Source organism: Vibrio sp. 1CM23M, from assembly GCF_023161755.1.
In the GTDB taxonomy this organism is placed as follows: Bacteria; Pseudomonadota; Gammaproteobacteria; order Enterobacterales; family Vibrionaceae; genus Vibrio; species Vibrio coralliirubri.
In genome coordinates this window covers 496537-554207 of sequence record NZ_JALNTR010000003.1, presented here as the reverse complement: position 1 = coordinate 554207, position 57671 = coordinate 496537, and the positions used below count along the sequence as shown (strand labels likewise).

Below are 57671 nucleotides of genomic sequence, written 5' to 3'. Positions count from 1 at the left end.
GTTACAGCAAGTATAAGTGTGCTTTCTTAAACGATGATTCACTCCGTGATCAAGATTTCAATGATACGATGCAGGAGTATTTTCAGAGTAAGTATCATGAAGATTTGATGAATAAGAACGGTTGGGAAATCAAATACAATGAAGATAACAACGCTTTTTGGTTAACCGACAAGTACACAGGTCAAGGTTTGGTTTGTTTCATCAAAGACGCAGGAGAAGAAAACAGCTATTCGATTATAACTAACGAACTGAATCCAATTGACGCAGCAAAAGCAATTGTTTTGATGGAGACTGATGAGGTTAAAAAGTTAGCTGATAATGAATTTTTCACTTACAGCTCGATGAAACATGGTAAGACATCTCTATCATCAAGCCCTACTTTCGAACAGCTTTATCTAAACGTCATGTTCAGTAAAGATAAGATACTGCGTGACAAACTTAGTGTTTTTGTAAAAACGGCTGGTTTAGAGCAAAAAGCAATGTCAAAGCTTTCATATAGCCTTGAAAATTCCAATAAGAAATTTGATAAAGTTAAAGCAACAGCAATAAAAAAAGATAAGTTCGATTTTACTGATGCTTATTGTGTTCACCTACTCAGTATAGAAAAAACACGAGGAAGCCTTGAAAGCAGTGTTGAAATGAAAAGTTTCGAAGAAATGGAAAACAACATCATTACTGACATAAATGATCGAGTTAAAGATAATATTTCAGAACAGATTGCATACTTGATTGATAATAACGTAACAAAAATCACTATCAAGAGTAAAAAGATAGACAAATTTATAATTGAAAATCGAGAAACAATTTCAAATCATATTAAAGATGAGTCAAAGATTGATAAATTCTTACATGAACAGAAAGTGGAAATATCAACGAAAAAGAAAAAATCAAACAAGGTTCATTCAACAAGCAAATAAAATTTAATGGCACGCTAATATGTGCCATTTTGTTTTTTCATTAACAGCACTTGAGTTTTAAAATAATTATTATATCCTGTAATTAAATAAACATTTAATTAAAAGAGGATATACAAATGAAACTACCATCTGGCGAAATTGGCAAATTTCTATATAGACTAAAAGCAGAACATATTGCTTTACGAAAATTCAAACCATTGGAAATTGGAATACATAAACAAGTCATTGAATTGTATTCAGATGAATACAGTTCAACATTTATCAGAAAAGCCATTGCACGACATACAGCAGATCCACGTTATAGCGAAAACTTTTCTAAATACACTCACAGATACAACATTCACGATGAACCAGCAGTGAAACTTAAAGCGAATGAAGCTATTGAGCAAATGGACATTTACGAAATGAAAAAGAAAAAAATCAAAGCGAGCATTAAGAGGAAAGCTGAGAACATTGCGAATCAAGAACGATTGAATGCAGAAGCAGCGGAAAGACGTAAGAGTCGTGAAAAAGCAGAAAAACGAAAAGCTACAAAGACATCAAACAAAGGTGACAAGAACGTGGCTGTAACTAAAAAAAGAAAGACCCTGTCGTTAAAAAGATAAAGAGAGCATACGCTCTCTTTAATCATCTTTGACCAATAAATCATACTTCAATGATTTGTCGTAATAATTATTTACAACCTGAGTTAATTTAATCATCAATTCCTTTTTAAAGTCGAGTTGATCTTTTGGACTAACACCTTCCGACCTGAGATCTATATTGTGTCCCAAAATTGCATTTGCATAGATTTGACTTAACTTAGTGTAGTTAGGATTATACAGAATATTTTCAGCCTTCAATAACGACCTACCCATGAATCCACAATGTGTTTCAAAATTCATAAAGATTTCTCTTGAAAGAAGTGGCAGGAATGGAACTCCTGAAACGTTCACAAGTCCATATTTTACGAATATATTATTTATACCTGTATCAGCTTCAATGTTAGGAAAGTCTTGTTTAAGGTTTATATTCGTTGCTCCAGAGAACATTGCACGAGCAAAATTCTTGCTTACTTGTAGATTATCAATGTAGATGCCTTTGTCCTCAGTTTCATTAAAATATTTGATAATTGGTTCTAGCACTTCATCACGAATTGGAACGTTAACTGTCTTATGCTTGTCATTCAATACAGATAGCTTTGTGATGCAACCATCACTTATATTGAGTTTAATCGTATTGTTATTTCTAATCAACGGCAACAGCGTTTTCTTCACTTGTTGATTTTTTGCATCAGGTAAACGAGTTTCTAACTCATCTAAAAGCTTTTCTTGTGGGTTTATATACACTTCGACTGGAAAAAAATCAGTTTTGACCTTTCTTTTTTTGTAATGGAACAACCAATCTTTTTTTAGTAAGAAAAATCTGCCTTGGATGTCTTCAACCAAACTTGCTACATTGCATTCATTGTCTAATTCTTTTGCTTTCAAATTTTTCTTTACTATTGACTCGGATTTTTTTTTCTTATCCAGTATGTCTTCAATATCCGTTTGTTCTTCTAAATCAGAGTCATCAAAATCTATATCATAATTCTCTGAACTATTAATGTTAGCGTTATGATCTAGTTGTACAACCAAATTCTTGCTTATCGATATGCCGTCAATAAGTTTTAAATCTTTTAAACATCCAATTTTATCGATTACTTTTTTGTAATTTTCAATTTTCGCACATTTGAATACGTGTTGTTTTTGTTTGTCATTTTTTAATTTCAGTATTTTCAAATTATCAACATGTGAGTAATTCAAGACGACCAATAAATTCTCAACAGTCAAACCGATTTTAACGCCTAAGTGATCATCGCTTACTGAAAAAAAGTCATTCACATCTCTAATTGATTGCTTAACTTCGCCCAGCTCAAATTCTTTCTTTATCATAATAAATTCCTTATTTATATGTACTATCAAAATATCATTAATATTTTATATTGCAATATTTAAATTTGATAGTATATATATATTAAGAGAAATATAAACTACAAGGTATAGCATGAATAAAACAATAAAAGAAAAGATATTAGCACTACACTATTTGAATGTTTACAATAATAAGTTTAAATTACAAGATATTTGCCACACAGCAGATTGTGATTATAAAATATTCAATCAATTAGAACAGAATTATTTGGAAGCATACAGTAATTATTTAGATGCGCAAAAATCAAAGAGTTACACTTTGATTATAAGTTCGAAAAATAAACTGTTAGAAGTTTCAAACAACTTAAAAAAGGAATCAATGAGATTGCTCGGCATTAATCTGTTAAATAATCACAAACAAGATGTTATTTATCAGATATTATCGATAAAATTTGGTGAAATGAAAATAGTGAAATCACTGTATTACAAGGAAGTGCTTCAACTGACAAAAACAGTGGAAAGGAATTCTTCGCTCAATAAAAACTTCGTTCAATGCTTGAAAGAAAAAGGGATTGACGTCTCTTTATATACAAAATGGCTAGAAGCATTAGAGATAAACGATGCACACGCTTACAAATCAGCTCAGGAAGACATCTCTGAGGCGTTTGTGACTCACTTTAATGAATTGACCCAGTCCACACATAACAACCTGTTAGAAGCGGTTCAGAGTGCAATCCCAATGGATTATTTGTTCGGGAACTGCCACAGTTCTTTTGATACTGACAAGATTTTTATTTTACCCGACCTTTACATTATCAAAGTATGTTTCAGTCAAGCATTAGTGAGAGCGTATGGCACAGTTTAAGCTGGACGAATGCAAGCCGAGACAAGCCTTTAGATATGGTTTGTATCTCATATTAATAAGTCTTGTACTTTTTAGTAACTACTTAATGATTATCGACATAGCAAAAGAAACCGATTCATTTATATTAGAAAAACAAAAAGAGCTGTCATAAGCTCTTTTTTGTTTTGATGCAAAGGGTTTATTCATCATCTTCACCGCTTTGTTCTTGTTCTGACAGATTCTGTAAATCTTGGATTGATAAGATTTTCGTCGTCTCAACAAGCGGAGTTTCATCATCTTCTTCACTAACCTCATAACACTCAGCAGGGACAAAATTTCTCATTCCTTCAAAAAGAAAATCATCATCTGTCAAGTTTGCGATTCCATCTTCTTTATCATGTTTAACAACTGTTAAGTTAGCGTGTGTGATTTCACTGGCAGGCTTAACTTTTAGTGCTTCACTCTTAAAAAAGTCAATTTGATCATGCAGATCTTCCCACATTTTTTTATAGTCAGGAAAATCTCTTATGCAGTTCTGCGTATTGACATTATCTTGATAGACAGAAGGATTGATAAATGGAAGAACGACACAAATTTCATCAGTGATTGATTCTATGAAGGTTAACTTCTCTATCAAGCTCATATAGTTCTCTGTGATTCTGCAAGCCTTATCGAATGCATCAGCTTTGTTCTCGCTACGTGGTTCTTCACCTATATTGATTAAATCTCTATAAGGATATATAAGCTGTGAAATGATTGTTTTAAAATCATAATCAAGTTCATACCAACGCTCAACAGTTTGGAAGAACTCTTTGTCCTTCATAAACAAGCGAAGTAAAGATTCGAACCTTGTGCTGAATATTGATAATTCACCTCTCAGTGATTTAATAAACACATCTCCCATGGTTAAGGAATCATCGTTGCTTTCAGCTAAAATCTGACGTATTTCAGCTAAACTCTTATGTATTTCATTGATATCGCCTATGTTTTTCATACTTTATACCAACTAACTTCTTCAAAACACAGCTCGAACAACGAACCAGAAGCTTTAAAAACAATATCGCCAGCTTCATCAATCACGAAATACTGATCTTCATGACCGAATCGGATTGCAAAATAGCGTGAATTAAAATCTAAACTGATGGTATCAATCTCCTTTTCTTTAAACTCAACATCGATATACTCAGATGTAGAATCGTCGTCTGGTAACAATTCAAAATCACTTAAATCTATACCGTTATTAGCTTCAAAAGACATCATGCTTGGATCAACCTGAACCACTGTATCTTGCTTCGTACCGTATTTCTCACAATCATAAGCTCGTTGGATGGCTTGCAATGCAGTCGTGTAATACCCATCGACATCAGCCAAGAAACTTAATGCCATAAACAATCCAGTATCTTCAAATGAAGATATTGAAACTGGGCTATACGTAATACATTGAACGTCATCCAATAAAAACGGTGATTTTATTACGCTACAACCTTTTGCTGTGTCAAAAACAAGACCTTCAACATTCAGGTAAGGAGTAACAAATTCTAATCCCTCAATTGAATAATATTTTCCTAATATAGATTTCATATTCCAAACATAGTGCAAATTCATTTCATATTTTTCACCAATCATAATTTATCTCCAATTACCTTCTGGATTTCTATACCCTCTTCATAGCTAAAAAAGAATTGTTGTTTTCTGAAAATCACTTTTGAATATCTAAGTGTAAGTGACTCATACATCAAAACCTCTGTATTATCTTTTGATGCAATATTTAGTAAATCATTTATTGTCATATAATGCTCCTTAATTTTTATACCTTCTCTTATATTAAATCACATAAATAGATTGGATCAATTAAGGATAAAAAAAACCATCCTCTCGGATGGCTCGTAAACATTTAATTAATATTGAAGATAAGCAATTTAAACTTGAATACCTCAACAATTTAATTAGACCATTTAAAAATTATAAATCAAGTTATTATTTCAATTTATTTTTATTTGTGTGATTCTTCGGCTTAGAATTATTCTCATTTGCTTTATTATTGACGCCTTGGTTTAATTCACTTGCCAAATCATTCTCTTGGTTTTCGATATTATTAGCCGTCGAATTATTTTTAGCTTCCGCTTCTGCTTTCGCCTTTGCTTCCGCTTTTGCCTTAGCCTCTGCTTCAACCTTTGCTTCCGCTTTTGCCTTAGCTTCCTCTTCCGCCTTTGCTTCCACTTTTTGATCGGCTTTTGAATCTTCACCAATTTTCAATCGACCGCCCTTTATCTCATCGAGCATTTCTTTCACCTGCGGATTAACATTTCCACCTAACTTGATTTCGTCTAAATCAAACAGACCTTCATCTTGTATTTTTTCAAAGGCTAATTTTAACGCTGGCAAATCTCGTTCAGCTACGTTGCGAATTTTTTTCACGCTTACTTCTGTTAATATTCCTACCATTTCTTCTGGAGAAGAACCAGGGGGCGCAACTGCACGCTTCACTTCTTTACTGATAAAACTACGTTCAAACTTAAATTTGAGCATACCATCTTCATTATAATACATCTGCTGCTTTTTGTCTGTTGTATAGCCCTTGTATAACTCTTCTAAATAGTCCTTTTGTTTCTGTTCATTCAGCGTCAATAGCTTATCGGTTTTTTGTTCTTCTTTTTGAATCAACTGAGCTTCTTCTTCTGTGAGTTTTTGACCTTGCTTGATTTTTTGATCGATCTGGTCTTGTTCAGCGTTTTGTTTTGGTAAATCCATCAACGGTTCTTCTTCACCAACAACAAAAGCGTCTGAATGAATGTTGTTGTTTTCTTGTCTTCTCAACTTGTTTTCTTCGTTGATTTCATTCAATGCTTGAATTTTCTTCTGTTCATCATAGTCATTCAATGTGATTGCACTTAACGCAAACTCAGAGACAAAACTTTCAGGCTGTTCGGTTTCAAGGTCAATATAACACTTGCCGCTATACAGTCTCATGTTTCTGAAACTTGGATCTAATGCCATCCCCCAACGGTTCAGGTTAACCCCTTCCATATTATCCCTGTTCACATCCAAACAAGCTTTAATGCACACTTGTTCTTGTCTTTGATAATCACTAACAACATCACAAAAAGATTTATGTTGTTCTGGTGAATTAAACACTTTGTTTGCTAATTCCCCATCAGGGTTAAGTAAAACTTCTGGACGTATCTTATTTTGTTTGTAAATAAGATTAAGCAGTTTGTCAGCAAATTCTGATGACCCACCTGTTTTTATTTTCTTTACCGCTTTCACCAGTTTCTGTTCAATCTTTGGATCTTGGCTTAATATGTATTGTGATTTCGTTTCCGCATCACGATTAAAATCTTTATTCATTTTTGCATTCTCCTTTGCATAATTAATTTCCAATTACTTATATCTTATCATAAATTATTATATTTCAAAAAATGCATTCAATGTTTGTAATAAAAATAAAGCCATCGCTTTAAAACAATGGCTTTTAATTTCCTTAATATTCTGCTTAAACTTAATTTAAATCATGATTTACTCAACTTAATTTTTAATTGGCGCTTCGATATTTTTACCTGCATCTTTAATTGAATTATTAATGGCTTTAAACACAATAACAGCAAATACAATAATGGTGTAAACGATTATATCGATATTCGCCAACAAATTCGTCCAACCTGAATCTGTGATAATGTTGTTAATATTGTCTAACATATGACGAACCTGCACTTTCAAAATCACATCTCTGTAATGCATTGCGACAAACAGAATAAACGAATAAAACGTCAGTATTAAGGTGTCAAAGTAAAACTCTCTCACTCTGTTCCACAATTCGTTAAAACCACCGTTTAAGATTGAGACAAAACAGATTAAAACTAATGCAACTAACTCAACCAGCAATTCTGTATATTTATTGAAAAAAGCCACAATAAATATGAAAAGCAATCCGTAAACCATTACAAAAATACTCACTCCACCAAGCATTAACCACTTCGCTGCTTTGTTCAGTGGATTTACTTCACGCTGTCCAAACATATTAAAGAAAGTGTTGGATGCTGCCAAGCCCATCACCGTTTCAGTGGAATAATAAGGGACTTCCTTAAACGTATTTTCACTGGCTGAAAGACCTGCTAACGCTGCGCCTGCGACTGCAATGTCTCCAAAGTTATCCTTGATGAAAGAACCCTTACCAACGGTTAGGTTTTTGTTGTTTTTGCCCGTCATTTGCTTTTTACCCATTTTAATCGGAACATCAGCAACTTTTGTCATCAAATACAGATCTATTCCCATTTTATTCATACTTAACGCCAAGTCTCGAAGTTCTTTTGTTATAGTATTACAACGATAGCCATCTCTAACCATTCCTGCGTAAGCAAAACAGGTTTTCATTCTCAAAATCGGTTCTTGCCACTTTTTACCGACAAATAAACTTGTTAATTCATCAGGGTTTGGAAATTTTAAATCGGTCGGATCTAATAACAAAGAATAATCGTGATGGATGTTTTTGTCATAATTTCCCATCAACGCTTTTCCGTTGATATAAGCATACGGGTCGCCTTCAGAAAATTTATCTGTAAAACCTGTTGACATTGACAATGATTTTTTAAAAGATAAACTCTGCATAAAGTCATCAGAATTATCTTCAAAAGATTGTGTAAACTCATCCACTTCTCTTAAGAGAGGCGTCATCATTCCTACATCTTTTTGGTTTAAAACATAACGCTTGGTTGCAAACTGTAAAGCTTCTGTACAAGCGAAATAGCCACCTGCACACATCGTTTTCGTGGCGGTTATAATCTCTTCAAGTGTCATTTCTTCATCTAATACAGAATCACCAAGAAGAATTCGATAATTATCACGCAATCGGCTTTCTGAATCTAATGTATAAAGAGCGTTATTATAATGCTTCTTCATAAATTCAGCGGAAGCACACATATTTGCAACACCCAAATACTTGTTGAAAGTTTTCATATCAATGTTAATTGGAGTGGCATCGTAAATGGTATCACAATATTCAGTATAATCGGCTTCAAAACTTGGTGTGTCATCAAATGATGAATACGAACCTTCACCATTCGTAAAATGAAATGCTGCTGTTCTTTCTTTTACTTTTACAGCGTGATCAGCCAAACTTTGAAAGAAGTCCAACACCAATTCATCTTCTTTTTTCTCTAAATCGATGTCAAACAAATCATCTGCATAGTTAACCAATTTCTGTTTTGACTGAAAAGACATATTTAAATGATCCGAACCCAATTCAATATCCACCATGTATTTTTTATCAGAACCGCTTTCTGGTTCTATTTTTGCAATGGCAAACTCAAAAAAATCATCTTCTTTAAAATTATTCGACAAATAAGCATTCGTAAAATCAGAAAATGAGGATTGTTGAGAAACGACATTGCCAATTTGGATTTCAGGTATAAGGTATTTTTGATCGTAATCTTTATTTCCATTCTCTTCTAAACTTTCAAGCACACTTCCAAGATAAGTTAACGCTACATGTTGCACGACTGTGGTATCAAATTTTATTCCACTTTTTGTTTCGTGTTCTACTGAATAAACCGCCATTGATCCTGACAAAAGCAAGAATAATAGAAGCTTGCTGGATTCTGCACTATCAAATTCTTTATCCGCTTTAAAAATTAAAATCACTTTTAATGTTAAAAAAGGAACAACTATGGTTAATAAAGTGGCTGTAATTTGAGCAATACATCTTGTTATTACGCCAATGGTATCACTCGCCAAATCATTTACGGCTGATCGGGTTTCTATATAATGAGGCTTAATGCTTGGAAATAAGTCGTAAAACGCACTCATTACGATGTAATTATCTGCATTGATAAAGCCCTGTCCCACGAAAGAATGAGCCGTGCTGAAAGACAACAATGTGATTGTGAAAATGATAAACATTGCCGATTGCGTTTTCGTTTTTGTGAAACGATTTCGCTTCGATCTCTTTTTCATTTCTTGACGATTTTGGGGAACGCTAAATTCCTCCTTGAATATCATTTTGGAAAAAATAAAAGCAAAGATGATGTTTAACCACATCGATCTTATTATTTTATTCTTATCTAAAACTGACCCCTTCATAAATGCTCCAAAAATTATAAATATATAATTAAATAGATACCATTTTTTTATGAAAAAAAAAGCCCAACAAAGGACTTTTCTATTTTAAGGCTTATTTATACAGAATATCAGTGTTAAATATTTTATTTACTCACTTTTATTATTAGCCATTTCTCGTATACGTTTGGCTTCAGCTTGGTTTCTTCTCATTTCCGAGCGTTTTCCGATACCCATAACTCCTTTAGCCATCGCCCCTTTCACAACCAATTCGATACTTTGGATTGCGCCACCCGCAATAACCGTAACATCCAGTTTCTGTGCCAGTCTATCGAATAGATGATTAACCTTTTTCACGGCTTCATACGTTGCATAGAACACGATTGGAACGGTAATAGTCAAACCGATTAACTTAATCAAATACTTCAACGAATCAGGCAACCAAGCCGCTAATGAGTAAGTTACTGTTGCATTAATGTAAGGCACAGACCATAGCAACGCTGAAACAAACGACCAAATAGCGAAAATTTTTGTAATAGAAAAAACCACAGAAACAATAGGGTCAGTCATTATCTTCACTGCTTTAAGGGTTGCCGATTGATAATGTCTACCGCTTATTGATACAAGCAAACTCAGTATTGACCCAGCAATCAAAACAAATGGTAACAACGACGTTCTCATTGTTATCGAAATGATAACGTATTGATTGATCAGTTCTACCAGCGTCAACAACATCTGCATCAAACTACCTAAAAGCATTGCCATACCGCCAATCCATTGTGCCGATTGACCGACAAACGAGACCGATTTGCCTCCCCAACTTGCTAAAAGTTTACCAACGTCAGACGTACCAACATCAAACTTTTTCCCTTTTTTACCTTTCGAAGCCGCTACTTTTCTTGCACCGAGAACGTAATCAGCAAATGCGGTCATCGTAATGCCACTGATATCGACTTTTAATCCCCATAAATACGTTTCGCTACCTGAAGCCAACAAATCACGACTTACAGCATCCCATGTTTCAACACCGTCATAACCCTTCATTGAGCGTAAACAATCGTCGATTGAAACTGAATTTGCACACGATATTTTTTCAGCCGATTTTCCTATGCCGATGATCATTTCTTTAAATGACCTTTCAATCTCAACATCATCTTGACTTTCAACCGATAAATCTTTGTTATATCTATTTTTCATTTTCGTCGTAGCAACATTATTTGCTAACAAATTATTGGTTTTTAGATTAGATTTAGGGAAAAACTGTTCAACAAAATCGTAAGTATATAAATCCTTTGATTTCACTCTTATCTTATCTCTATGCGTGTAATACGGATAGATATTTGAATAATCAAAATCAGCTATGTATTGCAATTCTTTAAACAATTCTTTGTAGTGAGCATTATCTGTAGCCGCTATTCTTTGCAACTTACCAGCACTCGACCAGCCTTCATTAAGCAATTCAATGATTTTATCATCAACATCATAAAGTTCTTTTATTTTTGAAGCGTAAAAATCACCAATTCTGTCATATTGCATCGCCAATTTCTCATAATCAGCTTTTACCAGTTCGTGCGAAGCATTGATCAGTAAATTCTCTTGAGATTGAATTAAGTCTTTCTCATTAATCTCATGGAGAGGCGTTTCCTGCGCTTTTGTTATACTTGAATCCCCAAACAACAAACATTCATTTCTGTTTAAATAAGGGCTTTCTCCTGCAATGAATGAGTCTAACATTCCATTACTTTCTAATGCCAAAGCGTTGTTTTTTCCACAAGCCGCCTTCGTGATGTTTTTGTAAAACGTATCTGCATTTGCATAATCAGTTGTGATCTTATTTAACAGCAATTGTTTTTTGTATTCGTGCAAGTAAGCAATTAATAATGTCGTTAATACGTTTCTCGATTCATCATTTTTCATCGTGTATTTTTCATCAAACGCCCCTTGTAGTGAATTCCAACCAGATTCAAAATTATCACTTTTTACAGCCGCAATTACAGCCTCATTGAATTTCATTTGAGCCAGTAAATCGGAAAAGCCGTTGTTATAATGTTTCACATCAAAACTCAATGTTCCACAATTTTTAAATCGAACATAACCAACCGTCTCATAGTTCCCGACTTTGTTCATCATGATTTTTATTGCACCACGACCAGTCTCTTTCTGAGGATAAACCACTTTGTTTTTATCGCTGTAAGCCAATGCATATTCTTCGACGCCACCCCAAGCATTTCCTCCTTGTTCATAAGCATACATTTCAGAATTACGATTGTTCGATAAACAAATGTTTAAATTATACAATGCCATAATGTCAGACAATGCTTCATCTTTTGCCGAAACCTGTAAATCTAACTCATTCGTTTTATGTTCTTCGAGCGTTGCTGTGGAATACAACCTAAACATGAAGTTGCCACCCTTCATCACTGCAGCATTCACGTTTCTTTCGATTTCATTGCTGTTTAACAGCACATTCCCAATAGCACAGACCAACAAAAGATTAATTCCAACAATTGACGCTGAAGAAAATTTGGTTTGACGATTTTTTAAGCCGAAAAAGATAAAACCAAAAGCGATTGAAAGAATTAGAAAGTTAATTTCAAAAGACATTTCATAATAATCATTTTTCATTTTTAGCAATTGTTTATCATACTGAAAATGACCAACTTGGGTTGCATTCAAAGCAATAGCTTGATCTTCTGTAATGTATCGATTGGCTTCGAATAATGGTTCTTCTACCATTTCGTGTTCGGTTCTGTATTGATAAACATTGTTCATTTCTGCATAAATGTCTTTTGACTTACAAGCATTAAACAACATACTCGTGTCATAAGTCAGATCTTGAAAATCATCATAACAACCTTTATCTGTTGGTTCGTTTATGCCAGATTCATCATCACATCCTTGCAATAACAAAAGTGGTACAACTAATAATATTTTTTTCCACATAATTAAACTCCGTCTATATACTATAATTTATATCACGTATATTGACTCATTCAATTATTGCGAGGATTATAATTACAATCACATACATATTGGTTTATTTTAAAGCAAAAATAATTATAAATTCACGCACAAAACAAAAAATATTATTCATATATAATTTGATATAATTACCAAACAAAAAAAACAGCACAAGGCTGTTTTAATAAATGGTTGTGTCGTTTACAGAATCAAGCATAAGTTTTAAATTTAAAAGCTCGACTTGTTTTATGAAATTCTCATGATCATCAAAAAATTTATCAAACCGCTCGTGCTCATTGCTTTCAATCAGGACAAACTTGTTTGAAAGTCCTGACGAACTCTTTACCAGCAGTTCGTGAGCTGTCTTTTTGTATTTGAAGTAGTATAAGTTGATTTTCCCATGTACTGCATCCGTTGCTGAGTCAATGTAAGTGATGTCACTAATAAATTTTGTGTCTATGTTTCTGATATCCATATTATTCTCTCCTTATTTTATAGCATCAACTTGTTCAGAACTTAGTTTAATGAGCGGAAGATCAATACTCACTTCTTTGTTCATATACAAGCTTTCTTCTGTCTTGTACTTCGAAACGAACATCGATATTGCTAACCAGCAAATTCCAGTTACGTAAAGTGGTTGATACAGACTGATGCTCACTGAATCGTTCGCATGCAGGTTTAAACAGAAACCCATAAGTATGAATGCTGATGTCAGGAAAAAGCTTTTATTGAGCCTTACAGAGTTCTCAGCGTAGCTCTTCACGTTTACAGGTGATGCTATCGTGATTTGCGTGATGACCAGTGCAAGACAAACGATTGTCGGCAGAATCATAGGAATGATTGGTGTGTTAACACCTGCAGACCAAAACTGATAAAAGACATGCGAAAGAAGAACCAGATTAACCGCTGTTAACATCGATAATGGCAATTTACACACTACTTCCAAGAAGTTGATTTTTTTGTTTTTCATATATGCTCCTTTAATATATAAGTAATTATATTTAATCATCACTTATATATTTTTCAAGAACACAAATATTGAAGGTCAAAATATCCCGCATTTAAAAACGAAAATATTTTTGTGCTGTTAGATTTATTATGAACACATTTCGTTATTTCAAAGATTATGATTAACTGATTAAAAGAGTTAACAATAAGGAATCAAATGTGAATGACGTTAAGGAACAGATAAAGCAAGTAGAAGAGAATATAATCTCTCTTGAAGCATCAAGGCGAAGGTTATTACAACCAGAAAGTTTTGTTAGGATAAGAAAAGAATTAGGCAATAGAAGTTTAAAAATGGTTGAAGAAAGGTTAGAACAGTATTATGAAAAACTTGAATTTCTAAATAACAAAATAGAATGACAAAAAAACCGCCATATGGCGGTTTTCTTTTCTCTGCTTCACAATTAAGAATCCATTCAACCTTTAAGGTTTGTGTGCCAAGCATCCTGCAGCAGTTGGCATTTTTAATACTTATAATCAATTAATATTTATTATTACATTTAAATAACTTAAGTCAAGCCAATTTAGCAATAAAAATTAAATAAATATTATTATATTCGCATAAGTAATAGTTTAACATTCAGATTCAGTAGATTTAATTAAACCAACTGAGTTAATAGTGTAAGTTCTTTTAGTTGAAACTCTTAAATTGCAAACTTCTATCCCCTCTTCTATCGCCTGAAATGTACTGTCCGTCAAACCATCGGATTTAAATGTTAGCTTTTGATCGCCCGATTTAGATTTAATCTTATAGTCAGCTTTGCTTAAAGTTATCTTGTCAAACATTTGGTCGGATTGACTAAACTCAATCAAATACCTTTCTGAGCTTTCCGACATTTCTACTTTTGTATCCAAACCTTTTGTTATAGCGAAAGTTCTTGAGTTTTGAAGACTCATAGATATCTCTGAAAATTTCTCGCCTGCTTTTATATGATTATAAAAATTATTCAAATTTGGTATTGCAGCATTCAGCAACACCATGATAATCGTGAGAGCAATCAATAATTCAATAATTGTAAATCCTTCTTGTTTCTTCATTATAATTCCTTGTTGTTATATTAATACATATATATATTAAATTTAAATAAAATCAAGGCTTTGTATCATGGTGATAAAAAAAACACCCATTAATGAGTGTTTTAAAAATTTTGCCACATTAATATTGTGTGTTTTCGTGATTCCATATAGATAATATAACATCGGCTTACCTCTGTTACAGGCACTGCCAAATAGAAGAGTTAGTTGATTTATCTGTCTTGCTGATTACTTCATTTGATGTTGAATCAAAATTATTGAAAATATCACCATCCCAGCAATCACCATTGTTAAAGATTTCAGCATTTCCTGACAAGTATTTAAAACCCGTTTCTTCTTTTATAGTTGATGACTGTGTTTTATCCTTGATTTTCAACAGTGATGTATCATTGATATTTAATTCACCACCATAACCAATTATCAAATTCTCTATTTTTGAGTTCGAAACCTCAATCGAAGAATTATTAGAACTATTCCATGTACCATACAACTCAAAGCCCATCCCAGTAGAGTTCTGTATCGTAAGGTTTGAATTGTTAATATTTACTACGCTACTTGAATCAATATAACCAATGGTCGTGTCTGCACTTTGATTAAAAGTAATTTCACTATTTGAAATAGATAGATCACTTTTATTTAGTGAAATAAACGAATTTGACAAATTAGTTCTACCATGTATTTGAAAATCATCTGTTGCTGAAATTTGGCTATTGTACAAATTCAAAATGCTTTCACTTTGCAATGCATTCCTTCCATTAAAAATAGTATTACCATTAATATTAAATTCGGAATTTGTAAGTTCGAGCTTGCCTATTTGTACCGTGTCCGTATTAATTTCACTATTAATAAAACTAAATGCTGCCACATTATTTGCGATCCTAGTTCCCCCATTATACAGATACACCTCAAAGTTTTCGAATAACAATGTATAGCCGCCATTCAACACATTTCCGTTCATGTCCATTTTAATCTTTGATTTCATAAAAGGATTACGTAAAAATGTAAAACTAGAAGCTAAAGTTATATCCTCTTCAAGAATTAAATTATATGATTTATTACTCATATCATGTTCAACTATCTCAAACATTTCTTTGTAATTTGTTTGATTAATGGTTAAAGTCAATATTTTGTTAGTAAGGTCATAGTCTTCATTAAAGTCAGATATTTCTGTTTTCAATATAGTTTCAACTTTCCCATCAAGTATGTAATAAACATTTTCATTTGAATCATATTTGACATCTGTACATTTTGACAATACGTTTTTATTGTCTGGGGATATAATAAACGCCGATACTTCAGGGTATGAAGAAACCGTAGATTCAACTACATACTCCACATTGTTAACCGATATTAAATTTACCCTATATCGATCATTCAAGTTTTCACTAACAAAGTTTTCATTTGCTGTAGCATTGTGCAATACAAACGGACAGTATTGATAGTATTGTGAATTTCTGTTTTTTAAATTAACTTTAAGGTTTGAAGGTAGAAGATGTTGTCCAGAAGCAACACCTTCTTGACCATAAGGCATTGCATATGCATGTACGCCCTGTATTGGTATAGCAGAAGCGATTAAGGCTTTTTTAAGTATTTGAAGTTCTTTATTTTCAATTGAAACTTCACTCGTAATAATTAAATTTTGATTCATTGTCATTACTGAGTAAGAAACATAGGAAGCGAAACTTAAAAAAACTATTACCATTATAATTATTGATATCATGTAATTCTCTCTTATTTGAATATTAATACTAATATTATCAACTATAATGTTGATAAATATAAAGAAGGGTTGCCCCTTCTTTGAAATTAATATCTTTTCACTACCCCAGTTGGTAAATCTGTTAAGTCCATTAATGTTCCGTCAGCAAAACCTGTAACACTCTTCCCTGACACATCCCAACCTGATAAATCTTGTTTAAATACACCTGCATCTGCAACAAAGTTTGTCAAATTCGTTACATTTGTAATATCCCAGCCACTTATATCCTGGTCAAATGAAGTAGCAAACATAAACATTTCTCTTAAATTTGTAGCAGACGATATATTCCAACTACTTATATTCTGATTAAATTTACTATTTGCATTGAACATATTGTCAAAAGTCTTAACATTGCTCACGTTCCAATTCAAAGGTTGATTGTTGTTATTGAAATTTGAACCGTAGAACATTCCTGTAAGGTCTTCGGCAGATGACATGTCCCAATTTGATATATCTTGATCAAAGCCTGTTACATAAGAGAAAGTGTGGTAGAAAGTTGTCACATTAGATACATCCCAATTGGAAATATCTTGATTAAAGCTTGGGTTGCTCAGGAATAAGTAGGTAAAATCCGTTATTGTGCCAACACAAGCATTAGTCACATCTTCATCTGCATTTATTTTGTTTATTAATTCATCTCTACTTAGTTCAGAACCTATACATGTTGGTGTAGGTGGTGTGCTACCGCTCACTTCATAATCTACATATTCACCACCTCCTATGATTAATCCAGATTCACCCTCTGGATCGGCTGATTTAACATTGTAACGTATTGAATTATCGCCAACTAACGCTACGAAATCAGCCATTGCTGACATACTTACTAACATTGATAATGCTATAATTGTTTTTTTCATTTAAAGCTCCTTTTTTAATGAAATAATTTATTAATCTTATAAATATATATATAACATTATAAATAATTAATTCAAACAATTGATAATAGAACTAAAACAAATTTATAAGTAGAGTTTTAAATATCAGCTTTATTAAAACAATTCTAAGCAGATTTAATGTATTATTTTATTTGTATTTCTTGAAATATTTTCAGCAAAAATCAAAATCCAGTAACATCAACATACATACAATGAGATTTAATTTTGAATTTTCCGTAAAAATGATAAATTGTATTTATACATAACAATCAAACAAGGAATCAATATGAAATTATTACAAACACTGTCATTACTATCTTCAATTTTGATATCAATTCAAATTCATGCTTCTGACATAAAGTTGAAAGATGGTATCTACTACCAGACATTCACAGACAACAACGGCAATGTCTATTACCAATGTTTTACGGGCGGCCCTATTTCAAACCCATATATTAATAAAACACAAAATTGGCTTAACACAGACAAACAACTAACAGGGTGTGCAAAAGCAATTCAAGCAAACAAGTAAAAAACCGCTTATAGCGGTTTTATCTATTTATGTTTTTAGTCTCTTTGACCTCCACCAACATGATAACAACTACGAGTATCAACATCAGTTTCGATTAAGTTATACGAGCAGCTATTGCTACCTGAATGCCAATAATAGTCCTTAGTTCTTAATACAATTTTTAAACCGCTTTGTCGATATCCAGTGCAACCAACAGTAAAAGTGCCTATTGTACCATTCAATTTATTATTACATTCAGACTTCAAAGCTTCATAATCAGGTCCTGTTGGAATCGCAGCAACACGAGCTTCCAATGCAACAATTCTTCTCGTATTACTGACAACTCTTGAGCTTAAACCCGTATGTGCGCTTTTAATGGTGGATATTTCACGATTAATGTTTCCAAAATTACCATTGCTTGCAGTAACAGAGCCATTAACGTTAATGTTGTTGTTTACTTGAAGACTATCGATTTCAGCGGATGCAAGCTTTGTGTTTCCATAAACGGTTAACGATTGTGCTTCAACTTCATTCAATATTGCTTTTTGCAGCGCTTTAAATTCACCATTAACAGATACAGTGTTAAACGTAGCATTGTCTTTAACGTTCAAGCTTTGAATTCTTGCGTTATTGGCATTCAGAGCAAGGATGTTCGACTGTGCTGCCATTGTGTTATCTAACACTTGTATAGTCGTACCGCTTTCATTGTGCATACCACAAGGAACTGCATTTGTAGTATTAGCAATGACCATTTGTGTCGTAGAATCCCATTCCATGCGATCACATTCTTTGTCCAGCATAACGCTTTCAAATGTTCCATTTTCAGCCAATACTTCAACCATAAGTGGTTCACCCGTCTTTTTGTATATCCCTATGCCACATTCTTCATCTGTCGCTGATCCGTTTACTTCTACCAGTCCCCAACCTGATGTACTTTCCTTCCATCTTGCACATTTCATCGGTGCAGATCCTTTACCTTCGATAAAAGAAAGGTTCTTGCCAATTATCGAGTTACCACCATCCGCACGTAAGTATTCAGCACCGCCAGCCCTGTTAAAGCTTGCCAGTAGTCCACAATTGAAACTTTCCATGATACAAGCCGTAGATCCAATCTCTTGCTTAGTATCAAGCTTCACGAAAGAAAAGTTGTGATCCCCTGCAAACCCTTCTGTTGAATTGTTTCTTGCAGCGTTAAGCATCAATTTCATGTTTCTAAAATTCTCTTCAAACCCTGTCTGATCTGGGAAAGAAAGAAGTAAATCAAAATTGTCGATGTTAATCGCACTACTGTCGGACTTAATGCTTGCCTCCACATTCATCCCATAGGGAATTTTCCCCCAAAGTCCTTTACACGGCATAGTTTTAAAAGAACTCTCAACAGCGTTAACGGGAGACCAATCTGTCACACCACAACCACCAGTCGCACTACTGGCATTTAATTGTTTCATCATTAAGTTGCTATTGATTTCAGCATCTTTCCATTTAGTCTTAGTCCAACGGCTAATTTCATAACCGTCAGTCGCTAATCTGCTATCAACAGCACTTAAAATTTTTGCGATTTCCATTCCAGTAGCTCGTGCTTCTTCATCGTTCGCTTGTTTTACTTTATTACTAAAATATCCAACAGATGCAGCACTCGCAATGCTCAAACTGATCATCGTTTCGATTAACGTTAATCCTTTAATCGATTTTGATTTATAATTCATATTTCATCTCCTTTAAAATATATTGTTTATTATATTTAATCATGAATTAAATATAATGCAATTAGTTAGACAAACAATTCACACGGAATGTATAAATTACAAAATATAAACATAATCAAACTACTTTAAAAGTTTGTTTGAAAAGTGATTTATCACAAAAATCAAAAATAAAAAAGCCACTAAATAGTGACTTTATAATTTAAAGCATCAAACAATTATGTATTATTTATGTTCTCTTTTGCAGTATGAGGCTGTTATTTTCTCATACGATTTAATACCGCAAAAATTAGAACCAGATACCCAATAATAATCTAACATATTGTCAAAATAAACATCACCTTCTCTCTTATGTCCAGTACAATCCCTCTTGTCTGAACTTAACCTAATGTCTGGACGTCTATTACACTGAGCCTTTAGTGTTGAGTAATCTGGTGTACTTGCCGTTGATATTTTCGCTTCTAAAGTTTTAATTTTATTTTGCAACGATGATATTTTACTGTTGTAATTATTAAAACTTCCTGAAGTTGCTACAACTTTTCGAGCGCTTATAACATCAGCTTTCATAAAACCTTTTACTTCCATGTTTTTAAACTTAGCATCTCCTTTGAAATTGCTTGTTGTAAGGACGTTTAGATCATTTACAGTTGTTGTCCCAAGCGTAGTCGTTCCAAAAACTTTTAGTGTGCCATTTACATTTGCGTTCTGAACATCAATGTCTTTCATGATTGCATCGACTAAGACTTCAAAAGAACCATCAACCTTCAAATTTTCTATAGCTGCGCTTGATGAAACGTTAAGAGTTGAAATTTGTGTGTTATTCGAATAAAGGTTCTTAATCAACGCTCTGTTTGACATAGTGTTGTCTATTACTTGAATAGCTTCGACAACACCAGATTGACTTTCTGTTCTCAAACCACAAGGTGTTCTTGTCGCTGTTGTAGTAACTAATTTAGTCGCTGAATCAAAACCCAGCATGTCGCATTCTTTGTCCAACATTATGTTTTCGAATGTTCCATTTTCAGCCAATACTTCCGCAATTAATGGTTGGTTAGCTTTTTTGTAAATACCAATTCCGCAATTTTCGTCTGTTGAAGATCCATTAGGAGTAATCATGCCCCAAACACCACTTTCTTTTCTCCACCTAACACACTTAAGTGGTGAGTTACCTTTTGCGTCAACAAACGACAAGTGGCTATCAACCATAGATCTAGAACCATCAGCACGAACATATTCGCTACCACCTGCCCTGTTTGCATTTGCTAACACAGAACAATTTTCAGCAAGTGATATACATTCTGTTCTTGTAAGTGGCATTTTAGTAGCACTATTAACAAAGCCGATATTATGTTCGAAAGCTGAACCTGTTAAGTTTGTAGATCTTGCGCTCCTAACCATTTTGGCTACGTTTTTGAATTCGTTTTTAAAATGCTCTGCATCCTTAAATGACATTAATAAATCGAAATTATCTATATTTATGTTTGATGAATCAGCACTGATTCTTGCGCTCAGATTCATGTCGAATGGAGTTTTAGTCCACATACTCTTACAATCAAGTGATTGAAGATTTGCATCAGTAGCGTTTGTCGGAGACCAATCTGTCACACCACAACGTTTGTCTGTTGCGTTTAGTTGTTTTTCCAAAAGGTTATTAAACGTGGCTTTATTCCAGGTCTTTTTATTCCATAAGCTTATTTCATAACCGTCTGTTGCTATACGGTTATCAATCGCACTTAATACTTTTGCTAACTCAATTCCCTTTGTTTTTGCAAATTCATCTTTATCACTTTCAATCTTAGATTGAATTCCCGCAGCAGCCAAACTTCCTCCAACAGCAACGGCAGCCAACGTTTCGATTAACGTAAAACCAATTTTTCTTTGAACTTTCAAATTCATAAATATATCTCCAATAATTTATACACTCAGTTATATTTAACCATTCAGTAAAATATTTACAAATTGCATAAACAAATTTAAAAAAATTTCCATATGAAAATTTCCATAAATAAAGAGGATTTTGGCAATTAAAAACTTTATAAATTAATATATAAGAGAAAATTATTATGTCGCAAATTTGAATTATAAAAACTTATGATAAAATATATTTATAACAACATAAAAAAGGAGATTGTTATGAGCTGTATAGAAACAGAGTTTTTTAAAGAAATGAGAAAAGTGGATAAAGCAGTTAAAGGCTTTGATGGATATGAACGTGCTATTAAGATATGTGAATATTTTGAAGACCAAGGAGAACATCCTCATCCTAAATATACATTTAGACAAATGGCTATGAACAGAACATCTGATTATTCATTCCCATCAGAGTTGAAAAAAGAAATGTCATATCTTGTTGCATCAAATCGAATATTAGAACTGGATAGTAAGGTTGAGCCAGAACAAACAAACAAGAAGCGAAGACGCAAAAACAAAATGTAAACTACATAAACACACTATCATCAGTGTGTTTTTTAATGCGCAAAAGACCAAAACGTAGTATTAAATAAAATCGAAGGATTACTTGTGTTTACTCACCAACATTCATTTTCACGTTCTGTGTGCATCATGCATAATTTAAGCAAAAATTAAGACTGACTCCTAGTACCACAAAAACACGATTATTCAATAGTTAGTGGATAGTCGAAGAGAAGAATTATACTGTGCGGGGTTTTCAAAAGCGTCATTTTGATAGGTTTACTGGTTAAAATGTTGATATATAGGGAATAAACGGATGAAGAACCATAATATTAATATTATTCTACTCCTAAAAATATAACCCCTATAGATACACGATATTTAACGGTGAATAAAACCCTTGCGTGAGTGTTGCGGAACGCCTGTACCAAAACGAAAACGGAGGAAAAATAATTTTATTTGAAATATTTTTTAAAAACAAAAAAAATGAACCCTTTCGAGTTCTTCATAGTTTGTTTTTGAGATTTGAATTTTCAAGAAGGCTTTTCGTGAATTCTTTTGGTCGAACAGATAAACGATATCGATGTTCTCCATAACGAACTTCCGCTATTTCAGTAAACGAATATACACCAACAAACTTTGGTTCTTGCCAATATTCGAAAACCTCATAGCATTCAGGTGAGACGTTCTTCGCTTGGTCGAGTATTTCATTAATCGCTATTTCAAAAGCTGGCAATGACGCTTCATGTGCGTTAAATCGTTCTCTTACTTCTTTGTTCGCTTGATGAATCGAACTTGCAAAATCTTCGTCGTAATCGATGAAGTCAAGAATACAATAAACCCTTTCTGGTGCTTCATCACATTCTTCTCTATTGACCTCAAACACAAGGTAAGCCGTGTTTTCATCAATCACTTTCTCTTGATATATCTCAGAGATAATTCCAAGCCTTTCGTCTATCGACTTTTCTATGTAAACCATAATCTAAACCTCTTTATTCTCCTAATGATAATGTAATTTATATATTATCGTTATACCATTAACCAAACAACTGGCAAGAAACAATAAAAGCAAATTCCCAATAGACAAAACAAACCAATAAAACTTTTCCCTTAAAATAAGGGTTTTTTATAGTTATAAGCAAGAAAAATAATTTATTAAATTAGTTAAATAACTTGTAAAAAAAATCAAGTTATTTTAGTTTTTAAATTATTTAGAGATGTAAAAAAGAACCCTTTCGAGTTCTTCATTTCTGTTTTGCGATTTGGTTCTTCAAGCCAATTTTAATGAGGTCGAATTAGTGAAAAGAACGAAGAGTTGATGATTTGTAGACATAAAGTCGAAAACATTATCGAACATATAAATGAGAAACAAAATACAAATAAAAACTTTTTGATTTTATGTTTTGTTTCAACTACATCACTACTTTCAATCATTGAGAGCAATGATGCACCCAAAAGAGATCCGAATAATGTAGCTATAACTTGTGATTCTTCCATTTTATTTTCCCTAATAATTGTTAATTTAAGCTGTTTCCATAACAGCAATTTTTTCTGATTGATGGTTGTTGTTTGCTGCCTCATACAATGCCATTTCTGCAAGCTTTTCTGTGTCTTCGAACATTTCTGAGTCTTCGAATGCTTCTATGCACTCATTTAGAAACTGAGCTTTCTGTGCAGATATCTCTAATTTTTCACTTGCCGATAAATCGTTTGAATTCAGATCTGTATCAAACTCATCGAGTGATGATTTAAAAAGTAAAAAGTTATGTTCTAAATCACACAAATTATCCCAAAATCGAGCTTTGATGCAGACTTTATCAATGGCGTGTTTCGCCTCTAATACCCCCTCATTGTATTGTTCCTCAACCTCCTTCACTTTTAAACAAGATAGTCTGTAAAACTCTTTGACAACCAAACTGGTTGACTTTGGATCTCCATTCCCTAAAACACCTGTTATTTTATCCCTATTTTTTGATTCAAAATGTTTAAGTCCGTGTTTTCTGTATTTGGCAATAAGTTCCTTGGCTTCATCCACTATTTCTCCCATTTCATCTGTGTCAACCGAATCGAGATTCTTTATTTTTCCTTTGTAATAATCTAAAACACTTTCTTCAATTTCATCTTTTGCATCCGAAAAAAGCGCACTTTCCTTTGTATAATGACAAAAAAAGGCTTTTTCGATCGTGAGTTGAAATAAATGAAACATTAAACAAAAAGCATTAAAAGCAAGATTAAGAACCTCAATAAAAACATACGCACCAAGAGTCAAGAAAATAAGCATAAAGGCGATATCGAAGAGTACTATACCTGGCGTATCGAGAGGCAGTGTTTTCGAAAACTCAATAAAGTAATGAAGAAACAAAATTCCAGTTGTAATTTTAATTGCACTTTTAATTAATTCCATTTTAATCTCCAAATAATAATATAATTTATATATTATCGTTATACCATTTAAAAAATATGAGACAAGTAAGATATTTTCAGCATTACCACAAGCAAACAGATATTTCCTTTAAAATAGGATTTATTGGGGAATATTTAAAATGATTTTTCATTAAATTAATTAAATAACTTGTAAAAAATCTCAAGTTATTTTAATTGTTTTATCTTTTTGATAATTTATTTTCTCTCAATTTTCCATTATTTAATGGAATTTTCGTTTTAGTCTATTTTCAGGATGGAATTTGCGGATTGACATTCGTATATAAATGGTAAAATGTTTACATACAACAAAGGAGATGCACAATGAAACTACAATCTGAAACTACAAGAACACTTAAACTTGCAAACGTACTAACTTTAACAATTCCGTTATTTGTTTTCAGTTTAATCAATATGTCAAACCGATTAACTGAAGAACCATCACCAATTGACATTAGCGCAGTTAAACTAGAGTTTGTTCAAAGCATGGTTGAAACACAGGAGATGACGACCAGTGATGCACAGAAGTTAGCAAATCAGATGTTTACAAAAGAAGCATTTAATCAGTAATTAAAAAAGAAGACAAATGTCTTCTTTTTTCTTTAGCAAAACTTAGGTTTGTGCAGAATTAACTCTTCGCCTGTAAGATAAAAACTCATAAATATTTCATTTAATGTATATGGTTTTTCAACTTGCTCATAGTAAATATCACCATTTTCAATTGAATTACATAAACCCGCAGGAGCGTTTACAAAATTAATATCCCCCAAAACTGTCATGCTTCCACTTTGAAAACTTGGCATATTCACAATTGTCATTGATGAAAAGTTTTCTGGAGTATTATAAGGTTCACCACTAATTTGATTTAGTTCTCCGACTGTCAATGTAAACTCTTTGTCAGGAAAATCTCCACCACCCAAAATCAACGTGTTTCCTGTATTCCCATATCCACTTATATGAAAATCCGTGTGGTGTATAGCACTATGAGATTCCAAATTTACGGTCGAACCACCGTTCATCGTAACTCCTTCAAGTGATTTTAAGTTTTTCGCATCTAAAGAAAACCCATTAAACATACGTATTGAGCGTAAATTCACCATTGAGTTCCCATCAATTGTTCCACCCGAAAAACTTTCGGGAGTGTCCTTAATAAATAAACTTAAAACTCTACTGTCGATTGGAGGTAATGCTTCGATACTCCCACTTTCATTAAATGGGTTATAATCCAATTCATTTGAATAAAGAAATGGTTCTCTTTCATCGTATTCATATCCATCTCTCGCCCAATTTTGACCATTCAAATAAAACTCTCTGACCAGTGGATTATACCATTTGCTATTTTCCCAAGCTGCTCTATCACTGTCAGGAAGTTCACCTGAACCACCACCGTCAGGTAATCCACCGCTATCACCACCGTCAGGTAATCCACCGCTGTCACCACCGTCAGGTAGTCCACCGCTGTCACCAGCATCACCACTATCGCCACTTCCGTCAGGCTCTGTTACTTCTTCAATTATGTTGTATTTTGTATTTTCGTCGTATTGAATTACTGCAATAAAACTTGCTGCACTTGCACTTACTGAACTGATTACAGCCAATGCTAACATTGATTTTTTCATTTTAACTCCTTTTAATTAATGAAATCTATATAATAATATGTATATCATTTTTACTTTTTAAATCAACGCTGTGTATTATTTAATTACAATCCATGTAATTTTATGTTGATTTATTAATAATTATTATGTCTACATTTTTTAAATTGTAAATTCATTTAACTCATTTATTTTTCATTGAAGAGCCATTTAAATACAGTCTTGTATCCATTACACTTTCAATATTCCAGTGATCGATATTTTGATTAAATGAAGCCGCACCACTGAACATAAAACTCATATCAGCCGCTTGTTTCACTTCAAAGCCACTAACGTCGCCATTAAACTTTTGACTTCCAAAAAACATATTTGCAAAAGAAAAAACGGATGAGGTATCCCAATTTAGATCTTGATTGAAGGAATGAGTAAAACTAAACATTGAACTCATGTCTCTAACTTGGCTTGTGTCCCAATTGCCAATTGGCTGATTGAAAACGATTGTCTTTGAAAACATCCAAGAAGCATCAACCAGTGATTTCGTGTTCCAAGGGCTGATTTCACCATCAAAAAGAGACGCATTAGTAAACATCGAATAAGCATTTTCGACATTCGACACATTCCAATGTTCCAAACCTTTGCCTTCGAATTTCTGAGCGTTCTTAAACATCTTACTGAGGTTTTTTGCATTGCTTAAATCCCATTCTTTGAGATTCCCGTTGAACGAACTGTTTTCAAATGCACTGCTGAAATTCTCTATCCTTCCAACACAAGCTTTCTCTACTGCTCGTATCGTTATTGGAGAGGGAGAATCGTTATAGTTATTAACCAGTTTTAAAAGTTGATTACGTGTAATTGGATTACTCTCACACGAGTCATTTAGATCTACTTTGATTGATTGTTCTTCGCCACAACCAGCCAGTGAAATGATCAAAATTGTTTTTAGAGCTTTCATCTTCATTCTAACCCGCTCCAAATCCAAGCAACGTTATCGTTTCACTCAGCATTTCAAGCGTATGCGGTAAGTCAATCACTAATGCTGCAGCAATCATTGTCAGTATTGGTTTTCCGTACCCTTCTCGACTTTGCCCCTCTGAAACCAGTTTAAGTCCGTATATCCCTTTTATTAGATATACAAGCCCCACTAATTGAAATAAGCCAACAATGATTTCTACATTCCGTTTTAATCTTGCGCCATTCCCATCACTCATTTCATCGACTTTTTTTGCTATGTCATCCACCATTTGTGAATTTGAGCTGTCCCAGCAATTTTCTTGATGCAAATCCCCCATCTGGATCGTGCCTTGTTCTTGCTCCATTAGTTGTTCTTGAAGGACAAAACAGTGTCCTCCTTCTCCACCCAACAATGTCGCAATAAGTGTTGAAGATGTTCCTGAAAAATTTAAAATCAATGCACCAGAAAGCATCGTTATCAAAATTGCACTTGGAAACGATTTTGGATCATTTGGATTTTCTGCACGCTTTTTTAATTTTATAATGCTGATTACGATTAAACCAAGCCCAAGTAAAACAGCAAAAATACCGACAATACTGTACAGCGAGCCGATCAAATTGGCTCTTGCGTCGATGTGCTGTTGGTCTGCTGCAAAAGAAAAAGCACTTCCAATCAAAATAAATAACGTTATGTAAATTTTGTAGACACTATCTATTGATACTACTTGTTTGCTCCTTGTCATAATTAAATTCCTTAATGATTAAATATATACATATGTATATTATTCAATCATTAAAACACTTATAATCAATAGCATTTATAAACAGCCAACTATAATTGCTTATATTCTGCTACTTCTTTAAATTATTATTTTTAGTTCCCTTGTTTTAAATTGTTTATTTTCCCATTTGTAAAAGACGAAAAATAGCGCATTTAGTTGCGCCTAGTTAGAAGATAAAAGTATAAATACAATTAAAACGAAAAATTAATTTCGTTTTGCATCAATGATTATAAATTATCTTGAATTTTAAATAGTTGAAATAGCTGAAATAGCACAATGCTTTTTTTCAATAACGATTGAAAAAGATCTGTATAAGAAATAAATCACTACACTCATGAAAATCAAGCAAAGGCTGGTTAGGATTGAGGATGACGTAAACAATAACAACATAATGTATACCAAGCATAACAGTGCAATAACAGCCAATGTTCGTTGAAGAATGAGAGTATTTTTGTATGTGAAAAAATTTATAGATTTAATTGACACATTACGCTCCTTTTATTTCGTTTAACAATGTAATTGATTGTTTTTTCAAATCAGAGAAAATTTTACTGATTTTTGAAACATTAAGAGCTGTGTCGATTGGCTTATCCTTTATGTTGTCAATTTCGCCTCTCAACGACTCTTTCAGCGTTTTAGATACCATTTGCTTATCAAGTTTGATTCCTTGGTTAAGTTCCATTACGTCAGCCAGCTCTATCAGTCCTTTACGTTGAATTTCGTAAGCCGTTTCAAGTGTCTTGTCGATGGTGAATGTGTCGTTTGAGTTGTCGTAACTTACCAAGCACGATTTATCCTCTTCGCAGTCCGTAGCGATAAGAATATCTTTGATCTGGGTAAATGATTCTGAATGTGTGAGTTGTTCCCCGATAACGAGAAATGATGATGTTGAAGTGATTGAAATTACTGATAGCTTAATCAGCATTGTTGAGAATGACATAAATGTTCCTTCGTATTAATTAAATGTTACTATAATTAATATCACTTCTAATCATTACTGCAAACGCTATTGACATCGATTATTTATCTTCGACTATGTTTTTATTTATACTAAAGCAAATATTATTTTTTCAAATTTTAAATTTGTACTATAATGCTATAATTATTAGCATTTTTATTTAACTTTTTTTGTGACCACTGATTTTTTTTAATTTATTTTTAACCTATGCTTACAACACAATCTATATTTTGATATATAAGCATTTCTATCTATACTTGCAAAATCCTAAGACAGTGCTATTAATTTAGTATCGACCGACATGTCGATGCTCCTTATAATATTGATTTTGATAATCTAAGAAAACTTGTAAAAATAGCCACTCATTGAGTGGCTTTCTTTTTATTGTTTTTATCCATTTAGTTTTTATTCGCTTTTTAACCAAACACATATTTCTGTATTTTTGCAAATCATCGACTTTGTTTCGGTTGTGGTTTACGTTTCGAATTCTTCTTTGGATTGTTCATTTTATAGACCTCTGCTTTCTTTAATCTTAAACTCTCTCGACCAATAAAAAAATGTTATTATAAACATAATCAATGTTGAGACTGGAAGAAACTGAGGTACGCCAGCAGGTGTCCAGTTATAAGCAATGGCTGATGATAAGCCAAATGTTGTATATATTAAGCTTATAAACATAACAACAGTGATCATACACATGATACTTAAATTTCTGATAAATCTGGTGTTGAATGTTTCTCTACCATTAGCATTATTTAAATCAACTACACCGAAAAGTTTACCAAACACTTTCTCCCTCACACCAATATAACCAACCCTTAATTTCTCAATTCTCGTTTCAATATATTTTTCCATTTCATTTAATATCTGTCTCATGATGTTCTCCTTATTTCATAATATAAATTATATTATATATAGACTTTTTGTAAATACTTATAAGAAAAACACTTTTTTCAAAGTGCTTTTTTTCTTTTAAATATTAGAGTTTTATAATTAAATTTTTATATCATATTTAAAATATAATCTTCTTCCATGTTAGCATCAGACTGCTTTCCTTCTCCTACACCAAAGATGGTGTCTTGAATCGTATTCGATGTTGCACCAAGTCCAAACAACATTGATCCTGCAGCCAAGAAAATTAAAGATCTGTTTAATGGCACTTGTTGAGGATTTTCACCGTGTTTTTTAAGCTGTATACCGCCTGAAACCATCATCCCAAGTCCGATGATGGTAGATAGGATAACAATAATTTCACCGAAATTAAAAATGCTCATCCACCAAGCACTTGTCAATGATGCAACGTCTTTAGCCATTGATACGCTAACGAACATCGTTGTTACCAATAAGAGATTAGATTTAATTATTGTTTTATTCATATGTACCTCCTTCATATTGTTCAAGTGTGAATTCTTCAATTACATCTGCGTCTCTTGAACCAAAACCGATTTCAAACAACTCATTTCCTTGGAAATAGTATGAGACACAACCAACTGACATCATGCACAGACCAATAATGAAATTGATCCTCCCCTTTTTCTTTTCCTCTGATTCAGATTTCTTCATTGACAATACAGACATAAATAACCCAATCAATGTAATGATTATTATTGAAATATTTTTAAATGAAAGAAGAATCGGTATAGCATCAGATGTCATTTCTCCTACGCTCAACCCAAAACAGTATGTAGTTGACATTATTAATGATATTAATGATGTAATTTTATTAGACATGCCCTTTCCTTAATTTGATAACTATATTTATATATAACATCTTTTATAAGGCATTCAATATCAATAGAATTTACTATAACTATCAGATACAAAAAAAGCGCCAATATTAGCGCTATTTTTCTTTTCAATTAATTTTATGTGATCGAATTAATTATTGATTTTTCTTCTTAACGAGAACAAAGCCAAGCCGAAAAGTGTTAGAAGACCAGTTGATCCACCAGAACCGCCAGAACCAGTGCTTGGCTGTTCAGGGTTTGTTGGTTGATTCGCTACATACTCACCGTAATCAAAGCCATTATCTCCAAAACTGTGATAGTCGTTATTATCCGCTTCTGAATCGAATGTCAGCTCGCTTCCATAATTAGCAACAGACTCTATCCATGCTGTGTAGTAAGCCACTTCTGCGAACACTCCATACATGTCAGCTTCGCACGAGAAATATCCGTATGACGTAACCCCTATCTGTTGAAAGTCTCCATTTGCTTTTGTGTATCCCATGATTCCACCTGAGTCACCCTGACAAATTTGACCTTTGTTGTCAGCACCTTTTTCGTTCGACTGGATACAAATAACTTCGTCGTGTTCGTTATAAGTTAGATCTTCACAAGCTTCTTGACTCAATATTTCTACATTGTTTTCTTGTAAGAAATCAGGTGTGTTTCTGTTGTCATTGATGTAACCCAGTCCAACGATTTTACCTTCTGTCACTAAGTCATATTCGGCTTTATCAGCCATTGTTGCCAGTGGCATTGAGCTAACGTTGTCTACTATTGGAGAAGCTAATTCTAACACTGCAATATCATCAACAAAGATTCCGTCACGACCATAACTTGGATGGATATGGATAGCCTTAACCGCTTTAACTTCTTCGCTGTAAACATCGCTATATGAAAAGTTTTTAACAATGATTCCTAAGTCTTCTGCTGTTGCCTTATATTCCATAGTGTCAGTGTCAAATACACAGTGAGCCGCTGTCAGAACAAACGAATCATTTATGATTGAAGAACCGCAGGTATCAGATACGTAACCGCCTGTTGTTATAACCAAACGAGCGTGGAAGTTATATGTGTCGGGATTTGCGTCCCAGCCGCCAATAACCATAGGCTTGATAGTTGCCAAGTTTTTTTCTTTGTGAAAATTTACTTGTGCGTCCATTAATGGATTAATCTCAGTGGAATCTACAAATTTATTTACATCGTGATTGAATACTAACGTTTCTTGATTTGCCATTGCATTCAATGAAAAAAATAAACTCGCTGCTAAAATACTTTTACTATACATAATTATCTCCAATATTTTTTGATTTATATAATTATGTTATCGTACTCACTCATTAGTACAAGCGATTTATAAATATTTTTTCATTTGTAGGCAAATAACCCCTTCACAAAGGCAAAACTATTTTGATAAAATTAAAAATATTGCGTATTTTTTTATGCAGTTTTTAGTTTTATGTTAAAATTTATTCCATTTTTTAATTGTGAATGTTTTACTGCCCTTCTATTTTTATGTGTAATCCCTGCATTCATTGAACACTGAATAAAACCTGGCATTTGGCATACCAATAATTGATAATAATTTTTCTTTCAACTACAAATTTTCAGGTGATTTATGGAAAACATTTATGGATATGAGATTCAGCAGATTCTTTTAAACTTTAAGTCAGAATTTGAATCTTTTGAAAAACCGATGATTGCACACAACACTTCTGATTTAATGACCTATGAAGAATTTGTATCGAACATGCAGACAACACTAAGAACTAATTTACTTATGTTTGCTGTATACAGTCCTGCGGCAATGATGCATGAATTTGTTTACATTGAGAGAAAGAACGATCAATGGTTTGTGTGTGTAGAACCCAACACTGACCTTTGTGATATTGCTTGCGATAGCATGGAATCCATTACTAAAACAGCAGCAGAAGCTATCAGAGCTTATATGAATACTTATAGCGATATCTACCAACGATTACAAAAAAGCCACTATACAAGTGGCAATATTGAATCGCAATTTTGTTCAAGTCGAACAACTTCCTGAACCAATTCAGGACTATCTTCATAGAATTTTTCACCATAAAAATACATGTTTCGAAGCGAAGCAGTTATGTTGCCAGCATCAACACTGTTTAAAATCAGACTGGTGTTGCGCTCTCTTTTTCTTATCAGAGATTTGGAAAAACAATCCAACCGTTCCAAAACTTCTTTTTTAAACAATCCTTCCCTCTCCAAATGCACTTCCAGCACGAACATAATTATGTGATCTTCATGGCAGATCAGTTCTTTCAAATCTCTTGTTCTGATCTCAGCAACATCTATATCATTCAGCAAGATACAACCCTTTGAATACATCGAATTTGGTTACGAGATGTAACAGATTGTTGCTAATGATAAGTAATGTGATTCACTATTGACAGTTGTAATAATGGAGAAATATTGAAATGCTATATGAATCATAAAGCCACACAAACCGCATGGCTTACTGGTTGGATTTATGAGATTATTAAAGGTTTATAAACGTCCTGATATCATCAATCACGGCAGTGTTTTTTCGGTAAAATTCGTCAGAGTTTGATTCAATTTCAGTCATTGCATTTCTTAACGCTTCTGAATCAACATCAGGTAACAAGTATCCTTTTCGCTCATTCCTTACTTGTTCTAACAACGTCCTAAATTCATTCGTTTTCAGAGATGCGTTCGCTTTGTTTTTCTCTGCATAGAATTGATTCACAAAGAACATGATTAACTTATCTTCACAAGCCAGATCTTTTTCAGTTGCCACTGATTCAACATATGTATTGATCTCAGATTCATCAAAAAAACCAAGGTTTTCAGCGTCTTCTCTAAGCTGCTTTTTTTCTGCCATTGTCAAAGGTTCTGGTTTACCAAATAGAGCCTCGTTCTCGGCTCTTCTTTTGCGCTGTGAAGCCTTATATTTCGCTTCAAGGCTTTCAAAGTCTGCATTACTCATAGAATTTCCTTTGCTAATTTGCTTTTTGATTCTTGGATGTAGTTCTGTAAAAGCTCAATTCCATTACTTACATCTAAGTGCTTGTAAGTGAAAATATACGCAACAGTTGGATAACTGCACAAATATTCTAAAAGTGATTCTGTATCTTCGAAAGATTCAAATCGTGATGGATATAGGTTAGCAATAAAATCTATATTCAGTTCAAATAGGTGCTCGAAGTCTCTGATATGCATCCCTTCAAGTATGTCTTGATCAGCTTGAAGTGCCGCATTTAATTTCGATTTAACAGGGTTATATACTTCAATAATTTCTGTTCGATAAAAAAGATTAAATCCAAATGACTTAATCAGTTCAGACAATAGATAATCAGCAAATGTCTTTTCTTCACTTTTCTCTATATTATCTGAATAATATCGTTTGGAAACGTTTATTGAGTTTAATTCTGACGCATTATCAATTGCTTCTTTCACAATTTTATAGTGATTTGATCTGTAAGTGCTGTAATGTGTAACCGCCATAATCATCTCTCAAACGCTATGAATTTATTGGTTAATTTTAACACATCTATGGTTACAAATACAAAAAAAGGTCAACAAAAATGCTGACCTTTTCAATTAGATTTCAACGATCTCGTTCGAGAAAGCATAATCAATTTTTCCTTTTCGTTTAAACTTATGTATTTCGACAACCTCAATTGATTTGATTATCATTTCTTGAAAGCTTAAATCATTCTCCTTCCAGTTTCTTGCGTGATCCTCACGGATTTCTTTTAATGTCATTTATCACCTTTTTATCAGGTGCTCTTTTATTTACATATATTAGTTTCCTTTGTTTATTGATAGATAGAAGAGCGGGTTAACGCAAACAACTATAATGATTTAATTCCAAAAAGTCAATATATTTCCGTTATTTCACTTGACTTTTGCTTCATTTTCGTTTCTTTTAAAAACGTGTAAATTAATACACTGTGTTTTTAACTAAGAGAGTTAAAAATATATTCCTGTTTTACTTCTGCGATATTTTTTATTAAATCTGAATTCGAAATGACTTCTGTTTTTCCTTGCAACGACATTCTTACAACTCTAATCAGCTCTATCATCAGCCCATCAGCAACTTCTTTTGATAGTCCTGCTGTATTTATTTTGATTGAATTAAACATCAAATCACATGCAAATTCGTCTTGAAATGCGTATGTTCTGATCTTGTTATCCACAAAACACACAAGAACAAACTTGGTATGTTTAGTTGAACAAACTTCTACCCATCGTATTTTTTCTTTCAGATACTTGTTGATGCGTTTACGAGCATCCAGAACATTTTGAAAGTTGGTTGATTTAAGTTGTTTGTCCAGAGCCAGAATTTCGACTTTTGCTTCTGTTGGAGGTACGTTTCTTAACTCCCTTTCCAGATCTGCAATTTCAACAGTTAGTTTTGCTAATAGCTTGTCATTGATTCCTATTTGCTCTATCACAAACGAACCGTCTAAGCCTTGGCTTATAGCTGAGTTAAACGTTTTGGACAACCCGTCAGCCTTTAACATGGCTTTTTCTTGTTCTTCTACTGCATGGCTTAACTTATCAGACAACAACGAATATTCGTCATTCAATGCTTCGCTCAAATCACTCTCAATTGAATCTATGTCTATGTGTCGAGCATACTTAACAAATTGCTGCTCAAACGTCTTGTAGTTGATATTCTCTGCGTCACAACCATCATTTAAGATTGACCGTTCGCAACGCATATACTCAAAATAATCGTCAACCTTTTTGACATTCTTCTTTTTCGTTGATTTAAAGACCATTCGACTACCACAACTACATTTTATCAGTTGCGAAAAGAAATGTGTCTTATCCTTGCTTTCAGATCTTGTATCACTGCTTTTGTTGTCTTCAAGCGTTTTCATAGCCAAGCGAAACTTTTCTTCACTCACAATAGATGGATAATAGTTGTGAAGCTTCTCAGTGGCTATCTGCTTAACCTGTTCTGTTTTAAACTGGTTTTGCCCTTCATCAAAAGAATCAACGCTTCTACGCTGATTTAAGAATGTGTGACCTATAACATGTTCATTTTTAAAAAGGTTATGGATTGAGAAAATATGCCATTTTTTAGCTTTTCGATAGTTGCCTTTTTGAAACGTATCAACACCAGTATCATTTAGCTGCTTACAGATCTTGGTATGACCTAAGCCAGCTATCTTCATATCGAAAATCTGGTTGATAATCTTCGCTTTCGTTTCATCAACCGAGAATTGATACAAAGCTTCAAGCTTCTCGCTACCGTCAGCAGCAACATATTTATAGATAACCTCTTCACTTTTAATCCATGTCGGACAGTAAGCTTTTATCCCAATGTGCTTGTGTTTGCCCTTTTGACTTGGTGAGTTGTAAAGATACTCGATAACATCTCTTTTACGCTGGTAAGCGTCTAAAACATACTTACTTTTAACTTCACTTTCGTAATAAGCTGAACACATATGGATGATTGACAGAATCATCTTATCCATATCAGTGTCTTTTCTTGTGTAAACACAGTCATCAATCGTAGTTACGATATTGAAGCCCTGATTCAAGATCTCTTTAAAATGCTTCTGTGCTTCGTCGGGCGACATACGACTGAATCGGTCGAAGTTGTGGAAAGTGATATAGACATTTTGACGCTCTTCCGCAGGAATTTTTTGAAGCAGCGAAAGCATTGTAAACATCTGACCTTTCTTAAATGTTTTAGCGACACCACCTTGCAGTGCATAACCAGAAACACCTTTATCAGCGAAGATTAGATCATCATTAAGAAACAAATCGTTTTGAATTGCATATCGCTTTGCTTCACCAATCTGACGTTCTAAGGATTTACGACCAATTTCAGCTTGTTGCTCAGACGAAAAACGAGCGTAAGGAATACAGATCCCTTTGTATAAATTTTTGTCGAAGCTCATATCGATCATAGTTTTATCCCCAACTGATTATAGTAATTCTCTTTTGTTTCTTTTAAATCGTTCAACAGATCCAATCGAGAAACAGAACCACGTTCACCTTTCAATGATTCTCTTATCACTTTGACGTAGTTTACAAACAGGAATTTTGATTGGGATGCATTTAACCCTTCAAAGTTAACTTTGATTGAATTAAACATTAGATCTGATGCAAAATTGTCGGAGTATGCGTAAGTTCTGATTATGTTATCTCCAAAACAAACAATCACGAATCTTTGGTAGTTGTTTGAGCAAACTTCCATATGTTCGATATGAGAAGAAAGAAAATCGTTTATCTTCTTTCTCATTTTAATTTTTGTGTCCATATCAGCCTTTTTCAAATCTTTCGAATAGGCTTGCATATCGATTATTTCATCTGTTGTATTTTGTTTGGACAGTTCTAATTTTTTAATCTCTAATTCAAAATTCTCAATTTTTGATTCAACGTCTTTTTGTTGTTCATCATTTTGAGAGATTGAGTTCAAAACGAATGTTGCATCCATACCTTGTTCGATTGCTGAATTAAAGGTCTTTTTTAAACCTTCTTTTGCCAACAACAATTTATCAAGCAATTCCTTGTTTTCAGTAATCTGCATTTCAATTGATTGAATTTTGTTGTCAACCGAACCAGCACCAATCGCACAGATCGAACGAAAATCTAAATGATTAACAAACCTGAAAAACGACTCTTCAATCTCCGTATAATTGATACCAGAACAATGACATTTGTTTTTATACTGTGCATTCAAACAACGTAAATACTCTTTGATACGTTCGTGATTTTTGAATTTCTTAACTGTTCTGTGATACTGCAACGAACCACCACAAGAACAAACCATAATTCGAGCAAAAATATTGGTTCGCTCTCCGATTCTGCCTATCGGCTTTGGTTTAGATTTTTTGTTCAACTGGACGTTATTTGCCCTGATAAAAACATCTTCTGTAACAGCAGCAGGATAGTAGTTGTGAAGCTTTCCAGTTGAATCAACAGGGACTTTTCGTTTTTTAAAAGTCTTAGAATCTTCACAAAGAAACTCTTCTTCTTTGTAAGATTTAAGAACGATATGACCTAACACTTTCTCGTTCACAAGAATGTTTTGTATGGCATATCCATGCCAACGTTTAGCTTCTTTGAATTTACCCTGATCGAATACAGGTATCCCTTCTTCGTTTAACCTTTGACTGATTCGTGTATGACCCAAACCGCTTAATCTCAGTTCGAAGATATACTGGACTACCTTTGCTTTCTGTTCATGAAGAGTGAAACGCTTGAAGGTATCAACCTTTTTCAATCCATTCTGATCAACATATTCGTAAGTAATGTTCTCTTGCTTAATCCAACGTGGAATTGACGGTTGAACCACACCAATGTGTTTGTGCTTACCTTTTTGACTTGCGTGATTGTAGAGATAATCAACAATCTCTTTTTTACGTGCTAACGCATCTTTGACATAGATACTTTTTACTTCGCTTTCTTGCCAAGCAGTAGTCATTTTAATGATACTGATAATCATACTGCTTAGGCTTTTGTTATTGCGAGTGTAGAGCTGATTGTCAATGGTGGTTATGATGTTAAAGCCCTTCTGTAAAATCAGATTGAAATAGGCTTGAGCATCGTCAGGAGACATACGACTGAATCTGTCGAAGTTGTGAAAAGTGATAAAGACAAACTGCCTTTCTTCGGCTGGAACATCATCGAGCATAGCAAGCATAACTTGCATCTGACCTTTCTTAAAAGCCTTTGCCAAATTGCCACTGAGAGATCGACCAGATACACCTTTGTCAGCGAAAATCAGATCTTCATTGATAAAGAGATTATTCTGATCTGCGTATCTTCTTGCTTCGCCTAACTGACGTTCAAGGGATTTTTTGCCGACCTTTGATTGGCTCTTTGTCGAGAATCGAGCATAAGGGATACAGATCCCTTTGTATAAACTCTTGTCGAATGAAAACATCAATAATCCCTTGTTCTGCCTTGCTTTAATGACGATAAATACAGCATAACACAACCATTTTCATCTATCAGAGAAATGGTTTCGTAATATGTTATATATCTAAGGATATCAAGATGTCTTCATTAGATGACGATAAGATCGCAGGTGTTACCTGTCATATCGCATCAATCGAAGCAAACCTTAGCCTTTCTGATCCAAGTGATAGCTCTATCTCTTGTCGTCAAACAGGTGAAATTACACCAGAAATGATTGCTAAAATAGACAAGAGTAAGTCTGGCGAAGTGGTATTCAAGCAATCGAAAAGTATCTTCTTTAAAACAATGAAGGTTCGTCGTATCTACGATGCAGAGAATCAGTCGCTGCTTTACTTGTCTTACACCACCAAAGAAACGGAAGGCAGTTTCAAGCATAGCCTTTCAACCGTTCCGCTTTGGGGTACAGAGGCTTACGTAGACCCAGCAACACTTGTTCCAGCTGAATAGCCTTAAGCACAAGTAAGCCGAATCATCTGTACAGACATTGTGCAGGTGATTCAAAATGTAATAAAAATGAAAGAAACAGAAACAAAATGTGATATCATGCGGCAAAATTTTTTCACTGTATTTTTCATATGAAGTTTCCTGGACAGCGTAAATCTAAGCACTACTTTCCAACTCACGCACGTGATCCGTTGGTCAACCAAATTCAACAAACACCTAAGCTACACCGCGCAACAGTGGTCGGTATAGGTCAAACGATTGTTGACATCGAAGCCCGTGTTGACAACGCGTTCCTAGAAAAATACGAGCTGAGTAAAGGTCACTCACTGGTATTGGAAGAAAGTAAAGCAGATGCGCTGTATGAAGAGTTAGTTGAGCGCGGTTTGATCACGCATCAATACCCTGGCGATACTATCGGCAACACACTGCACAATTATTCCGTACTTGCAGACAGCAAATCTGTTCTGCTTGGCGTAATGTCTAAGAAGATCGAAGTTGGCTCATTTGGTTATCGTTACCTTTGCCGCACTTCTTCTCGTATGAATCTAAACCACCTTCAAACTGTTGATGGTCCAATCGGTCGTTGCTACACGCTTATTTCTGAAGATGGCGAACGTACGTTTGCAATCAATGAAGGCCACATGAACCAACTTCTTCCAGAAAGCATTCCTGAAAAAGTGTTCGAGAAAGCTTCTGCATTGGTTGTGTCGTCATACCTAATGCGTGGCAAACCTGAAGATCCGATGCCAAAAGCGGTACAAAAAGCGATTGAATACGCGAAAGCGCACAATGTGCCTGTTGTACTAACACTTGGTACTAAGTATGTGATCGAAGGCAACGCTGAATGGTGGCAAGAATACCTGAAAGAAAACGTAACCATCGTCGCGATGAACGAAGATGAAGGTGAAGCACTAACGGGTGAAAAAGATCCTCTATTGGCTGCTAACAAGGCACTTGAGTGGGTTGACCTAGTTCTATGTACTGCAGGCCCTATTGGTCTATACATGGCAGGTTACACTGACGAACCAGCGAAACGCGAAACCACACTGCCATTGTTACCGGGTAACATCCCTGAGTTCAATAAATACGAATTCAGCCGTGCGATGCGTAAGCAAGACTGTAAAGACCCAGTAAAAGTGTACTCTCACATTGGCCCTTACCTAGGCGGCCCACTTGAGATTAAGAACACCAATGGCGCTGGCGATGGTGCACTTTCAGCACTACTTCACGACATGGCGGCAAACAGCTACCACCACGTGAATGTACCAAACTCAGAGAAACACGAGCACGCTTGCCTGACGTACTCTTCACTGTCTCAAATTTGTAAGTACGCAAACCGTGTGAGCTACGAAGTGTTGACTCAGCACTCTCCTCGCCTTTCTCGTGCACTACCTGAACGCGAAGATAGCTTAGAAGAAACATATTGGGATCGTTAATCGACCCTATTAGGCAGTTAACTCTTAAAGGTTAACGCCAAGTGAGATTACCCATTCCTTGAAAGGCTGCTATATGCAGCCCTTTTTGTATTCAACGCCAATATAATTGCAGCTGAAGGTAATCAGATCGAATATTTTGCTCGTTTAAGATTTGATCTCGCGCAATGACTCTTTAGATCTGTTATCTTCCAGCACATAATTCGTGTGGTTTGCCTTTACTTGGCAAATTTATACAGTACTATCGCCACGCAAACGTTTACGTACCACCTTTCGGTTCTGATATAAGGATCAAATATGCTGTCTGATATTGATATTTGTCGCTCTACTCCCCTTAAAAACATCAGTGAGGTTGCCAAGCAAGCTGGCCTGCAACACGACGAACACCAGCCATTAGGCGAATTCAAATCTAAAGTGTCTCTCACGTCACTTGAACGTCTCGCTAACCAACATGATGGTAAATTGGTCGTAGTCACGGCGATTACACCCACACCACTCGGTGAAGGTAAAACAGTGACCACCATTGGGCTCGCTCAAGGTCTTGCCAAAATTAACCAATCAGCAATGGCGTGTATTCGTCAGCCTTCAATGGGCCCTGTATTTGGTGTAAAAGGTGGCGCTGCGGGTGGTGGTTACTCTCAAGTTGCCCCTATGGAACAATTAAACCTGCATCTGACGGGCGATATTCATGCTGTTACGGCCGCTCACAACCTCGCCTCTGCCGCCATTGACGCACGTTTGTATCATGAGCAGCGTGAAGGGTTAGAAGCCTTTGAAGCGCGCTCAGGCTTAAAAGCACTAGATATCGACCCAAGCAGAATCGTTTGGCGACGTGTACTTGACCACAATGATCGCGCATTACGCATGATCACGGTTGGCAAGAACGAAGCAGACAAAACAATTAACGGCTTTGAGCGAGAAGATGGATTTGATATCTCAGCCGCTTCAGAGCTGATGGCTATTCTTGCTCTAGCCAATGACCTTCAAGATTTGAGAAAGCGCATCGGACGAGTGGTACTTGCTTACAACAAACAAGGCTTGCCGCTAACCGCAGATGACTTCAACGTTGCAGGCGCAATGACCGTAACCATGAAGGATTCTATTGAACCAACATTGATGCAAACCCTTGAAGGCGTTCCTACCCTAATTCACGCCGGGCCTTTCGCGAACATCGCACATGGTAACTCTTCAATTATTGCCGATAAGATAGCGTTAAAACTGAGTGACTTTGTCGTGACCGAAGGTGGTTTCGGCTCAGATATGGGCTTTGAAAAAGCGTGCAACATAAAAGCGAAAGCGTCGAACAAAAAGCCCGATTGCGCTGTGGTTGTTGCAACATTACGTGGATTAAAGGCCAACTCTGGTTTATACGATTTGAGACCGGGTACTCCGTTACCTGATTCAATCTTTAATGATGACCAAGACGCGCTTATTGCAGGCTTTGAGAACCTTAAATGGCACATCAACAACGTTAAGCAATACCAAGTGCCTACAGTTGTTGCGATTAACCGATTCCCACAAGACTCAGCTCAAGAGCTCGATGCTTTGAAACAGATGATCACCGACTTCGACTCAAGCGTTAACGTTGAAGTAAGCGAAGCATTTGGTCAAGGTGGCGAAGGCGCGACTCAACTGGCTCACGCCGTGGTAAAAGCTTGCCAAAAACAGAGTGAATTTAAGCCTTTGTATCACTCAGAGCAAAGCCTAGAAGAAAAGCTGATGGCAGTTGCTGAAGTTGGCTATGGCGCGGCAAGGATTTCGCTATCTCCACTGGCTAAAAAACAACTGGCTGAATTCAAACTGCATGGCTATAGCGACCTATCGGTTTGTTTGGCAAAAACACCACTATCGATCTCGACAGAAGCACACGAAAAAGGTGCACCAACCCAATTTGACGTGCCTGTTAGAGAACTAAAACTGTGTGCTGGTGCTGGCTTTATTTACGCGTTGTGCGGCAATGTGATGACCATGCCAGGCTTGCCTGACAAACCGGCATTCATGTCGTTAGATATTGATAGTAAAGGAAATATCGTTGGCCTAAGCTAGCTGCCCTTAGCTAGATAATCGGCAATTAATCGCGATTAATTTAGCTTAGGTTTCGGAGCAGTGTTCTATATTGAGCAATCATTTACTAACGAAGTGATTGCTCAACAATCAAGCTTAACTGCAAAAAGTTGCACTTAAATCGTAGTTATATGCGAATCTTGTCTTAACTTCTGGGTCAAGATCACATTAAAAACCCTATAAAATATATAGTATTGCGCTGATTCTTTGAGGACAGTGATGAATACAAGTATAAAAAAACTAGTTAGCCAATTTCTATGTACCATCTTTGCCCTAGGACTAGTCCCTGCCCTCTACATTAACTCTGAATTTGACAGGGTTGAAGCTCAGCACACGCTAAATATCCAACAGTCCAGCCAGAACCAGATCGAATACAGCTTTCATGAACTCGCTGTTATTGTTGAGCAAATCTCTAACTCTGTTCCTTCAATCGCCGACTCTCAAACACTACTCCGAGCGATTCGAGAACCTTCTATTATCCATATAGAAACCCTGCAAGATCTTTGGGTGATGTTAGCTCGTGGCCAAAAATACTATTCTCAGCTTCGTTATCTCGATCTAGCCGGCAACGAAGTGTTCCGTGTTAACTACAAAGACGGTCGAGCCACTGTCGTCCCAGAGAACGAACTGCAAAACAAATCTTCTCGAGATTACTACCAGATGCTACAGAAGTTAGAGATTGGCGATGTCAGCTCTAGAGGCATTGATCTTGAAATGGAAAATGGAGAAATCATCCACCCGTTAACGCCGGCGCTTCGCATTATGACGCCAGTCGCTGAAGGGAATCGAATTATTGGTTACTTCATTGCAAATCTAAACATGCTAGAGATTTACAACCGCCTTCATTACCAAATTGGAGACTCCGCTGCAGTCCCGGTCATTCTAAACAAAACTGGCCATGTCATCATGGGCCCCGACCCAGCTGAATCATTTGGGCATGTAATTGAGTCACGTTCAGACAAAACGTACGCAAAGCTATACCCGGCGCTTTGGAAAGACATTCAAGACAACTCTTCGTCTAGCTATTTCGATGGTAAGAACTGGTATTTCCACTCGGACATCAGCCCAAAGATAAAGCAGTTTGCAGGCCCTATTTACATGGTTCTTCACATTGAAAATCAGCATTTCAGCAGTCAATACCGACAAGAAAAACAAGCGATTGTCGTTCAGATCATCACCTTGTCTTTCTTGATTTCGATGATCTCCGCTGGCTTTGTATTGTGGAACAGTAACCACAAGAAGAACAGTATCGATAGTCAACTGGCTAAAGCCGCGATGAATGGTATGTCTGCCTTAGTGATTACCGACAGAAACAACCGTATCATCAAGGTAAACCAAGAATTCACCCGTGTTAGTGGCTACGAGTTAGAAGACGTAAAAGGCCGCCAACCATCCATGTTTGCCTCTGGCCGATACAATCAAGAGTTCTACATCAAGATGTGGAGCATAATCACTAAGACTGGGGTTTGGGAAGGCGAAGTGGTCAACCGCCGTAAAGACGGATCTTTGATCACTGAAATACTACGAATCCAAACCATCAAAGATTCAAACGATGTGATTCAGTTTTATGTCGCTTCATTTGTGGATATCAGTAAACATAAAGAGCTAGAAAACAAACTGAGAAACCTGAGCGAAAAAGATGCCTTAGCTGGGTGCTGGAATCGCCGTAAGTTCGATCTTGAGCTGCGAGATGAGTGCTCTCGTGTGAATCGATACCCTACTCGCGAACACTCTTGCTTAGCGATCTTGGACATAGACTATTTCAAACGCATTAACGACAGATTTGGTCACGATTATGGCGATCGCGTCATTCAAACCGTTGCTGAGGTATTACAACGTGAGTGTCGAGAAACTGATTTTGTGGCTCGTATTGGTGGTGAAGAATTTGGCGTTATTCTGCCTCATACCACAACTGAAGAAGCTGAATATGTGCTTAACAGATTGAGAATCGCGGTCAGTATTGAGCTAGACAACGTGGTGACGGTCAGTGGCGGAATCACCAACCTGACCAACGACCCTGCTCTCAACTACAAGTGTGCGGATTTAGCACTCTATGAAGCCAAAGCAGCAGGTCGAAACAGTGTTTGCTTATTCCTAGACAGCGAAATGAGCGAAATCGCCTAACAGAAAATCAATCTTGTTCCGCTAGGCTATCAGTTTGGCGGTTTAACAACCCAATCCTTTCAATCAGCTTGGTGCTGGATAGAACTCTAGTTTGCTCCCTTCTACCACCAGAATACAATCCATATTCGCAGCATGAGCAGCCTGCTTACCTAAGTTCGTATCTTCAAACACAACACACTGCTTTGGCTGCAAACCCATACCAAAACACGCATCTAAGAAAGTATCCGGATTTGGTTTGTGATTCTTGACGTCTGTTGCTGTCACTAGGATATCCAGCTTACTCAAGATGTCTGTCTTATCTAGTAACTGTTCGGCACTTTTACGTTGACTGCCCGTTCCGACTGCAATCTTCTTATTACCCAAATGCTCTAACAGCAGAGAGTGAGTACAAGGGATAACGTCTCCTTTGTCTTCAATAGCCGCAAACGACGCCATCTTAAACGTAGAGACCGCTTGTGGGTCGAGAGATAAACCGTATTTACTGTTCACCTCACCGGCTATCTTATAACTCGGCATGCCACCTAAGCTATGTAGCCAAGACGCTTCAAAATGAAAGCCAAACTCTTCAGCCGTTTGCTGCCACGCCTTTACATGTGCAGGCATTGTATCGATCAACGTACCGTCCATATCAAAGATTAATCCTTCATATGCCGTTAAATCTATTTTCATCACTACTACCACTCTTTAATAAAGTTACTGATACCATAACCAATATTCAGTATCATGACCCCATATTACCGTTCAAAATGGATGTTTATGTTACAAATATCTAATTCTGTTTCGATTCAAGACTGGGAACTCCAGTTAACCGCGATCAGAGCACAAGGAGCCGGCGGTCAGAACGTCAATAAAGTATCGAGCGCGATACATTTACGTTTTGATATTAAGCACTCCACTCTACCTGACTTCTATAAAGAAAAGCTCCTCGCACACAAAGATAGCCGAATCACGAAAGATGGCGTGATTATCATTAAGGCGCAGCAGTATAGAACGCAGGAACAAAACCGAGATGATGCTTTAGTGCGTTTGAAAGAACTGATCTTGGAAGCAACAAAAGTTCAAAAAGTGAGACGAGCGACTAAGCCTACACGCAACTCCCAAAAGCGAAGAGTCGATGCCAAGAAACGAAAAGCTCAGACTAAATCCCTAAGAGGTAAAGTTCAGTAGTTTGTTTCTTTTCGCTATTGATTTATGAGCCTTCCAGTAAGGCCAGGAGTTCTGGAAGCCAGACATCTCTAAATGCCATTTCGGTCTTATTTAGTTAGCTTTTCACTAAAGTAGGCTTAGACCTAAAACACAATTCTTGAAATCCCCTAAATAACAAGGCAGCTAGGTATATCCCCCAGCTACCTTAAATAGATATTAGAACTTGTAGCCAACAGTTAGGCGAGTTTGAACCTCGTTGTCTAGGCTGTTATCAGCATCGTATTTAAGTGCATTAACATCTGCATAGATACCGTTGTTAAATGTAGTACGAACACCAACACCAGCAAAACCTGCTGTATCACCAGCAGTACTGTTATCGCTCTCTGTTTCTCCAATAGCACCATCAGGAGACAAGCCGTAATCAATTTCACTAATATCAGTACTGTTAACAGCTACACCAAATTCAGCGTATGGCTTTACATCTAGATACTGAGTTTGGAAAGTGTAACCAATATCCGTAGATAGTGTCATCGTTGTTGATTCATAGTCGTTGTTATCAACGTAAGTGGTTCCATCAGGAGTTACTTTATTGCTGGTAGATTCAGCCGTACCTTTACTTATTGAAGCTTTGACACCAACGATCTTGTTAATATCATAACCAGCTTCGATTACAAAAGACTGACCAGCCTCAGAATCAAAACTTTTAACATCACCATCTTCTTGTGTAGTTGTACCGTTCTGAGTAGAAGTTAGAGAGTTAAGGCCTACACCAGCCCCCAAGCGCCAGCCTGAATCTTCAGCCATTGCTAAGCCAGATGTCAGACCAAGAGTAAGAACGATCAAAGTTATCTTTTTCATAGTAAGTTGCCTTAAGTTGTAATTTACGAATTTAAGCAACATCCCTGCGCTTCAGTATTTGTAGGTTATCAACCACTATGAAATGAGCACAAATGATATAGATCTATAACAGTAATGCGTCATACGCATATCATAAATAAGCTATTGTTTAATCTTGACTTGTTGAATCTTAATTATCCACCTTCCTTTATTTACACAACCAAAACCATTGCCCGACCCTTTTATCAAAAACTAAAAAGCCCCATAGGCAAATACCTTGCGGCTTAAAATCTCATTAAGTAGTAATACGTTTCCCATAACTCTCTGTGAAATAGCACCACCAAACAGCTGCGTGGAAGAGTGAACTGATGGCTTCATGCCCTCAGATAACACATTACCCTAGAGGTATCTGTCAATTTGACTAACGAATAGATCCATTACGTTGTTTACTTGAAAGAGAGAGTATTACTTCTTTTTGACCGACAAAATCAATTTAATTAAGAGCATGCGCTCTTCGCTGGTCAGCAGACGACTGACCGCTGCTACATCTTCCGCTGTCGCTTGTGATGCACCAACAACATCAAGTACCACATCCAAATCTGTGACTTTCAATGTTCTCGTGAGCGAACGATACTGAGACATTTTGATATCAGCTTCACCACGCTCGATTCGTTGATAGGTTTTTAAACTCATTCCCGCACTTGAGGCTAATTTTTCCTGGGACAAATTGGCTAGCTTCCTACGATCAATCAGCGCCATAATTATGGGTTCTTGTGACATAGGCTTATCCTCAATAGACAGTTATGACCTAATTTCAGCAAGAAGCAGACCATATTGACTCGCCACAGTTTACATACACAATTAAAGGCATACTATCCGATTATTAAAAAACGTTACGTTTCATAAACTTTGACACTTAGATCGGTCGTGAGCGTACAGGCTACTAAACTTGAATACTCAAATGTTGGGAAATAAGAAAAATTGCAAATTGCGAATAATAAAGGTGTCATATTGGAAATTGCGAATCACTATACATTGGCATTTCCTTGCATTAGTAACGCATTAGAATCAGACAATCCCCGCCCAGAAATTATTGCAATACAACATAAGCTACTCACTTACAAAGAGGTGTTGCTACACGGGAGCATGTTGGAAGGTAAGGAATTAAAGCAGGCTTTTTCTGCATTGAACGAAAATGAAAAAGGTGTAGCGCAAGGTGGGACTAAAAGCATCAATGCTGCGATAAAAGAGATGGATGAGATTCTAGAAAGATACAGCCGTAAAGCGGTTGTAGTACTAAGCAGCTAAGTACCTAAGCGGGTAAATGACTAAACAGATAAACCTGCAGAAATAAAAAAGTCGACGCTATCGTTAGATAAAGCGTCGACTTGTTCTAACATTTTGAAGTTCTAACGTTTAACTGCTTTTCTAACACTAGCAATCAACATCAGCATACCTAGCAAACCAAATGAAACACTACCTCCGCTGCTGCCAGAACCAGATGAAGTTCGCGCATTCACATAAGCTGTTCGCTTAGCGTCAGTAGAAACAAATTTAGCGGTTTCAGTTCCAGCAATTACGCTATCAATCCAGACTTTATAGTCAAGGATTTCAGTAAATACAGATGTCACCGTAGAGTTTCCACCACATGTGTCTGGCCCAAAGCTAGTGATACCAACCTGTCTATAGTCAGTACCATCTTTCCAATAGACTGGACCACCAGAGTCACCTTGACAAGTACCATTAAAGAGCCCGCTAAATGGGCTGTAATCACCGTTAAAACATATTTGGTTATCAGTTAATGCAGAACCATCAATAAAAGCAGTTGCACAAGTCGCATTGTCTACATAATTAAGAGATGCTTTTTGCAATAAGGTCGTACTGTCAAAACCTGAACGTGTATCGCCATGGCCAACAGCAACGAAGTCATTAACACCAATTCGATAATCATCGTTTGAAGGACGCTTAACAACATCATTGATTGAGTCGACATTCAGTGCGCTTTCTAACTTAAGTATAGCAACGTCATTGCGTAATAGGTCGCTCAACGCATTTGAATAATCACTGCGATAGTAAACTTCGGATACACGTGCTCTTTGAATGTTACCGTTAGGAAATTGAGACGAATCTTCAAGTTGAGGGACAACAGTAGTAAACAATTGACCTTCTTCGTTACCGTAAATACAGTGCGCTGCGGTTAGAATGTGGGTCTGGTCTAAAATGGTTGCGCCGCAATAAGGGCCTGTTGAGTAAACACCGTCATAATCAATACGATCAATGAATAAGCTCGCCATCGAAGGAAACTCAGCTACTGTGGCGTCGCTGCCATTCACAATATAAGGTGTTACACCCACATCAGGAGTACTTTCGTCCGTGTTTTCCGTTGCCATAACACTTGATGTGTAAATCAATGGCGCTAAAAGCCCTAAAACGGCTTTACGAACCGGACTCATTGTATGGTTTACGTTCATAGTTAACTCCTTGTAACCCCTACTACTTATTTACAAAAATGATGAATCGTCACCATAACACGTCACAACCGTGATTATAGTAAGTATTTGTAACGATATCGCCACATATCTCATTTTATAAACGAATTTTAAGTAACCGTTGTTAGTGGGTAACGCTAAACCTAATACGATCACAAAAACATACGCTACCAAAAACAAAAAAGCCTACCGTTAGGCTTCCCAATAAAGAGAACCAAACAATAGGCTTTCGTTAAACTTGGTGTTTTTCTCTTAAAAGAGATTAGCCACGATAGTAACGCTGAGGTACGAATGGCATTTTTTCTACTGTCATTGGTAGCTTCTTGCCACGAACTTCAGCGAATACTTCAGTGCCAATAACCGCTAGGTCAGTACGAACGTAAGCCATAGAAACAGGCTTGCCCGCGTTAGGACCCGCAGTACCACTTGTTACAACGCCAATCTTGTTGTCTTCAGCATCGAACAGCTCAGCGCCTTCACGTACTGGTGCTTTAGTCTGACCAACAAGACCAACACGCTTGCGCTGAACGTCTTTAGTCGCGATTTGCTCAAGGATGATATCAGCGCCAGGGAAACCGCCTGCACGTTCACCGTCAGTACGACGCACTTTTTGGATACCCCATAAAAGGCTAGCTTCTACCGGCGTTGTTGTTGTATCTAGATCGTGACCGTACAGACATAGACCACACTCAAGACGAAGTGAGTCACGAGCACCAAGGCCAATCCACTCAACTTCAGCTTCTGAAGTCAGCTTACGCGCTAGTGCTTCAGCGTGATCGTTCGGTACAGAGATCTCGTAGCCATCTTCACCCGTGTAGCCACTGCGGCTCACGATGCATTCAACGCCATCGATATCGACTTTTTGAACATCCATGAACAGCATGTCTGCAACGCTTGGTTGGAAACGAGCAAGAACTTCAGATGCTTTAGGACCTTGAAGTGCTAATAGAGCGCGGTCATCAATCACTTCCATTTCTACGTCAGCTGGTAGGTGCGCAGTAAGGTGGTCGATATCTTGTGTCTTACAAGCCGCGTTCACAACAACAAATAGGTGATCGCCTAGGTTTGCAACCATAAGGTCATCCATGATGCCGCCCTGCTCATTAGTAAAGAACGCGTAACGCTGTTTACCAGAAGGAAGGTCGATAATATCTACAGGAACCAAAGATTCTAAGACAGCAGCTGCGTTTGCACCATGTAGACGAAGTTGCCCCATGTGAGAAACATCAAAAAGACCGGCAGCGTCACGAGTGTGTAAGTGCTCTTTCTTTACACCTAGTGGGTACTGAACTGGCATATCGTAGCCAGCGAAAGGAACCATTTTCGCACCCTCTTCAACGTGAAGTGCATGCAGTGGTGTTTTTAGTAGGTCTTGATTTGCGTGTTCTTGAGTCATTTTATTCTCCATGAAGCGTTGCAGGCTGTCCAAAATCGAGTCTGCCGCTTATATCTCTATTTAGAGTCGCCTCTAACGATACGGATTAACGTTAGAAACAGTAGATAGTAAAAAGTGATGTCTTTTATATAGGCTTATATTGTTAGCTTTATAAATCTGAATAGCTGTACAAATCCCATACAACTCACTTTCTAAGAATTCACTTCAGTAAACTTCAATCAACATGAGTAAACCGTGTTCACTATAATAAACAAGCCTGAGTGAGTTTTACACCCTTAACAAGATTAAAACAGCTCAAAATGTGACATTTAACAATTTAAAAACAATTTATAGATGCATACAAAAACGCGATATTGATGATTTTCACATCAATATCGCGTCTATTGGCTAACGTTCGAAACAAAAGCAAACGTTTGCATTCACTATAAGAAATTCTAAGTTTGTTAACTTATTTTGCAGTCACCCACAAAATGAGTGCATCTTCTGTGCTGGTCGAAATCAGCATATGGCCCATATTGGCATCGTAATACATGCTATCGCCTTCGCTCATTGGCACAGGTTCGTAGAATTCTGAGTAGAACATCACATCACCAGAGATGATCATTAAGAACTCTTCACCGTCATGACGCACCCAATCATTATACTCTTCAAAAGTACGTGCTCTCACGCGGCTTTTAAACGGCATCATCTTCTTATTAGAAAGCTCAGTCGCAAGCAGTTCATGTTCATAAGTCGGTGTTGGGTGTGGCTTACCTTGGCCTGCCTTGGTTAAGTCGCGACGTCCTGTTGCGACTTTTTTTCTTGGTGGCTCAAAGAGTTGTGGCATATCGATTTGCAAACCCATCGCCAATTTTTGCATTGCTTGAAACGTCGGTGAGATCTGTTCGTTCTCGATTTTGCTGAGCGTAGAGCGAGCCAAGCCTGTTCTTTGGCTTGCTTCTTCTAACGTAATCCCAAGCTTGCCGCGGATATCTTTAATACGCTGGCCAAGCCTAAGTGGTTCGATATTCTGGTCTAACGTTTCCTTCGCCAACGTTAAAGATGGGTACTCATCATAAATGTCTTCTGACATAGGTCCCTCATTAATTTTTTGCTTCCTGTCTATTAATTTCATTGTTGCATGAAGCGCTTTGTTGATTAAAGAGCACACAGAGAAATAAAGCGTGCTCCCCGTAGCAAAACAAGAAAAGTTGTTTCCTATTGGAAATTTTTGTTGAAAATTGATTTTATCGGAGCTATGTTATCGACTTGTTAGATGAAGAGATGCTACTTCAGCTTGCAGCAAATGATAGATTTAACATTTGTAAGAGCTGTTTTTTACCCGAACTTTTTGGGAAACAATTCGTGCTGCATTGCCCCTACAACGATCGCTTAGACGCTGTAAGAGTATATTTATAACGCAATTCACGTTTATCTATACCTATATAGCGCAAACGATACCGATGCAGAAATCAACGTAAGACCTAATGGACTATAAAAACAATCACCATTAGCTTAATGAAAGGTCTCGACAATGAACGCTTACCAAAACCATAGCTTAGACAGTTTTTTCTCTACGAACCTATCTGCGACTGACGACGCAGTATTTGCTGGAATCCAAGCAGAGAACACTCGTCAAAACGAACAAATCGAACTTATTGCTTCTGAGAACATCGTTTCTAAAGCAGTAATGCAAGCTCAAGGCACTTGCCTGACCAACAAATACGCAGAAGGCTACCCAGGCCGTCGTTACTACGGTGGTTGTGAGCACGTAGATACAGTAGAAGCTATCGCGATTGAACGTGCTAAACAGCTGTTCAAGTGCGAATACGTAAACGTACAACCTCACTCAGGTGCTCAAGCGAACGGCGCAGTTAAACTTGCCCTACTTCAACCTGGCGACACGATCCTAGGTATGTCTCTTGACGCTGGTGGCCACCTTACACACGGTGCGCGCCCTGCAATGTCTGGTAAATGGTTCAACGCAGTTCAATATGGCGTAGACCGCGACACTCTTGAAATCGATTACGAAGCAGTTCGCGCTTTAGCAATCGAAAGCCAACCTAAAATGATTATTGCTGGTGGTAGTGCTATCCCACGTGTTATTGATTTCGCTAAGTTCCGTGAAATTGCTGACGAAGTTGGCGCTATCCTAATGGTTGATATGGCACACATCGCGGGTCTTATCGCGACAGGTGCTCACCCTAGCCCACTACCACACGCACACGTTGTTACAACAACAACGCACAAAACACTTCGTGGCCCACGCGGCGGTATGATTCTTACGAACCACGAAGACATCAACAAAAAAATCAACTCTGCAGTGTTCCCAGGCCTTCAAGGCGGCCCACTAATGCACGTTATCGCGGCTAAAGCAGTGGCGTTTGGCGAAGCACTTGGCCCAGAATTTAATACTTATATTGATTCAGTGATCGACAACGCAAAAGTTCTTGCTGAAGTGTTGCAAACTCGCGGTTGTGACATTGTGACTGGCGGAACAGACACGCACCTAATGCTGGTTGACCTTCGTCCTAAGGGCTTGAAAGGTAACGTAACGGAAGAAGCATTAGAGCGTGCAGGGATCACATGTAACAAAAATGGCATACCATTCGATACAGAGAAGCCTATGATTACTTCTGGCATTCGTTTAGGTACGCCAGCTGGAACCAGTCGTGGTTTTGGCACTGAAGAATTCAAACTTATCGGTGAATGGATCGGCGATGTTCTTGACGGCTTAGTTGAGAGCCCTGAAGGCAACGCTGAAGTTGAGCAACGTGTTCGCAAACAAGTTAAAGAGCTTTGCAAGCGCTTCCCTCTTTACCGTTAAACCGTTTTTAAGATTTAAATTAAAACCTCATAAATTTTTGGAGAATAAGCAATGGACAATACACTAAAGTTTGCAGACAGCCACGAGTGGGTAAAAGACAACGGTGACGGTACTGTGACTATCGGTATTTCTGAGCACGCTCAAGAGATGCTAGGTGACGTTGTGTTTGTTGACCTGCCTGACACTGGAGACGAAATCGAAGCTGGCGAAAGCTTCTCTCTAGTTGAATCAGTGAAAGCAGCTTCTGATATCTACGCACCAATCTCTGGCGAAATCGTAGAAATCAACGAAGAATTAGAAGATAGCCCTGAGTTAATTAACGAAGAATCTTATGAAGGTGGTTGGATTGTTAAAGTGAAGATGTCTGATGCATCTGAACTAAACAACCTTAAAGATGCGGAAGAATACCTAAGCTCTATCGAAGAAGACTAATAGGTAACCTCATTACGATAAAGCTGCTCTTTTGGAGCAGCTTAATTTTAGGGGCTAGCTCACGGCTCCAGAGAGAAAGTAGAACATATCATGACTGAATTACTTCAAAGCCAATTACTGAAAGACTTGGGTACGCAAAACGAGTTTGTTGCTCGTCATAACGGCCCTAATAAAGCAGACCAGCAAAAAATGCTTGAAGCGATCAACGCGACTAGCTTAGAAGCACTGATCGACGAAACGGTTCCTGCACAAATCCGTCTTGAAAAACCAATGACACTTGCTGCTCCATTGAGCGAAATGGACATGCTGACCTCTCTTAAAGAGATCGCTAACCTAAACCAAGTGAAACGTACTTTCATTGGCCAAGGCTACTACAACACATTCACTCCAAACGTTATTCTACGTAACGTTTTAGAGAACCCAGGCTGGTACACAGCTTACACACCATACCAACCAGAGATTTCTCAAGGTCGTCTTGAAGCTCTACTGAATTACCAACAAATGGTAATGGACTTAACTGGTATGGAAATCGCGAACGCGTCTCTTCTTGATGAAGCTACAGCGGCTGGCGAAGCTATGACACTGTGTAAGCGTGCTGGTAAAAGCAAGAGCAAAGTATTCTTCGTTGCTGACGATGTTCACCCTCAAACACTAGAAGTTGTTAAAACTCGTGCTGAGTACATCGGTTTTGAAGTAATGGTTGGCGCTCTTGAAACACTTCCAGAGCAAGACGTATTTGGTGCGTTAGTTCAATACCCTGGTACAACAGGCGAAGTTCGTGATCTAACAGACATCATTGCGAAAGCTCAAGCAAACAAGACTCTTGTAACGGTTGCAACTGACCTACTTGCTTCTGCTCTACTTAAGCCAGCTGGCGAAATGGGCGCAGACGTAGTCATCGGTTCAGCGCAACGTTTCGGCGTTCCTATGGGTTACGGCGGTCCACACGCAGCATTCATGGGTACTCGTGAAAAGCATAAGCGTACAATGCCAGGTCGTGTAATCGGCGTATCTATCGATACTCACGGTAACCAAGCGCTACGTATGGCAATGCAAACTCGTGAGCAACACATCCGCCGCGAGAAAGCGACATCGAACATCTGTACAGCTCAAGCACTTCTAGCAAACATGGCGTCTTTCTACGCGGTTTACCACGGTGCAGAAGGCCTTCGTACTATTGCTCGTCGTACACACCACATGACAGCTATCCTAGCGGCTGGTTTGACTAAAGCGGGTTACGAGCTAACGAACAACAGCTTCTTTGATACCATCACAATCAACTCTGAAGAGAACACAGATGCACTGTACGCAAAAGCGCAAGCAGCAGACATCAACCTTCGTCGACTTGTTGGCAAAATCGGTATCAGCTTAGATGAAACAACCACAGTCGACGACGTGAATGCCCTATTCGCAATCTTCGACGTGAAAGAAGACGTTCAAGCACTATCTTCTGACATTGCATCAAACGAGTTTGCCGCAATTCCAGAAAACTGCCGTCGTGAATCAGAGTTCCTAACTCACCCAGTATTCAACACGCACCACAGCGAAACGCAAATGATGCGTTACCTAAAACAGCTTGAGAACAAAGACTTCTCACTCACGCACGGCATGATCCCACTGGGCAGCTGTACAATGAAGCTGAACGCTGCTGCTGAGATGATTCCAGTAACATGGCCTGAGTTTGGTTCAATTCACCCATTCGCACCTCTTGATCAAGCAGCAGGCTACACAGCGCTAGCGAAAGACCTAAAAGAGAAGCTATGTGAAATCACTGGTTACGACGATTTCTCACTACAGCCTAACTCTGGTGCATCTGGTGAATACGCAGGTCTAATCGCGATTCAACGTTACCACGCAAGCCGCGGTGAAGCTCACCGTAACGTTTGTCTGATTCCAAGCTCTGCGCACGGTACTAACCCTGCAACAGCATCAATGGTTTCAATGAAGGTAGTGGTTGTTAAGTGTGATGAAGATGGCAACATCGACATGACTGACCTAGCAGCGAAAATCGAGAAACACAAAGAAAACCTATCAAGCATCATGATCACTTACCCTTCTACACACGGCGTATACGAAGAGCAAGTGAAAGAAGTGTGTGAACAAGTACACGCAGCGGGCGGTCAGGTTTACCTAGACGGCGCGAACATGAACGCTCAAGTAGGCCTAACATCTCCAGGCTTCATCGGCTCAGACGTATCTCACTTGAACCTACACAAAACATTCTGTATCCCACACGGTGGTGGCGGTCCGGGTATGGGTCCTATCGGTGTTAAATCGCACCTAGCACCTTTCCTACCAGGTCACATCGAAAACGGTGTACAAGGTTCTGACTACGCGGTATCAGCAGCAGATTTAGGCAGTGCTTCAATTCTACCTATCTCTTGGGCTTACATCGCGATGATGGGCGAACCTGGCCTAACAGACGCAACTAAAGTAGCGATTCTGAACGCGAACTACGTGATGGAGAAACTACGTCCTCACTACCCTGTTCTTTACCGTGGCACTAACGGCCGCGTAGCGCACGAATGTATTATCGATATTCGTCCGCTTAAAGAAGACACAGGCATCAGCGAAGAAGATATTGCTAAGCGTCTAATGGACTTCGGTTTCCACGCACCTACTATGTCTTTCCCAGTAGCAGGCACGCTAATGGTTGAGCCAACTGAATCTGAAGATTTAGAAGAGCTAGACCGTTTCTGTGAAGCGATGATCGCAATCCGTCACGAAATGGCAGCAGTGAAAGCGGGTGAATGGCCACTAGACAACAACCCTCTAGTGAACGCACCGCACACGCAAGTTGACCTTTCAGGCGCAGAATGGGATCGCCCTTACTCTCGCGAACTGGCTTGCTTCCCATCGAAAGCAACGAAGAACTCGAAGTACTGGCCAACAGTTAACCGTGTAGACAACGTATACGGCGACCGTAACCTAATCTGTTCTTGCCCAAGTATCGACAACTACGAAGACTAATTTTTGTAGATTTTAGATAAACAAAAGCGAACCACTTGGTTCGCTTTTTTGTTTTTCAGATTATATGACTAAGAAAGCATTGACCTTACCGTAAGGGAAAGGTTTAAGGTTGAGTGAAACCAACAATGAATTAGGAAATGATTATGGGATGTTGCAACAAAGCGCCAAAAGGAGGTGCCCCTCTTGGCCTGCTTCTAAAAGTCACGCTCGGGATCGGGCTATTTGTGTTTCTGCTGGCTTTGTGGCAATAAATTTGAGCTGAGCCCTTAAGGGACGCTTTCGACAGTGCCTTAGAGACAACCAAAAACAGAACTAGTATGTAATATTTGTATGCCCTATCTTTAACCGGGTCTGCAAAATATAATCATGTTTCATTCTTCAACCCCAATTAAACAATGCTCTCCATGTTGAGGAAGAGAGTGAATTCCACCAATTCGCTTTAAGTCGCATGCGGATAATGAGGGTTCAACCTGCGAATAACAGCACTGCATACACAGAATTTCAGGCTGCGCACAGATAGAAGAAATGATTACTTGATCACTTGTCGTGCATGGTGAAAAAGGTTTTTGTTCCCATGCAAAAGAACCAGTGCAAAAAAAAGCAACCTGTGCCGGTTTGCCGCATTTCTCGCAAAACCCACGTAATTTTCGAAAGATCTCTTTCAGAACAATTAAATCTTCTTTTCTTTCCCCTTGTTTATTGTCGTGAAGGACAAACTCTTCAAATTCACGCAATGGAGTTGGAAGGTATTGATAGAGACCTTTTCTTTTGTATTCAAAGTCGGGGTAGAAGACAACCAATCGTGCTTGTGACGTAGTAAATGACTTGCGATATTCCAATAATAAATGTTCTCGACATAAGGTCTGTCTTTGATATCCATACCATGAAAACCAAAGAAATTTTTTAGGCACTTTGACACAAAAATCAGTAACACTTTTTTCTTGGCACTTAAGACAAGTCATCGACACATCCTCCAATAATTTCCGTAGGGTCGCTTTTATACAATCAAACAGAATAGGAAAACTATGCTGTTTAAGTAGAGAGCTAAGTAGCATAAAAAACCACGGTGTTTAGCGCATCACTTCAAGCTTCAGGATTACATTATCTATATGTGATACCCTCACCCTTAACCCTTTTCTTATAGGCCCGCCATGCGACTTAGTATTATTAAAACCAGGGGAGATACTAAAGTCTGAATA

Annotated in this window: 53 protein-coding genes (2 of these 53 only partly in view); 17 read left to right on the top strand and 36 right to left on the bottom strand. The window is 36.8% G+C overall.

The window, feature by feature from the left end; translation table 11 throughout:
- Both MSG35_RS13345 and MSG35_RS13340 read left to right on the top strand, forming a co-directional pair.
- On the top strand, positions 1-917 hold the 3' end of the coding sequence (locus MSG35_RS13345; protein WP_248384230.1) for a hypothetical protein. The gene continues 1726 nt to the left of window position 1, outside the view; the window shows 917 of its 2643 coding nt (coding positions 1727-2643); the start codon falls outside the window, past its left edge; it ends in the stop codon at positions 915-917.
- A gap of 116 nt (positions 918-1033) precedes the next feature.
- A complete protein-coding gene (locus MSG35_RS13340; protein WP_248384229.1) occupies positions 1034-1522 on the top strand; it encodes a ProQ/FINO family protein in 489 nt (162 codons plus the stop codon).
- 18 nt (positions 1523-1540) lie between these two features.
- Here MSG35_RS13340 and MSG35_RS13335 read toward each other — a convergent pair whose 3' ends face one another.
- The gene (locus MSG35_RS13335; protein ID WP_248384227.1) at positions 1541-2830 is read right to left on the bottom strand and encodes a hypothetical protein; all 1290 of its coding nucleotides are present in this window, start codon (positions 2828-2830) and stop codon (positions 1541-1543) included.
- Positions 2831-2942: 112 nt separating this feature from the next.
- Between MSG35_RS13335 and MSG35_RS13330 the strand changes: the two genes are divergently transcribed.
- Entirely contained in the window at positions 2943-3674 is a 732-nt protein-coding gene (locus tag MSG35_RS13330) for a hypothetical protein (protein WP_248384225.1), read from the top strand.
- A 178-nt stretch (positions 3675-3852) separates the two neighbouring features.
- Here MSG35_RS13330 and MSG35_RS13325 read toward each other — a convergent pair whose 3' ends face one another.
- The 8 genes from MSG35_RS13325 to MSG35_RS13290 form a co-directional block, all read right to left on the bottom strand.
- Positions 3853-4647, bottom strand: coding sequence for a hypothetical protein (locus MSG35_RS13325; RefSeq protein ID WP_248384223.1), 795 nt, complete (start codon positions 4645-4647; stop codon positions 3853-3855).
- A complete protein-coding gene (locus tag MSG35_RS13320) occupies positions 4644-5279 on the bottom strand; it encodes a hypothetical protein (RefSeq protein WP_248384222.1) in 636 nt (211 codons plus the stop codon). Before MSG35_RS13320 ends, MSG35_RS13325 begins: the two co-directional genes overlap by 4 nt.
- Entirely contained in the window at positions 5276-5443 is a 168-nt protein-coding gene (locus MSG35_RS13315; RefSeq protein WP_248384220.1) for a hypothetical protein, read from the bottom strand. Before MSG35_RS13315 ends, MSG35_RS13320 begins: the two co-directional genes overlap by 4 nt.
- A 187-nt stretch (positions 5444-5630) precedes the next feature.
- Positions 5631-7001 carry a hypothetical protein gene (locus MSG35_RS13310; protein ID WP_248384218.1) on the bottom strand — a complete coding sequence of 457 codons (1371 nt, stop codon included), beginning with the start codon at positions 6999-7001 and terminating at the stop codon, positions 5631-5633.
- A 177-nt stretch (positions 7002-7178) separates the two neighbouring features.
- Entirely contained in the window at positions 7179-9728 is a 2550-nt protein-coding gene (locus MSG35_RS13305; protein WP_248384216.1) for a hypothetical protein, read from the bottom strand.
- Positions 9729-9854: 126 nt separating this feature from the next.
- Positions 9855-12647, bottom strand: coding sequence for a hypothetical protein (locus MSG35_RS13300; protein WP_248384214.1), 2793 nt, complete (start codon positions 12645-12647; stop codon positions 9855-9857).
- 199 nt (positions 12648-12846) lie between these two features.
- A complete protein-coding gene (locus MSG35_RS13295; RefSeq protein ID WP_248384213.1) occupies positions 12847-13140 on the bottom strand; it encodes a hypothetical protein in 294 nt (97 codons plus the stop codon).
- A 12-nt stretch (positions 13141-13152) separates the two neighbouring features.
- Positions 13153-13635 (bottom strand): hypothetical protein, encoded by a 483-nt coding sequence (locus MSG35_RS13290; protein ID WP_248384211.1) that lies wholly within the window; start codon positions 13633-13635, stop codon positions 13153-13155.
- 197 nt (positions 13636-13832) lie between these two features.
- On the opposite strand from MSG35_RS13290, the gene MSG35_RS13285 reads away from it, so the two are divergent.
- Positions 13833-14030, top strand: coding sequence for a hypothetical protein (locus tag MSG35_RS13285; protein WP_248384209.1), 198 nt, complete (start codon positions 13833-13835; stop codon positions 14028-14030).
- A gap of 213 nt (positions 14031-14243) precedes the next feature.
- Here the strand turns inward: MSG35_RS13285 and MSG35_RS13280 are convergent, their stop codons facing one another.
- The 3 genes from MSG35_RS13280 to MSG35_RS13270 all read right to left on the bottom strand — a co-directional run bounded on the left by MSG35_RS13280 (position 14244) and on the right by MSG35_RS13270 (position 17321).
- A complete protein-coding gene (locus MSG35_RS13280; RefSeq protein WP_248384207.1) occupies positions 14244-14708 on the bottom strand; it encodes a prepilin-type N-terminal cleavage/methylation domain-containing protein in 465 nt (154 codons plus the stop codon).
- A 175-nt stretch (positions 14709-14883) separates the two neighbouring features.
- The gene (locus MSG35_RS13275) at positions 14884-16353 is read right to left on the bottom strand and encodes a hypothetical protein (protein WP_248384205.1); all 1470 of its coding nucleotides are present in this window, start codon (positions 16351-16353) and stop codon (positions 14884-14886) included.
- A 158-nt stretch (positions 16354-16511) separates the two neighbouring features.
- The gene (locus tag MSG35_RS13270; protein ID WP_248384203.1) at positions 16512-17321 is read right to left on the bottom strand and encodes a BspA family leucine-rich repeat surface protein; all 810 of its coding nucleotides are present in this window, start codon (positions 17319-17321) and stop codon (positions 16512-16514) included.
- Between the two features lie 304 nt (positions 17322-17625).
- Between MSG35_RS13270 and MSG35_RS13265 the strand changes: the two genes are divergently transcribed.
- Positions 17626-17871, top strand: a complete 246-nt coding sequence (locus MSG35_RS13265) for a hypothetical protein (protein WP_248384201.1) — start codon at positions 17626-17628, stop codon at positions 17869-17871.
- A 35-nt stretch (positions 17872-17906) separates the two neighbouring features.
- Here the strand turns inward: MSG35_RS13265 and MSG35_RS13260 are convergent, their stop codons facing one another.
- Complete coding sequence (locus tag MSG35_RS13260) at positions 17907-19556, bottom strand: hypothetical protein (RefSeq protein ID WP_248384199.1); 1650 nt, start codon at positions 19554-19556, stop codon at positions 17907-17909.
- A 222-nt stretch (positions 19557-19778) separates the two neighbouring features.
- The gene (locus MSG35_RS13255) at positions 19779-21449 is read right to left on the bottom strand and encodes a type II secretion system protein (protein WP_248384197.1); all 1671 of its coding nucleotides are present in this window, start codon (positions 21447-21449) and stop codon (positions 19779-19781) included.
- 237 nt (positions 21450-21686) lie between these two features.
- Here MSG35_RS13255 and MSG35_RS13250 point away from each other — a divergent pair, with 237 nt between their 5' ends.
- Complete coding sequence (locus tag MSG35_RS13250) at positions 21687-21989, top strand: hypothetical protein (protein WP_248384196.1); 303 nt, start codon at positions 21687-21689, stop codon at positions 21987-21989.
- Between the two features lie 481 nt (positions 21990-22470).
- Here the strand turns inward: MSG35_RS13250 and MSG35_RS13245 are convergent, their stop codons facing one another.
- A complete protein-coding gene (locus MSG35_RS13245; protein ID WP_248384194.1) occupies positions 22471-22944 on the bottom strand; it encodes a hypothetical protein in 474 nt (157 codons plus the stop codon).
- A gap of 543 nt (positions 22945-23487) precedes the next feature.
- Positions 23488-24369, bottom strand: a complete 882-nt coding sequence (locus tag MSG35_RS13240) for a hypothetical protein (RefSeq protein ID WP_248384192.1) — start codon at positions 24367-24369, stop codon at positions 23488-23490.
- A 341-nt stretch (positions 24370-24710) separates the two neighbouring features.
- Here MSG35_RS13240 and MSG35_RS13235 point away from each other — a divergent pair, with 341 nt between their 5' ends.
- Positions 24711-24956 (top strand): hypothetical protein, encoded by a 246-nt coding sequence (locus MSG35_RS13235; RefSeq protein ID WP_248384190.1) that lies wholly within the window; start codon positions 24711-24713, stop codon positions 24954-24956.
- A gap of 32 nt (positions 24957-24988) precedes the next feature.
- Here the strand turns inward: MSG35_RS13235 and MSG35_RS13230 are convergent, their stop codons facing one another.
- From MSG35_RS13230 to MSG35_RS13195, 8 genes are all read right to left on the bottom strand, one after another.
- The gene (locus MSG35_RS13230) at positions 24989-26005 is read right to left on the bottom strand and encodes a hypothetical protein (protein ID WP_248384188.1); all 1017 of its coding nucleotides are present in this window, start codon (positions 26003-26005) and stop codon (positions 24989-24991) included.
- 160 nt (positions 26006-26165) lie between these two features.
- Entirely contained in the window at positions 26166-26939 is a 774-nt protein-coding gene (locus MSG35_RS13225; protein ID WP_248384187.1) for a BspA family leucine-rich repeat surface protein, read from the bottom strand.
- A gap of 1 nt (position 26940) precedes the next feature.
- Entirely contained in the window at positions 26941-27675 is a 735-nt protein-coding gene (locus MSG35_RS13220) for a hypothetical protein (protein ID WP_248384185.1), read from the bottom strand.
- Between the two features lie 526 nt (positions 27676-28201).
- The gene (locus MSG35_RS13215; protein WP_248384184.1) at positions 28202-28654 is read right to left on the bottom strand and encodes a hypothetical protein; all 453 of its coding nucleotides are present in this window, start codon (positions 28652-28654) and stop codon (positions 28202-28204) included.
- A gap of 525 nt (positions 28655-29179) precedes the next feature.
- A complete protein-coding gene (locus tag MSG35_RS13210) occupies positions 29180-29548 on the bottom strand; it encodes a hypothetical protein (RefSeq protein WP_248384182.1) in 369 nt (122 codons plus the stop codon).
- A gap of 125 nt (positions 29549-29673) precedes the next feature.
- Positions 29674-30048: a hypothetical protein gene (locus tag MSG35_RS13205; protein WP_248384181.1), complete on the bottom strand. Its 375-nt coding sequence runs from the start codon at positions 30046-30048 to the stop codon at positions 29674-29676.
- The gene (locus MSG35_RS13200) at positions 30041-30403 is read right to left on the bottom strand and encodes a hypothetical protein (protein ID WP_248384180.1); all 363 of its coding nucleotides are present in this window, start codon (positions 30401-30403) and stop codon (positions 30041-30043) included. The genes MSG35_RS13205 and MSG35_RS13200 overlap by 8 nt, the downstream gene beginning before the upstream one ends.
- 147 nt (positions 30404-30550) lie before the next feature.
- On the bottom strand, positions 30551-31684 hold the full coding sequence (locus MSG35_RS13195; RefSeq protein WP_248384179.1) for a serine protease: 1134 nt from the start codon (positions 31682-31684) through the stop codon (positions 30551-30553).
- A gap of 330 nt (positions 31685-32014) precedes the next feature.
- Here MSG35_RS13195 and MSG35_RS13190 point away from each other — a divergent pair, with 330 nt between their 5' ends.
- The gene (locus tag MSG35_RS13190; RefSeq protein WP_248384178.1) at positions 32015-32443 is read left to right on the top strand and encodes a hypothetical protein; all 429 of its coding nucleotides are present in this window, start codon (positions 32015-32017) and stop codon (positions 32441-32443) included.
- A 462-nt stretch (positions 32444-32905) separates the two neighbouring features.
- Here the strand turns inward: MSG35_RS13190 and MSG35_RS13185 are convergent, their stop codons facing one another.
- The 4 genes from MSG35_RS13185 to MSG35_RS13170 form a co-directional block, all read right to left on the bottom strand.
- Positions 32906-33373: a hypothetical protein gene (locus MSG35_RS13185; protein ID WP_248384177.1), complete on the bottom strand. Its 468-nt coding sequence runs from the start codon at positions 33371-33373 to the stop codon at positions 32906-32908.
- Positions 33370-33891 (bottom strand): hypothetical protein, encoded by a 522-nt coding sequence (locus MSG35_RS13180; protein ID WP_248384175.1) that lies wholly within the window; start codon positions 33889-33891, stop codon positions 33370-33372. Before MSG35_RS13180 ends, MSG35_RS13185 begins: the two co-directional genes overlap by 4 nt.
- Positions 33892-34346: 455 nt before the next feature.
- On the bottom strand, positions 34347-36314 hold the full coding sequence (locus MSG35_RS13175; RefSeq protein WP_248384174.1) for a recombinase family protein: 1968 nt from the start codon (positions 36312-36314) through the stop codon (positions 34347-34349).
- The gene (locus MSG35_RS13170) at positions 36311-38296 is read right to left on the bottom strand and encodes a recombinase family protein (protein ID WP_248384173.1); all 1986 of its coding nucleotides are present in this window, start codon (positions 38294-38296) and stop codon (positions 36311-36313) included. Before MSG35_RS13170 ends, MSG35_RS13175 begins: the two co-directional genes overlap by 4 nt.
- 56 nt (positions 38297-38352) lie before the next feature.
- Here MSG35_RS13170 and MSG35_RS13165 point away from each other — a divergent pair, with 56 nt between their 5' ends.
- The 4 genes from MSG35_RS13165 to MSG35_RS13150 all read left to right on the top strand — a co-directional run bounded on the left by MSG35_RS13165 (position 38353) and on the right by MSG35_RS13150 (position 44396).
- Positions 38353-38778 carry a CreA family protein gene (locus MSG35_RS13165; protein ID WP_348983485.1) on the top strand — a complete coding sequence of 142 codons (426 nt, stop codon included), beginning with the start codon at positions 38353-38355 and terminating at the stop codon, positions 38776-38778.
- 128 nt (positions 38779-38906) lie between these two features.
- Positions 38907-40211, top strand: coding sequence for an inosine/guanosine kinase (locus MSG35_RS13160; protein WP_017059838.1), 1305 nt, complete (start codon positions 38907-38909; stop codon positions 40209-40211).
- A gap of 294 nt (positions 40212-40505) precedes the next feature.
- On the top strand, positions 40506-42254 hold the full coding sequence (locus tag MSG35_RS13155; RefSeq protein WP_248384172.1) for a formate--tetrahydrofolate ligase: 1749 nt from the start codon (positions 40506-40508) through the stop codon (positions 42252-42254).
- 237 nt (positions 42255-42491) lie between these two features.
- Entirely contained in the window at positions 42492-44396 is a 1905-nt protein-coding gene (locus tag MSG35_RS13150) for a diguanylate cyclase (RefSeq protein ID WP_248384171.1), read from the top strand.
- Between the two features lie 63 nt (positions 44397-44459).
- Here MSG35_RS13150 and MSG35_RS13145 read toward each other — a convergent pair whose 3' ends face one another.
- Positions 44460-45065, bottom strand: a complete 606-nt coding sequence (locus MSG35_RS13145; protein ID WP_048660224.1) for a beta-phosphoglucomutase family hydrolase — start codon at positions 45063-45065, stop codon at positions 44460-44462.
- A gap of 87 nt (positions 45066-45152) precedes the next feature.
- On the opposite strand from MSG35_RS13145, the gene arfB reads away from it, so the two are divergent.
- Positions 45153-45563, top strand: a complete 411-nt coding sequence (gene arfB, locus MSG35_RS13140; protein ID WP_248384170.1) for an alternative ribosome rescue aminoacyl-tRNA hydrolase ArfB — start codon at positions 45153-45155, stop codon at positions 45561-45563.
- A gap of 195 nt (positions 45564-45758) precedes the next feature.
- Here arfB and MSG35_RS13135 read toward each other — a convergent pair whose 3' ends face one another.
- Positions 45759-46400, bottom strand: coding sequence for an outer membrane beta-barrel protein (locus tag MSG35_RS13135; protein ID WP_248384169.1), 642 nt, complete (start codon positions 46398-46400; stop codon positions 45759-45761).
- A 444-nt stretch (positions 46401-46844) separates the two neighbouring features.
- Positions 46845-47159 (bottom strand): helix-turn-helix transcriptional regulator, encoded by a 315-nt coding sequence (locus MSG35_RS13130; RefSeq protein WP_248384168.1) that lies wholly within the window; start codon positions 47157-47159, stop codon positions 46845-46847.
- A 201-nt stretch (positions 47160-47360) separates the two neighbouring features.
- On the opposite strand from MSG35_RS13130, the gene MSG35_RS13125 reads away from it, so the two are divergent.
- Entirely contained in the window at positions 47361-47687 is a 327-nt protein-coding gene (locus MSG35_RS13125) for a hypothetical protein (protein WP_248384167.1), read from the top strand.
- Positions 47688-47788: 101 nt separating this feature from the next.
- Here MSG35_RS13125 and MSG35_RS13120 read toward each other — a convergent pair whose 3' ends face one another.
- From MSG35_RS13120 to MSG35_RS13110, 3 genes are all read right to left on the bottom strand, one after another.
- Complete coding sequence (locus tag MSG35_RS13120) at positions 47789-48850, bottom strand: trypsin-like serine protease (protein WP_248384166.1); 1062 nt, start codon at positions 48848-48850, stop codon at positions 47789-47791.
- Between the two features lie 280 nt (positions 48851-49130).
- The gene (gene gcvT, locus MSG35_RS13115; protein WP_048608440.1) at positions 49131-50264 is read right to left on the bottom strand and encodes a glycine cleavage system aminomethyltransferase GcvT; all 1134 of its coding nucleotides are present in this window, start codon (positions 50262-50264) and stop codon (positions 49131-49133) included.
- 448 nt (positions 50265-50712) lie between these two features.
- Entirely contained in the window at positions 50713-51336 is a 624-nt protein-coding gene (locus tag MSG35_RS13110) for an XRE family transcriptional regulator (protein ID WP_017064652.1), read from the bottom strand.
- 441 nt (positions 51337-51777) lie between these two features.
- Here MSG35_RS13110 and MSG35_RS13105 point away from each other — a divergent pair, with 441 nt between their 5' ends.
- The 3 genes from MSG35_RS13105 (at position 51778) to gcvP (ending at position 56472) form a co-directional block, all read left to right on the top strand.
- On the top strand, positions 51778-53070 hold the full coding sequence (locus MSG35_RS13105) for a serine hydroxymethyltransferase (protein WP_059018605.1): 1293 nt from the start codon (positions 51778-51780) through the stop codon (positions 53068-53070).
- A gap of 51 nt (positions 53071-53121) precedes the next feature.
- Complete coding sequence (gene gcvH, locus MSG35_RS13100) at positions 53122-53502, top strand: glycine cleavage system protein GcvH (RefSeq protein WP_004730871.1); 381 nt, start codon at positions 53122-53124, stop codon at positions 53500-53502.
- 90 nt (positions 53503-53592) lie between these two features.
- On the top strand, positions 53593-56472 hold the full coding sequence (gene gcvP / locus MSG35_RS13095) for an aminomethyl-transferring glycine dehydrogenase (RefSeq protein WP_248384164.1): 2880 nt from the start codon (positions 53593-53595) through the stop codon (positions 56470-56472).
- 371 nt (positions 56473-56843) lie between these two features.
- On the opposite strand, the gene MSG35_RS13090 is transcribed toward gcvP, so the two are convergent.
- Together MSG35_RS13090 and MSG35_RS13085 are read right to left on the bottom strand one after the other, a co-directional pair.
- Entirely contained in the window at positions 56844-57434 is a 591-nt protein-coding gene (locus MSG35_RS13090; protein ID WP_248384163.1) for a hypothetical protein, read from the bottom strand.
- A 108-nt stretch (positions 57435-57542) separates the two neighbouring features.
- On the bottom strand, positions 57543-57671 hold the 3' end of the coding sequence (locus MSG35_RS13085) for a hypothetical protein (RefSeq protein WP_248384162.1). The gene runs 246 nt beyond the window's last position; 129 of the gene's 375 nt are visible here — the last part of the coding sequence; its start codon lies beyond the right edge, outside the window; its stop codon occupies positions 57543-57545.

What these genes read in the sequence shown, in the direction of transcription:
- MSG35_RS13290 (WP_248384211.1), bottom strand. Translation starts at nt 13,635, where the DNA reads ATGAAAAACAAAAAAATCAACTTCTTGGAAGTAGTGTGTAAATTGCCA.
- MSG35_RS13200 (WP_248384180.1), bottom strand. Translation starts at nt 30,403, where the DNA reads ATGTCTAATAAAATTACATCATTAATATCATTAATAATGTCAACTACA.
- MSG35_RS13155 (WP_248384172.1), top strand. Translation starts at nt 40,506, where the DNA reads ATGCTGTCTGATATTGATATTTGTCGCTCTACTCCCCTTAAAAACATC.
- MSG35_RS13105 (WP_059018605.1), top strand. Translation starts at nt 51,778, where the DNA reads ATGAACGCTTACCAAAACCATAGCTTAGACAGTTTTTTCTCTACGAAC.
- MSG35_RS13190 (WP_248384178.1), top strand. Translation starts at nt 32,015, where the DNA reads ATGGAAAACATTTATGGATATGAGATTCAGCAGATTCTTTTAAACTTT.
- MSG35_RS13220 (WP_248384185.1), bottom strand. Translation starts at nt 27,675, where the DNA reads ATGACAAGGAGCAAACAAGTAGTATCAATAGATAGTGTCTACAAAATT.
- MSG35_RS13295 (WP_248384213.1), bottom strand. Translation starts at nt 13,140, where the DNA reads ATGGATATCAGAAACATAGACACAAAATTTATTAGTGACATCACTTAC.
- MSG35_RS13260 (WP_248384199.1), bottom strand. Translation starts at nt 19,556, where the DNA reads ATGAATTATAAATCAAAATCGATTAAAGGATTAACGTTAATCGAAACG.
- MSG35_RS13340 (WP_248384229.1), top strand. Translation starts at nt 1,034, where the DNA reads ATGAAACTACCATCTGGCGAAATTGGCAAATTTCTATATAGACTAAAA.
- MSG35_RS13240 (WP_248384192.1), bottom strand. Translation starts at nt 24,369, where the DNA reads ATGGAATTAATTAAAAGTGCAATTAAAATTACAACTGGAATTTTGTTT.
- MSG35_RS13280 (WP_248384207.1), bottom strand. Translation starts at nt 14,708, where the DNA reads ATGAAGAAACAAGAAGGATTTACAATTATTGAATTATTGATTGCTCTC.
- gcvT (WP_048608440.1), bottom strand. Translation starts at nt 50,264, where the DNA reads ATGACTCAAGAACACGCAAATCAAGACCTACTAAAAACACCACTGCAT.
- MSG35_RS13250 (WP_248384196.1), top strand. Translation starts at nt 21,687, where the DNA reads ATGAGCTGTATAGAAACAGAGTTTTTTAAAGAAATGAGAAAAGTGGAT.
- MSG35_RS13110 (WP_017064652.1), bottom strand. Translation starts at nt 51,336, where the DNA reads ATGTCAGAAGACATTTATGATGAGTACCCATCTTTAACGTTGGCGAAG.
- MSG35_RS13185 (WP_248384177.1), bottom strand. Translation starts at nt 33,373, where the DNA reads ATGAGTAATGCAGACTTTGAAAGCCTTGAAGCGAAATATAAGGCTTCA.
- gcvH (WP_004730871.1), top strand. Translation starts at nt 53,122, where the DNA reads ATGGACAATACACTAAAGTTTGCAGACAGCCACGAGTGGGTAAAAGAC.
- MSG35_RS13180 (WP_248384175.1), bottom strand. Translation starts at nt 33,891, where the DNA reads ATGGCGGTTACACATTACAGCACTTACAGATCAAATCACTATAAAATT.
- MSG35_RS13120 (WP_248384166.1), bottom strand. Translation starts at nt 48,850, where the DNA reads ATGAACGTAAACCATACAATGAGTCCGGTTCGTAAAGCCGTTTTAGGG.
- MSG35_RS13135 (WP_248384169.1), bottom strand. Translation starts at nt 46,400, where the DNA reads ATGAAAAAGATAACTTTGATCGTTCTTACTCTTGGTCTGACATCTGGC.
- MSG35_RS13150 (WP_248384171.1), top strand. Translation starts at nt 42,492, where the DNA reads ATGAATACAAGTATAAAAAAACTAGTTAGCCAATTTCTATGTACCATC.
- MSG35_RS13255 (WP_248384197.1), bottom strand. Translation starts at nt 21,449, where the DNA reads ATGAATTTGAAAGTTCAAAGAAAAATTGGTTTTACGTTAATCGAAACG.
- MSG35_RS13315 (WP_248384220.1), bottom strand. Translation starts at nt 5,443, where the DNA reads ATGACAATAAATGATTTACTAAATATTGCATCAAAAGATAATACAGAG.
- MSG35_RS13245 (WP_248384194.1), bottom strand. Translation starts at nt 22,944, where the DNA reads ATGGTTTACATAGAAAAGTCGATAGACGAAAGGCTTGGAATTATCTCT.
- MSG35_RS13090 (WP_248384163.1), bottom strand. Translation starts at nt 57,434, where the DNA reads ATGACTTGTCTTAAGTGCCAAGAAAAAAGTGTTACTGATTTTTGTGTC.
- MSG35_RS13175 (WP_248384174.1), bottom strand. Translation starts at nt 36,314, where the DNA reads ATGATCGATATGAGCTTCGACAAAAATTTATACAAAGGGATCTGTATT.
- MSG35_RS13335 (WP_248384227.1), bottom strand. Translation starts at nt 2,830, where the DNA reads ATGATAAAGAAAGAATTTGAGCTGGGCGAAGTTAAGCAATCAATTAGA.
- MSG35_RS13320 (WP_248384222.1), bottom strand. Translation starts at nt 5,279, where the DNA reads ATGATTGGTGAAAAATATGAAATGAATTTGCACTATGTTTGGAATATG.
- arfB (WP_248384170.1), top strand. Translation starts at nt 45,153, where the DNA reads ATGTTACAAATATCTAATTCTGTTTCGATTCAAGACTGGGAACTCCAG.
- MSG35_RS13195 (WP_248384179.1), bottom strand. Translation starts at nt 31,684, where the DNA reads ATGTATAGTAAAAGTATTTTAGCAGCGAGTTTATTTTTTTCATTGAAT.
- MSG35_RS13265 (WP_248384201.1), top strand. Translation starts at nt 17,626, where the DNA reads ATGAAATTATTACAAACACTGTCATTACTATCTTCAATTTTGATATCA.
- MSG35_RS13225 (WP_248384187.1), bottom strand. Translation starts at nt 26,939, where the DNA reads ATGAAGATGAAAGCTCTAAAAACAATTTTGATCATTTCACTGGCTGGT.
- MSG35_RS13215 (WP_248384184.1), bottom strand. Translation starts at nt 28,654, where the DNA reads ATGTCATTCTCAACAATGCTGATTAAGCTATCAGTAATTTCAATCACT.
- MSG35_RS13160 (WP_017059838.1), top strand. Translation starts at nt 38,907, where the DNA reads ATGAAGTTTCCTGGACAGCGTAAATCTAAGCACTACTTTCCAACTCAC.
- MSG35_RS13145 (WP_048660224.1), bottom strand. Translation starts at nt 45,065, where the DNA reads ATGAAAATAGATTTAACGGCATATGAAGGATTAATCTTTGATATGGAC.
- MSG35_RS13130 (WP_248384168.1), bottom strand. Translation starts at nt 47,159, where the DNA reads ATGTCACAAGAACCCATAATTATGGCGCTGATTGATCGTAGGAAGCTA.
- MSG35_RS13325 (WP_248384223.1), bottom strand. Translation starts at nt 4,647, where the DNA reads ATGAAAAACATAGGCGATATCAATGAAATACATAAGAGTTTAGCTGAA.
- MSG35_RS13275 (WP_248384205.1), bottom strand. Translation starts at nt 16,353, where the DNA reads ATGAATCAAAATTTAATTATTACGAGTGAAGTTTCAATTGAAAATAAA.
- MSG35_RS13235 (WP_248384190.1), top strand. Translation starts at nt 24,711, where the DNA reads ATGAAACTACAATCTGAAACTACAAGAACACTTAAACTTGCAAACGTA.
- MSG35_RS13230 (WP_248384188.1), bottom strand. Translation starts at nt 26,005, where the DNA reads ATGAAAAAATCAATGTTAGCATTGGCTGTAATCAGTTCAGTAAGTGCA.
- MSG35_RS13270 (WP_248384203.1), bottom strand. Translation starts at nt 17,321, where the DNA reads ATGAAAAAAACAATTATAGCATTATCAATGTTAGTAAGTATGTCAGCA.
- MSG35_RS13210 (WP_248384182.1), bottom strand. Translation starts at nt 29,548, where the DNA reads ATGAGACAGATATTAAATGAAATGGAAAAATATATTGAAACGAGAATT.
- MSG35_RS13310 (WP_248384218.1), bottom strand. Translation starts at nt 7,001, where the DNA reads ATGAATAAAGATTTTAATCGTGATGCGGAAACGAAATCACAATACATA.
- MSG35_RS13330 (WP_248384225.1), top strand. Translation starts at nt 2,943, where the DNA reads ATGAATAAAACAATAAAAGAAAAGATATTAGCACTACACTATTTGAAT.
- gcvP (WP_248384164.1), top strand. Translation starts at nt 53,593, where the DNA reads ATGACTGAATTACTTCAAAGCCAATTACTGAAAGACTTGGGTACGCAA.
- MSG35_RS13205 (WP_248384181.1), bottom strand. Translation starts at nt 30,048, where the DNA reads ATGAATAAAACAATAATTAAATCTAATCTCTTATTGGTAACAACGATG.
- MSG35_RS13305 (WP_248384216.1), bottom strand. Translation starts at nt 9,728, where the DNA reads ATGAAGGGGTCAGTTTTAGATAAGAATAAAATAATAAGATCGATGTGG.
- MSG35_RS13170 (WP_248384173.1), bottom strand. Translation starts at nt 38,296, where the DNA reads ATGTTTTCATTCGACAAGAGTTTATACAAAGGGATCTGTATCCCTTAT.
- MSG35_RS13300 (WP_248384214.1), bottom strand. Translation starts at nt 12,647, where the DNA reads ATGTGGAAAAAAATATTATTAGTTGTACCACTTTTGTTATTGCAAGGA.